Raw genomic sequence first — 53,998 nt, 5'->3', positions numbered from 1 at the left:
CTCCGTCAAGGCGCGATCGACGGCCGGCGCGGAGATCATCTGGGACGTATCGAACGGCATCGACGGCGTAATGATGCCGGGCAAGGAATGCACCGTGCACGTAACTCTCACGCGAGGGTCGTGAAAGGTGCTGAGCATGCTCGGCGACACATTACCTCCGATACCGCGGTTGCCGCCGGAAAATATTGCCGTGATTGCCGGGTGATTGCTAGCCAAGCGCAGGCCTGCGCATTTCGCCTCTAAGTCATTGAAAATATGGTGGACGCACTTGGGCTCGAACCAAGGACCCGCTGATTAAGAGTCAGCTGCTCTACCAACTGAGCTATGCGTCCAAAACCGGCGGGAAAGCAACGCTCCCCCGATCGGAACCGGGCCGTTAGCATCCGGCAGCCCGCGTGCAAACCCCTTTTCAGTAGCGCTGCGGGCGGCGGCTCTGGCGGTCGATCGACATCAGGATGCCGAGGCAGATCATCACGGTCATCGACGCCGAGCCGCCGTGGCTGACCATCGGCAGCGGGATGCCCACGACCGGCGCCAGACCCATCACCATCGACAGGTTGATCGCGACATAATAGAAGATGCTCGTCGCGAGGCTGGCTGCGGTCAGCCTTGCAAAGCGGGTCTGCGCGCGCTGGCCGACGCCCAGGCCCCAGCGGATCACGAGCAGGAACGCAAGGATCAGCAGGCATCCGCCGACCACGCCCCATTCCTCCGCCATGGTCGCGAAAACGAAGTCGGTGTGACCCTCGGGTAGGTAGTCGAGATGGCTCTGCGTGCCATTGAGGAAGCCCTTGCCCCACACACCGCCCGACCCGATCGCGATCTTGGACTGGCTGATATGATAGCCGGTGCCCAGTGGATCGCTCTCGGGATCCAGAAAGATCAGCACGCGGTTGCGCTGGTAGTCATGGAGCACGAAATTGAAGGCGATCGGCGCCGCCACTGCCAGCGCCAATGCACCGCCCGCGAACAGCCGGAGCGGGATGCCAGCCAAGAACATGACGGTCGCACCGCCCAGCGCGATCATGATCGCGGTGCCCAGGTCCGGCTGCGCCATGACCAGCACGAACGGCATGCCGATGAGCAGCGCCGGGGGCCAGATCGCACTCCACTTCCGGATCTCGCCAGGCGGGAGAAGGTCGTAGAAGCGCGCTACGGCCAGCACGACCGCGACCTTCATCAGTTCGGACGGCTGGAGGCGGATCACGCCGAGATCGAGCCAGCGCTGGCTGCCGCCACTGACCGCGCCGAGCAGCTCGACGCCGAGCAGGGCCAGCAGGATACCACCGTAGGCTGGCCAGGCGCCTGCCTTCCACCAGCTTTCGGGCACGCGCGAGGCAACGATCGCCCCAATGAAGAAGACGACGAGCTTGACGCCCTGCGACAAGGCCCAGGGTCGGACGCTGCCGCCTGCGGCCGAGAACAGCACCACCAGTCCAAAACCGCCTATCGCGATGACCAGCGAGAGGACGCGCCATGGCAGCTGCGCAAGCGGCTCCGGAACGAGGCCGACGTACCTCACCGGGTCGCGTCCTGCGCCTCGGCGACCCCGCCGGGCGCGGATGCGTTGCGCTCGGTGCCGTTCACCAGGCTGGTCGCTGCGACGGCTGCCGCGCGCTCGGCCGCGGACGCGGGGTCGACGGGGACGGGCGGGGCGGGCGTGGCTTGTGCCGCGTGCCACGCCGCCGATCGAGCCGCCATGCGCGCCGCGAGGTCGCCGCCCCAGCCTACTTCCAGTGCGGCGAGCCGCTTCGTGGCCTGCTCGCGATCGAACAGCCAGGTGAGTACATCCTTGGCGACCGGCGCTGCCGCTCTGGCGCCGCCGAGGCCATGTTCGATCACGACCGAGGCGGCATAGCGTGGCGCGTCGACGGGTGCGAAGCAGACGAACAGGCCATGGTCGCGATACTTCCATTCGCCGCCTTGGCCGCGCAGCCGATCGGTGATCCGGCGAACCTGCGCGGTGCCGGTCTTGCCGCCCATGCGGACCCCTTCAAGCTGCAGGCGGGAAGCACCGGCGGTGCCACGGCCGTTCACCACTTCGTCCATGCCCCCCCGGACGATCGCGAGGTGTTCGGCGGAAAAGGACAGCGGCGCCGACGCTCTGGGCGTGCCATAAAGCAGCGCGGGGATGATCTGCCGGCCAGACGCAAGGCGCGCCGCCGACAGGGCGAGCTGGAACGGGCTGACCAGCACATAACCCTGTCCGATCGCGGCGTTGAGCGTGTCGGCCTGGGTCCAGCTCTGCTTGTAGCGACGCAGCTTCCAAGCCTCGTCGGGGATGGTGCCATAGCGTTGGGAAGGGAAGGGCAGGTCGTACTCTGCGCCGAAGCCGAGCGCGCGCGCCGCTTCGGCGATGCGGTTGATGCCGACCTCACGCCCGACCGTGTAGAAGTAAGTGTTGCAGCTGCGCGCGATCGCGGTGTGCATGGTCATCGGCCCATGCCGGGCGAGACAGCCGAACCGACGGTTGCCGAGCCGATAGCCGCCGTTGCAATAGATTACGCGGGTCGGCTCGACCCCCGCCGTCAACGCCGCCAGCGCGGTCGCGGGTTTGAAGGTCGAGCCGGGCGGGTACAGGCCCTGCAGCGTCTTGTTCATCAACGGCAGGTGGTCGTCCTCGGACAGCATCCGCCATTCGCTGCGGCTGATCCCGTCGGAGAACATGTTCGGGTCGTAGGCGGGCATTGATACCATCGCCAGAATGTGCCCGGTTTGGCAGTCGAACACGGTGACCGAGCCCGATTCCTCGCCCAGCCGCCGCGCAGCATATTCCTGTAGCCCCGCATCGATCGTCAGTCGCTGGCTCTGACCCGGTCGGTCGGGCCGGGTGGCCAGCTCCGCCACCAGCTTGCCGCGCGCGGTGACTTCGACGCGCTTGGCGCCCGGCAGCCCGCGCAGCGTCGCCTCCAGCGTCTTCTCCAGCCCGTCCTTGCCGAGCTTGAATCCCGGCGTGAGCAGGAGCGGGTTCCTGTCCGCCTTGTACTGTTCCACGGTCGCCGCGCCGACATAACCGGTCAGATGCGCGACCGCCGCGCCAGCCGGATACGCACGCGAAAATCCGCGCGATGGCGATACGCCGGGCAGCTCGGGCTGGCGCAGCGACACCGCGGCGTAACGCTCCCAGCCGATGTTCTCGGCGACAGGGACGGGCTGAAATCCGGCCGCCTGCTTCAGGTCGGCCTTGATGCGATCGAGGTCCTCCGGCAGCAGGCCGAGTAGTCGGGACAGCACAGCGAGCGCCCGCTCGGCATCCTCCAGCCGCCCCGGGATCAGGTCGACTCGGAAGTCGGTGCGGTTGTTGGCGATCGCGGCACCGTGGCGATCGACGATCCACCCGCGGCGGGGTGGCAGCAGCGTCGTGTTGACGCGGTTGCTTTCCGACAGGAGGTTGTATCGCTCGTTATCGACGATCGCGAGCCAGCCCATGCGTGCCGCCAGCATCGCGCCGAACGTGGCCTGCGCAGCGCCGAGCAGCCACGCGCGGCGCGAGAAGCTGTAGGACTGCGTGGCGGCGGAAACGACGCGCGAGTTCTGCTTCACGACCGACCTCGTTTCGCGTCGGCCCAGGCAGCCAGACGGGTCGCGATCGGAAACAACAGCGCCGCCATGCAGGCCTGCAGCAGCGTGGCGGTGTCGACATGCGCGCCGAGCGGGACGGCGATCAACCGGCCGCCGATCAGGCAGAAGCCGATCAGCCCCGCCGCGATCACCCAGTCCTGCCGGAAATCGCGGAACGCCAGGCGAGCCTCGACCAGGTCGATGAGCAGAAAGGCGAGGCTCCACAACAGCACCGCCGAGCCGAGCGGCTGACCACTGACCAGGTCGTCGACGAAGCCGAGCGGGGCTGCGGCCCATGGACGCAGCGCAAACCGGTTCAGCAAGCGCCAGGCGAGCAGCATCACCAGCCCGAGTGGCGGCAGCAGCGGCGCCGTCGCAACGATCGGTAGCGCGGTAGCCAAGGATCCGGCAGCGACCATGGCCCAGGGCAGCGCCTGCGCCGGCCGGCGCGGCAGGACGGGCGCGAAAGGGTTGACGCTATCGTCGATCATGGGCGCGGTGCCGGCAACGGCAGGAACGGACGCTGAACGATCGCGTAATCCAGGCCGTCGGGATGGGCGAAGGCACGGCCAAGCGCGTTGTCGACTCCTGCCGCCTGCACGCGCGCGACGGGCGTGCCCGGCGCATAGATCCCACCCGTGCCCGTCGTCACGAACACGTCGCCGACGTCGAAGCGCACGTTGGTGGTCACCGAACGGATATCGAGCGCCCCGTCACCTCGGCCCGCTGCGATTGCGGGCAGGCCATCACGAGTTCGTCGGACGGGAACCAGGCTTTCGGTGTCGGTCAGCAGCAGGACGCGGGACACGGCGGGACCGGTCTCCAGCACCCGCCCGACCAGCCCGTCGGGGCCGATCACCGGCATCGCGGGAAGGACGCCGTGAAGACGACCGGCATTGAGCAGGGCGAACCGGCGCCCGGAGGAGGCGGTGGAGCTTACCAGCCGTGCGGTCGCCACCGAGCTTGCGTCGCGATCACGAATCTGCAGCAACGCGCGCAGCCGTCGATTGTCGTGAACGATCGTGCGGGCGCGCACGAGCAGGTCGCGATGCCGCGCCATGTCGGCCCGCAGCGCCTGATTCTCCGCGCGGACATGAAAGTGGCTGCCGATCGCATCCGGAATACCGGCCACGGCCGCGATGGTGGCGTTGAGCGCAGTGGACACCGGCGCGGTGACACTCGCGACACTCATGCGGAGCGCGGCAAAGGCAGGCGGGTTGAACGCCGACGACAGCACGAGCAGCACCGCGCCCGCGACAGCCCCGGCGACGGCGAGGACATAGCCGGCGAAGACGGAGTACTGACGCCGGCGTGAGAAGCCGGTGCGGCGGTCGCGACCGTCTAGCATCGGCCCGCCAGGTCCGCCTGCCGATCACGGGCGAAAACCCGAACGCGCTCTGCGGGTACTAGGGGGAGAGCGATCATAGCGGGCCGTTTCGAGACTGGTCCCCGACCTTCGCGGGGAAACGATAATTCGACTTAGCCGTCCATCAGCACGCCGCGAAACATCGGATCTTCCAGCGCGCGGCCCGTGCCCAGCGCAACGCAGGTCAGCGGATCCTCCGCCACCGTCACCGGCAGTCCGGTCTCGTCGCGCAGCACCTCGTCGAGCCCCTGCAGCAACGCGCCGCCGCCGGTCAGCACGATGCCCTGGTCGACGATATCCGCCGCCAGTTCGGGCGCGGTATTCTCCAGCGCGACGCGGACGCCCTCGACGATCGTCGCCACCGGCTCCGACAGCGCCTCGGCGATCTGGCCCTGGTTGATCTGGATCTCCTTGGGCACGCCGTTCACGAGGTCGCGGCCCTTGATGAAGATCACCTGGCCGATGCCGTCTGCCGGCGGGCGGGCGATCCCGACCTCCATCTTGATTCGCTCCGCGGTCGCCTCGCCGATCAGCAGGTTGTGGTTGCGACGGATGTAGGAAACGATCGCCTCGTCCATCTTGTCGCCGCCGACCCTGACGGAGGTGGTATAGGCAAGCCCGCGCAGCGACAGCACCGCCACCTCGGTCGTGCCGCCGCCGATGTCGACCACCATCGAACCGATCGGCTCGGTGACCGGCATGTCGGCGCCGATCGCGGCGGCCATCGGCTCCTCGATCAGGAAAACCTGGCTGGCGCCCGCATTGGAGGCCGCGTCGCGGATCGCGCGGCGCTCCACCTTGGTGGAACCCGACGGCACGCAGATCACAATCTGCGGTCGGCTCCACGGCCAGCTCTTGCCGCCGTGAACCTTGCGGATGAAGTGCTTGATCATGTCCTCGGCCACGTCGATGTCCGCGATGACGCCATCGCGGAGCGGCCGGATTGCCTCGATGGTGCCCGGCGTCTTGCCCATCATCAGCTTGGCGTCGTCACCGACCGCCTTGACCCTGCGGACACCATTGATGGTCTCAACCGCGACCACCGACGGCTCGTTGAGCACGATGCCGCGCCCCCGCACGTAGACGACCGTATTGGCCGTGCCGAGGTCGATCGCCATGTCATGCGACATCATCTTGAACAAGCGCGGGAAGGAAAACATCGCCAAGGGTCGGTTCCACGAAACTGGGCGGAAATAATCCCGCCGAGGGCATCCCCGCTGCCGCCGCAGGCCGCGCTTGCGGTTCGGTCAATGCGTCTGACGGGGTCGCGGGATGCGGCCGATTGGGCTAGGGCTTGCCCTGTGTCAATACGCCGCCTGCCCGAGCATCTGGTCAATCGCATCGCGGCAGGCGAAGTGGTGGAAAGACCCGCCAGCGCGTTGAAGGAACTGGTCGAGAACGCGCTGGATGCGGGCGCGACCCGCGTCGCGATCCGTCTGAGCAATGGCGGCATCGATCGGCTGGAGGTGGCGGACGACGGCTGCGGCATGACGCCGCCCGAAATGGCGCTCGCAATGGAGCGGCACGCGACCTCCAAGCTGCCTGGCGAGGCGATTGACGCCGTGACGACGCTCGGCTTTCGCGGCGAGGCGCTGCCGTCGATCGCAAGCGTCGCCCGGCTGACGATCGAGAGCCGGGTTCCGGACGGGCAGGGCTGGCGGCGCGTTGTCGACAACGGGTTGGTCACGGCAGACGAGCCGGCGGCGGTGCCGCCCGGCACGCGCGTCGTTGTCGAGGCGCTGTTTGCCCGCGTCCCGGCGCGACGCAAGTTCCTGCGGCCCGGACGATCGGAATATGCCGCCTGCCTGGACGTCGTGCGGCGACTCGCGATGGCCCGCGCGGAGGTGGGCTTTTCGGTCGAGCATGACGGGCGACGCGTACTGTCGGTGCCGGCGGGGCAGGAGCGCCCCGCGCGAGTCGCGGCGCTCACCGATCGAACGCTCGCCGACAATGCCGTGCCGGTCGATCTGGTCCGGGAGGCGATGCTGTTGGGCGGGGTCGCGGGCCTGCCGACCTTTCATCGGGGGGTAGCGGATCACCAGTATCTCTTCGTGAACGGCCGGCCGGTGAAGGACCGGCTGCTGCTCGGCGCGATTCGCGGCGCCTATGCCGAGATGATGCCGCGCGGCCGGCATGCGGTAGTGGCGCTGTTTCTGGAACTGCCGACCAGCGAGGTGGACGTGAACGTCCACCCGGCCAAGACCGAGGTCCGCTTTCGCGAGCCGCCGCTGGTGCGCGGGCTGATCGTGTCGGGCCTGCGTCGCGCGCTGGACGAGGCAGGGCATCGCGTCGTGCAAAGGCCCGTCGACGTGGCGGCGATGTTTAGAGGAAGCGACGCCACCTCGGATCGTCATGCCCGCGCAAGCGGGGATCCATCTCCGACGGGGTGGGCGACGTCGGAGGACAGCCAACAGACCAGCGCCGGGATCTGGACCCCCGCGTTGGCGGGGGTGACCGGGGTTGGCGAACGCCCGACCTTCTTCGCTCCGCCTCCGCAGGCCCGCGCGGAGGTCGCGGTGGAGCCGCTGCCGTCGACGATCGACCATCCGCTCGGGGTGGCGCGCGGGCAGGTGGCGAAGACCTATATCGTCGCAGAGGCCGCGGACGGGCTGGTGCTGGTCGATCAGCATGCGGCGCACGAACGGCTGGTGCTGGAGCGGATGCGCGTGGCGATGGCGGGTGGTCGGGTGCCGGCGCAGGCGCTGCTGATCCCCGAAGTCGTCGAGCTGGCGGAGCCGGCCTGCGATCGGCTGGAAGCGCGCGCCGGTGAGCTGGCCGAGTTCGGCCTGGAGCTCGAGCGCTTCGGCCCCCATGCGGTGTTGGTCCGCGCCACGCCTGCGGTGCTGGGAAGCGGCGATCCGACGGGCCTGGTGACAGATCTGGCGGACGAGCTGGCGTCATTCGACGAGGCGCTATCGCTGCGCGAACGGCTCGACCATGTCGGGGCGACGATGGCGTGCCACGGCTCCGTGCGAGCAGGGCGGGTGCTCGCCGTGGCGGAGATGAACGCCCTGCTGCGCGAGATGGAACGCACGCCGCGATCCGGCCAGTGCAATCACGGGCGGCCGACCTGGGTCAAGCTGGCGCACCACGACATCGAGAAGCTGTTCGGCCGGCGCTGACCGTTCAGCGTCCCAGCGAGTCGATATGCCCGCGCTCGCTTTCGGGGATCATGCCTTCCAGCACCGACCAATAGCCGCTCACCGCCTGTTGCCCCGCGCGTGCATAGGCAGCCGCTACACGCTGGCGCGCGGCCTCGAACAGGGCGCTTTCCAGCGCGGCTCCGGCAGACGTCAGGCGTAGCAGGCGCTGACGGCGGTCCGTTTCGCCCGCGCGGATCTCGACCAATCCGCGCTCCGTCAGCTCGTTCAACACGCGGCCGAGCGATTGTTTGGTGATCGCCAGCAACGCCAGCAGCGCGCTGACTGTCAGATCGGGCTTGCGGGCGACGAAATACAGCGCGCGGTGATGCGCGCGCCCCAGCCCGTGGCTGGCGAGGTCCGCGTCGCTGGCGCGCGTGAGGTGCCCGTAGGCGAAGTACAACAGCTCCATCCCGCGGCGCAGCTCGGCATCGCGCAGGAATAGGGCGGAGGCGGTATTGGGGGTGGGGGAGGGTGGGACAGCCACGTTGACCCGTCTAGCGAGCGGTCCTAGGCGGCGGCAACCCCGTTTTTTATAGGTTTGCCGCCGATGCTCGCGCCCGTTTCGTCGCCTTTCAGCTTCGAACCCAATGCCGATCCCGTGGAGTCAGGCGAGCGCGCGCGGCGGATCGCCGATCCGGGGTTCGGGCGCGTGTTCACCGATCATATGGCGGTGGTGCATTATTCGGATGCGAGAGGATGGCACCAGCCACAGGTCGTCGCGCGCGCGCCCTTGAGCATCGATCCTGCCTGCGCGGTGCTGCACTACGCGCAGGAAATTTTCGAGGGGCTGAAGGCCTATCGCCAGGAGGACGGTGGCCTGTCGCTGTTCCGTCCCGACATGAACGCGGCACGATTCCGTAGTTCGGCGCGACGGCTGGCAATGCCGGAGCTGCCGGAGACCCTTTTCGTAGCATCGCTGGAGGCGCTGATCGCGGCGGACAAGGAATGGATGCCGCCCGGCCCTGATGCTTCGATCTATCTGCGCCCCTTCATGATCGCGAGCGAGACGTTTCTGGGCGTGAAGCCGTCGGGCGAGTATCTGTACATGGTGATTGCCGCGGCATCGGGTTCTTATTGGAAGGGCGGAACACGGCCGATCTCGCTATGGGTCTCGCACGACTTCGCGCGCGCCGCGACGGGTGGAACGGGTGCCGCCAAGTGCGGCGGCAATTACGCGGCCAGCCTGGTGGCGCAGGCCGACGCGATCCGACGCGGGTGCGATCAGGTGGTGTTCCTCGACGCCGCCGAACGGCGCTGGGTGGAGGAGCTGGGTGGCATGAACATCTTCTTCGTGCAGGCTGACGGCAGCCTTCGCACACCACCGCTGACCGGCACGATCCTGCCTGGCGTGACGCGCGACTCGCTTATTCAGCTGGCGCGTGACGAGGGGCTCACCGTGCGCGAGGAGCCATATGCCATCGACCAGTGGCGTGCCGACGCCAAGGCAGGCGCAAACGCGGAGGCATTCGCCTGCGGCACGGCAGCCGTGGTGACGCCGATCGGCCGCGTGGCCGGGCCCGACTATGACTTCCAGATCGGCAATGGCGAGACCGGGCCGGTGACGGCACGGCTGCTGGAGCGGCTGACCGCGATCCAGCGCGGCCAAACCCACGACCCGCATGGCTGGCGACATGCATTGCGGTCATAGGGCCGTCATAGGGGTTTCGCGTACGGCCGCGCCGCGATAGAGCGCGCGATGCTGGTGGGGCGTAGCCAAGCGGTAAGGCAACGGCTTTTGATGCCGTGTACCGAAGGTTCGAATCCTTCCGCCCCAGCCAGCATAGCGGTCTTGCGGCGCAAGCGGAGCAAGTCTTACCCTCAGATCCTTATTCGACGCTGCGTACCGTAGACGCGCTGGCCTGGCCCGGCTCGGCAAGCGCCGCGACGAAGCTTGCTGCCCGTGTTCCAACCTCGGTCGCCGTCAGGCCGGGCGAGTAGAGGGCCGAACCCACGCCGAACCCGGCCGCCCCCACGGTCCGCCAGGGCTTCATGGCTTCTGGTGTGATCCCGCCGACGGGGACGATGCGCGTTCCTGCCGGCAGCACCGCGCGCATCGCCTTCAGCATGGCAGGTGACGCGGCCTCGGCGGGGAAGAGCTTGAGCGCTGCCGCACCGGCGGCGAGCGCGGCGAAGGCATCTGTCGGGGTGGCGATGCCGGGGAGCGCTACCAGGCCGCGTTCGGCCGCGGCGACGATCACGCGAGCGTCTGTATTCGGCGCCACGATCATCGTTCCGCCCGCTGCTTCGACGGCCGCGACGTCGTTCACCCGCAGCACCGTGCCCGCACCGATCACCGCGCGGCCCTGCAGCCGGCGGGCCAGCCGCGCTATGCTGTCCAAGGGATCGGGTGAATTCAGCGGGACCTCGATGATCGTGAAACCCGCAGAGATCAGCGCTTCGCCGATATCCTCGACCTCTGCCGGGCGAACGCCGCGCAGGATCGCGACCAGGGGGCAACGCTCGAAGGCGGCATCGAAGGCGGGGAGGTGGGTCATGGGGCGAACCTTCCGGTCTGAATTATGCCGTTAACGAACCCGGCCTGGCTGTCGACGAGTATGGCGGAGCCTCCGAGCACCTCGACCGCCGCGGCGTAAACTGCGCCAAGCACGCGATCGGCAAGCACGTGAACGACCCCGCACGGCGTCTCGTGCAGCCGCGCGGACACGTCGGCCCCGATCAACAAGTCGTTGGCGTGCGCTGCCGCGTCGGCATCGTCACGCATGCCGAGCAGGCCCGCGGCGCGGGTCGCGAACAGCCCCGCAGCGAGATCGCGCTGCGCGCCCTCGGCGACACCTTCTCGGAACGCGGGCCCGTCACGGACATCGCCGCCCAGTTGCCGCGCGAGCAGGCCATGCGTGCGCAGCATCGCGATGGTTCTCGTGTCCTGCCACGACCCACGCCTTCGCTGGCGAATACAGCTGGAGTTCCAGCGGCTGACCACCAGCCGCTATCCCGCCGTGACGATCTGGCCGTTGCTGACGGTCACCGGCCAGGGCGTCAGGTGCTGACCGATGCACGGCCCGCCGACGCACAGGCCGTCCTCGATCTGGAACAGCGCGCCGTGCCAGGAACAGGCGATCAGGTCGCCCGATGGGGTAAGATAGTCGTCCAGCACCTGCGCCATCGGGACGCCGGCGTGAGGGCAGCGATCGACATAGCCATGGACCTGCTCGCCGCGACGAACGACGAAGCCGTGGAAACGACCGGCGCGGAGCTGAAGGACATAGTTGCGGGCCTTGCCGTCGGCGATTGCATCGACCGCGCCGAGCACGACTCCAGCCGGGGTAGCATGGACGCGCACCGTCATGCGTCGGCGTCGGGCTGGCGATCTGGGTGGGCGGCGACGAAGGCGGGGTGGGCACGCGCGTGAGTGACCGCCGCCATCAACCTGGGAAACCGGCCGAGGTCGACCCGGAACCGCTCGGCGGAATAGACCTGGGGGACGAGGTGGCAGTCGGCCAGAGTCGGCGCGTCGCCATAGGCGAAGCCTCGGCCGTGGCGCGCGATCTGGTCCTCCAGAGCGGCGAAACCGGCACCGATCCAGCGCGCCGTCCAGGTGTCGATGGCCTCGCTATCGGCCCCTAACGCTCGCACGGCCTGGAGGACACGAAGGTTGTTGAGCGGATGGATGTCGCAGGCGACGGTCGCGGCCATGGCGCGGACGATCGCTCGATCGGCCGCGCTCACCGGGAGGAGCGGCGGGTGGGGATAGGCCTCCTCAAGCCATTCCAGGATCGCGGGGCTCTGGGTCAACACCTGACCGTCGTCGGTCTCGATCGCGGGGACGAGGCCCTGCGGATTGAGCGCGCGGAAGGCCGGCGAGTGCTGGCCGCCCGCGCGGAGATCGACGGAGGCCTGCTCGTAGGTGATACCCTTCAGCGCCAGCGCGATGCGGGTGCGGTAGCTCGTGCCCGAGCGCCAATAGCCGTGGAGGATCACTCCTGATCTCCCTGGGGCAGCCTTGCCTTCGCGAAACCGCTCCAGACCTCGTCATAATCGAGCTGCATGGTCGGGGTCTCGGTCGCCCACCGGGTCGGTCGGACGGGGAGGCGGGTTTCGAACATGAACGCCATCGTGCCCTCGATCCTGTGCGGTTTCAGGTCCGCCGCGACCGCCTTTTCGTAGCTCGCCTGATCGGGACCGTGACCGTTCATCTGGTTGTGGAGTGACGCGCCGCCGGGGGCGAACCCGCCTTCCTTGGCGTCGTACTGGCCTTGGATCAGCCCCATGAATTCGCTCATCACGTTGCGGTGGAACCAGGGCGGGCGGAACGTGTCGTCGGCCACCATCCAGCGCGGCGGGAAGATCACGAAGTCGCAGTTCGCGGTGCCGGGCGTGTCCGATGGCGCGGTCAGCACGGTGAAGATCGACGGATCGGGATGGTCGAACGACACGGTGTTGATCGTGTTGAAGCGCGCGAGGTCATAGCGGCAGGGCGCGAGATTGCCGTGCCAGGCGACGACATCGAAGGGCGAATGGTCGAGCGTCGTCGTCCACAAGCCGCCACCGAATTTCTGCACGACCTCGCAAGGCTCGTCGCGGTCCTCGAACCAGGCGGCGGGCGTCTCGAAGTCGCGCGGGTTGGCGAGGCCGTTGGCGCCGATCGGGCCGAGGTCGGGCAGGCGGAACAGCGCGCCGTAGTTTTCGAGCACGTAGCCGCGCGCTTCGCCATCAGGCAGCGCGATGCGAAAGCGGACCCCGCGCGGGATCAGTGCCACGTGGAGGGGGGGCACGTCGAGCCGGCCCAGCTCCGTGTCGATCAGCAGTCGGCCGTATTCGGAGACAATCAGCAGCTCGCCGTCGGCGGAGAAAAAGGCGCGGTCCATGTCCTTGGTAGCCGCGTAGAGGTGGATGCCGACGCCTTCGTTGCCACCGTAGGAGACGAGGCCATCGATCCAGTCGGTCGGCTCGGTAGGGAGCGGCAGCGGGTCCCAGCGCATGCGGTTGGGCGAGGGCGGGACCTCGTCGAACGGAGCGGAGCGCAGGTGCTTCGCGCCGGTATAGGGCGTGAAGGGCGGGTGGTTGGCGGTTGGGCGGAGGCGGTAGAGCCATGACCTGCGGTTCTCCGCGCGCGGCGCGGTGAAGGCGGTGCCGGAGAGCTGCTCGGCGTAGAGGCCGAAGGGGGTGTTCTGCGGGCTGTTGCGACCGATCGGGAGCGCGCCCGCGACGGCCTCGGTGGCGTGGTGGTTGGCGAAGCCGGGGAGGTAGGTCATGGGTTCTTCCTTCTTTCCTCTCCCGCAAGCGGGAGAGGGTGGCCGAGCCGCAGGCGAGGTCGGGTGAGGGAACGACGGGGTCGAAGGTGAGTGCGGGCCGACCCGCGTCAGACCCTCAACCTGGCAGCTCCCCTGCCTGTCCCGCTTGCGGGAGAGGGTGGAAGTCACGCATCGACCGTGATCACGCCGCGCCGGATCTGGTCGAGTTCGATGCTCTCGTACAGCGCCTGGAAGTTGCCGTTGCCGAAGCCTTCGTTGCCCTTGCGCTGGATGATCTCGAAAAAGATCGGGCCGACCATCGTTTCGGTGAAGATCTGCAGCAGCAGGCCCTCGTCGCCCGCGTCGCCGTCGATCAGGATTCGATTCTTCTTGAGGCGCTCCAGATCGTGCCCGTGGCCAGGCACGCGCTTGTCGACGAGCTCGTAATAGGTCTCGATCGTGTCCTGCAACCGCACCCCGCGCTCGCGCAGCTTCTCCACCGTGGTGAAGATGTCGTCGGTGGTAAAGGCGAGATGCTGGATGCCTTCGCCGTTGTAATCGCGGATGAACTCCTCGATCTGGCTCTTGTCGTCCTGCGACTCGTTCAGCGGGATGCGGATCGCCTTGTCCGGCGCGATCATCGCCTGGCTGAACAGGCCGGTGGCCTTGCCCTTGATGTCGAAATACTTCTGCTCCTCGAAGCCGAAGATCTGCGCGTAGAATGTCGACCAGGTGCGCATCTGGCCGCGCTTCACATTGTGCGTCAGATGATCGAGCAGGTCGAGGCCGACACTGTTGGCCTGCTCCGCCTCGGCAGCGCCGGGAACGGCGTTCCAGTCGTCATAGAGGGTTCCGGTGTCGCCGTGGCGGTCGACCAGATACAGCAGCGAGCCGCCGATGCCATCCAGCGCCGGCACGCCGTCGAGCGCCCCCGCGGCGCCAGGCTTCGCGCCGCGCTCGATCGCAGCTTCATAGGCCGCGCGCGCATCCTGAACGCGGAATGCCATCGCGCTGGCGGAAGGCCCGTGCGCCGCGCGGAAGTCGGCGGCGTGGCCGGACGGCTCGCGGTTGAGCAGCAGGTTGATGCGGCCCTGCTTGTAGCGGGTGATGGCCTTGGTCGGGTGGGTCGAGGCGGCAACGAAGCCCATCTGCTCGAACAGCTCCGCCATCTTGTCCGGATCGGGCGAGGTGAACTCGGCGAATTCGAACCCGGCCAGCCCCATCGGGTTTACGTCCATATGTTCCATGTCGGCCTCTCCAAGTCGATGCGCCGCTGGTTGCGCGGCCATGATGGTGTGTCAACGTGGGTGGGGCGACGTGAGTTGCCGCTCCGTCACCTCGGGCGAGCGAGCGGCAAGGACAACGGCCGTGATCGCGAGGTCAGCGCCCGCGGCACGATGGATCCCGCGTCGAGCCCCAGGGTCGCGCCGCTGGCCCGGGTCCGTGGGGCGCTGCTCAGTGCGAAAGCGGCAGCGTAAGCGCGAACGTCGCGCCGGCGGTCGAGGGGAGCAGCGCGATCTCCCCGCCTGCGGCATCCAGCAGCGAGCGGACGATCGGGAGGCCCAGGCCGCTGCCGCCATCGGTCCTGCGCGTCGTGAAGAACGGTTCGAAGACCCGTTCGCGGTCGGCGGGGGGAATGCCGCTGCCATCATCGGCGATACGCAGGCACACCGCACCGCCCGCCGCCGATGCGGTCACGTCGACCCGCGTCGCGCCTGCCTGACGGCTGTTCTCCACCATTGTGGTCAGCATCCGCTCCAGCGATGCGGCGGGAACGGCGACGGGGGGGAGGGGCGGCAGGTCGAGCGCGACCGCGAAGTCGGCTGTTGTGGCGGCCTTGGCGACACTCGCCGTCACCGCCGCGAGGTCGGTCGCCACCTCCGCCGGCACCGCGCTCATGTCGGCGCGGGCGAGTTCCAGCAGGCGCGTGACGAGCAGCTGAAGGCGCACCGCATCCGCGTCGGCGTTGGCGAGGAAGCGCGCGCGTTCGTGCGGTGTCATGTCATGTTCGCCGACCAGTTCCAGCGCTCCCCGGATGCCGGCGAGCGGCGTCTTGAACTCGTGGCTGACCGCATGCGCGAAGTCGCGCAGGTAGCGCGAGCGGCGATCGATCGCGGCCGCCATGAGCGCGAAGTCGCGATACAGGTCCTGGATCTCGATCGCGGCAGTCCGCGGCGGCGGGGGGACGTGCCCGCGCCCGCCCGCCACTGACCGCGTCACGGCGCTGAGCGCCTCCACCGGCCGGGCTATGCTGCGCGACAGCAACGCGGTCAGCGCCAGCAGCGTCGAGAAGATCGCCGCGATGCCCAGCGCGATCTTGCCGCCATCCTCATAGATGCCGCGGAACAGCGCGCGTGCCGAACGCGACAGCAGCACGACGCCAACGACACGGCCGTTGACCTCGATCGGGCGCGCATGGTGGACGCGGATCGCGGCGGCGCGCGATAGCCACTCGAACCAGTAGACCGCGCGATAGCTGCCGGTCCTTCGCAATACGGTCGCCGGCCGCCCGGCAAGCGCGGCGCGCACCTCCGGCAGTTCGGCATGGCTGCCGCCCGTCATCGGTCCGTCGGTGATGCGACCGTTCGCATCCAGGAGGAAGGGCGAGGCGAGCGTCACCTGCCGCGTCCGCGCGAGTACGGGCGCAAGGCGGATCGCCGTCGCTCGCGCGGCGGGCTCGGGCCGTCCGGCGAAACGCGGCTGCGGTCGCTCGGCCAGGATCGGCGTCGTGCTGAGATCGATCTGCGGCGACTCGGGCTTCAGGTCGGTCGGCGCCAGCTGCGGCTCCGGCCCCGCGCCGGGCCATACCAGCGCGGCGGAGGCGGCGAGTACGGTCGCCTGGGCCACCAGCTCCGCCTCCGTCTGGCGCACCAGCGTGTTCTCGTAGACCCGCAGGAAAACGGCGCCGATCCCCGGCAGCGCGGCGACGAAGAACAGCGTCGCGAACAGGATGGTGCGCAGCCGCAACCTCGGCCAGCGCGCCTTCAGCCACTGCTTGATGCTTTCGATCAACAGGCGCCCAGCCGATAGCCGATCCCGGCGCGGGTCTCGATCAGGTGTTCGGCCCCGACAGTGGCGAATTTGGCGCGCAGGTTGCGGATGTGACTGTCGATCGTGCGGTCGGTGATGGCGAAGCCGGGGCCGTGCAGGTGATCGATGATCGCGTCGCGGCTGAACACCTTCGCCGGTGTCGCGGCGAGCGTCCGCAGGATGGAGAATTCAGTCAGTGTCAGTGAGACGGCCTCGCCGGCCCATGCGGCGCGCCAGCCGTCTAGATCGAGCACCAGGCGGCCGTGGCTGATCGCCGGTCCGGCGCCGGAGGAGGCGACCGCCGCCGCGCGCGGGCCGGTGCGGCGGAGCACCGCCTGAACGCGCGCGACGACCTCTCGCGGGGAAAAGGGTTTCACGACGTAATCGTCCGCGCCGAGTTCGATCCCCACCACCCGGTCGATCTCGTCATCGCGGCTGGACAGGAACAGCACGGGGATATCGCCTGACGCGCGCAGACGGCGGCAGACCTCCAGCCCGTCCATGCGGGGCATGTTGATGTCGAGCACGACGAGATCGGGTTCGTGCTCCTCCACCATTCGCAGGGCCGCCTCGCCGTCATCCGCCTCGATGGTGCTCAGACCCGCCTTGCCCAGTGCGAAGACGAGGAGCTGGCGGATGTGCGGGTCGTCGTCGACTACCAGAACGGTGCGCGGCATGGGGCCGGTGATGCGCCGATGCGCGGCGAGGTCAAGGGCGGGCATGGGCAGGGCGTAACGAGGCGGGATGCAGCGCGTGCCGTCGGCGGTGTGCAGAAGTGATGCATTCGCTCTGGGTCAGGGTGAAGAAGGCTCTGGGGGCACTCCATACCCCCGCGCGACACGCCGTTCGTCGCAGCGTGTCGCCTCCAATCGCGTCGACAGCGCCACCAGCGCCGCGTCGAGGTCGTGCTTCGAGCCGCAGAGGAAGATGTCGACCGCGGCATAGTCGTGTTCGGGCCAGGTGTGGATCGAGATGTGCGATTCCGCGAGCAGAGCGACGCCGGTGACGCCCTGTCCTGCGCCGAAATGGTGAAGGCGGACATCGATCAGCGTGGCGCTCGCCGCCGCGACCGCCTCGCGCAATGCCGTGTCGACTCGCTCGAGTTCATCCAGACCCTTGCAGCCGGACAGGTCGGCGAGGAGGTGGGTGCCGGTGTACACGCGCCCGCTCTAGACCAGCGTCGAGCCGTAAGCGACGCCCAGCAGCGCCATCGCGTCCTCCGCCGCGCGCGTGCCGCGCCAATGCGCTTCCTCGAAGATCGACAAGCCGCTGTAATCCGAATGTGCGAAGAACAACGGCGGCCGGGCCTGCGCCGCCGCAGCGCGGGCACCGCCGAAGAAGTAGCCGGGAACGGGGCGGACCATCGCATGGCCCCAGCGCCATACGTCGATGCGGCGGATCGCGTCGGCAAGATCCGGGTTGGTGAGCAGCAGGTCGTCGCGGACCATCGCCTGCCAATGCTCCAGCGGCCGCGCGATCAGCTCGCGCCGGGCAGCGCCGGGGTCCATGTCCGACAGCGGCAGATACCAGGTCAGCACCGTCGGGCCAGGCGTGGCGCTCAAGCCCTGATGACCCGCGACGACATAACCGAGGCTGCGGCTGGTCCAGCTGACATTGTCCCAGGCGAGCTGCGCACCGGGGCCCGCGGGAGGGCGATCGACGGTGACGTTCGCGACCAGCCAGGGGGCGTAGTCGAAGCCGTGCGCCTTGCCGGCCCCGACCAGGCGCGCGGCGACGAAATGCGGCGTGGCGAGGATCGCCGCGTCGGCATGCGTGCGGACGACGGAACCATCACCGCGCAGGCTGTCGATCGTCACACCGGCCGGGGTGCGCTCCACGCGGAAGGCGAGCCGGTCCCCGACGATGTGCTCCCGCAGCCGGGCCGCCATGCGGCCGACGAGGTGCCCGTTGCCTTCGGGCCAGGTCAGCACCGCGTCGCCATCGACATTGGCCGCCGCGCCCCGTCTGCCGGCGTAGTAATGGATGCCCGCCCAGGCGGAGGTGTGCTGCGGCTCGGTGCCGTAATCGTCGCGGCAACCATATCGAATGTGCGCGTGGAGCACCGGCGAGCGCCAGCCCTGCGCGTGCAGCCAGTCGGTGAAGCTGAGCCGGTCGAGCGCGAGCAGGTCCGCGTCGCGGCTGCTGCCCTCCATCGGGATCGAAAAGGCGGGGCGGCCGTCGGCACCTATGCGCGTGCGGTAGACCTGCATGGCGGCGAAAAACGCGTCGAGGTCGTGGCGATCCTGCGGCGTCAGGCCGACCGCAGGCACCAACCCTTCCTGCCAGCGGCCGAGGTGAAGCAGGCGTTCGTCCGGGTCGGCGACGACGGCGTAGGGATCGAACACCGGCTTGCCGCCCTCCCAGCCGGTGACGATGCCGAGCCGCTCCAGCAGGCGCAGCACGCCCTTTGCTTCCGGATTGGGGACGGGAAGATAGTGCGCCCCGAGGGGAAAGGCCGAGACCGCGTTGCGCCCGGCACGCGCGTTGCCGCCAGCGCGGTCTTCCAGTTCGAGCAGGCGGAACTCGACGCCGGCATCGGCGAGCGCCCAGGCGGCGGACAAACCCGCGACGCCTCCACCGACGATCGCGACGCTGGTGCGTTCGGTGCTGGTGGCGGCAGGGAAGCTGGCACCGCGAAGCCTATGTCCGCGCGCGACATCCGCGCCACCGAGCGTGCCGGGGATCCGTCGATCCCTACCGCTCAGTGCGAGCGCGCTCGCGCCCACGGCGGAGATGCCCGCGGCGGCGGCAATGAAGGTGCGGCGATCGGGCACGATCAACCCTCTCCCGCTCTCGGGAGAGGGACAGGCTGCGAAGCTGCCACGGTGAGGGCCTGAAGCGGGTTGCAAGCGACGAGGCTCTCCATTCGCGTCGTGCCCTCACCCTGCCGCCTGCGGCGGCTGTCCCGCTCCCGCCTGCGGCGGCTGTCCCGCTCCCGCTTGCGGGAGAGGGCTGGAAGCTGCGACTGCCTCACCCTTCGACCTTTGCCCATTCGGCCTCGAAGGTTCGGACGAGGACCTGATTGTCCAGGCGATTCACCGGGGTGGCGCGCCGCGCCATGTCGGGTGGGAAGTAGAAGGCGAGACGGTCGCTTTCAGGGGTCATGAAGCGCAGCCCAGCCGGGAGCGCCCGAGCGGCCGGCAAGGGGCCCAGCGAGGCGAGCACGAAACCCCATTCGCCGAAGCTCGGCACAAGCGCATGATAGCCCTGTGCGCGCAGACCAGCGGCTTCGAGTGTGGACGAGACGGTCCAGTAGGCGTTGGGGGCGGCAAGCGGCGAGGTGCTCTGAATGCTCGCCACCCCACCCGGCGCCAGCGCGCGCGCGAGTTCGCGGTAGAAGGTGACGGTGTAGAGCTTGCCGATCGAAAAGCTGCTCGGATCGGGAAAATCGACCAGTATCGCGTCGAATTTCCGCCGGTTGCCGCGCATCCAACGAAAGGCGTCGGCGTTGACGACCCTGACCTTGGGCGAGGACAGCGCTTCGCCGTTGAGGCTGCTCAACATGCCGGACGCGGTGAACAGCTGGGTCATCGCCGGGTCGAGATCGACCAGCGTCACCGAACTGACCTGCTGGTGGCGCAGCACTTCGCGCACCGCCAATCCGTCACCGCCGCCGAGCACGAGAACGTCGCGAGGATTTGCGACCCGGCTGAGCGCGGGGTGCACCAGCGCCTCGTGGTAGCGATACTCGTCGCGGCTGGAGAATTGCAGGTTGCCGTTGAGGTACAGGCGAAGATCGTCGGCGCGTTTGGTCAGGACGATGCGCTGGTACGGGGTGGATTTCGCATAGAGGATGGTGTCGCCATAGGCCGCCACCTCGGCCGCGCGCTCGACGCGCTCTGCACCGAAGAAGCCGGCGATCAGCGCGGCACTGACCAGGATCGCGGCCCACAGCTCGCCGCGCAAGCGCTTGTCGGGCAGCATCAGGATCAGCGCAATCGCAACCGCGACGTTGAAGAAGCCGAACAGGAAGCCGGTGCGGATCAGCCCCAGATGCGGCACGAGCAGCAGCGGGAAGAGCAGCGACGCCGCCAGCGCGCCGATATAATCAAAGGTCAGCACCTTTGCGACGAGGTCGCCGAACTCCAGCCGACCTTCGAGAATGCGCATCAGCAGGGGGATTTCGAGGCCGACCAGCGCGCCGATGACGAGCACCAGGCCGTAGAGTGGCAGCCGGAAATCATCGACGCGGTCGAACAGCAGGAACAGCACCGCCGCCGACGCGCCGCCGATCGCGGCGATCAGCACCTCGACGCGGACGAACACGCGCAGTTCGTCGCGTCGGACGTAACGCGAGCACCACGAACCGATCCCCATCGCGAACAGGTAGGTGCCGATCACGGTCGAGAACTGCGTGACGCTGTCGCCGAGCAGATAGGAGGCGAGCGTGCCCGCGAGCAGTTCGTACACCAGCCCGCAGGTGGCGACGACGAAGGCCGAGAGCAGGAGCGCCCAGCCGGTGCGGGTTTCGATAGCGGGGCCTGTGGGCGTCGTCACGTGCAGCAGGCAGCCCTCTCCCGCCCGCGCGGGAGAGGAGGGGCCCAACGCGACGCGGTGGGAGGTGAGGGCCTGTCTTCTTCTTCGCCGACCCAGAAGAAGACTCTCACCGCTGCGACTAAGTGCCTGCTGGCGCAGTCACTAAGTCTCATTCCTCTCCCCCGAGAGCGGGAGAGGGCCGCACATAGCGATCGTTGGGTCATGCTACCCCTGTATCGCGGCCGAGATGATCAATGCGATGGCGATCGCCATGCCCGCGGCGAGGATCGCGATCGCCTGGTTGCCGCGGCAGATTTCGCCCCACAGGTCGGCGGGCGCGATCTTGTCCCACACCCAAAAGCCGACGGCCAGGATGGCGATGCCGACGCCGGCATAGACGACCGTCGCCAGCAGGACGTTGGCGGACAGCAGCCCGGTGGTGGTGACCCCGGTGGTGGCCGCGGCAAGCGTGTAAAGCATCTCAAATCCCCTATTTGTGCTGCGGACCGGCGCGACCCCCGCCGGCGTAGAAGAAGCCCCCGCCGCCGCCGACGCCACTGCCCGCGCGCGCGAAGGGCGAGTAGCCGCTGCGCGCGGCGAGGAAGTAGAGCGCGACAACGCCCAGGCAGAACAGTGCGAAGATCAGTCCCGAACGGCTCATTCGTCGTCATCCTCATCGTCGCTGCCGGCGTGCATCACCGGCGCCATGCGGCGGTGTTCGAAGCTCGCGTGACGTCCCCACGCGATCAGCGGCCAGATCAGCAACGCCAGCAGCGCCAGGAAGAACGGTCCCGCGAAGCCGCCGCCGCGATCCACGGTAACGGTGACGGGCACCCGGTCGCCTAGCGGGGCGACCGGCTCCGCCGTACCGAAGATGCCGGTGACGGGTGCGGGCGCCGCGGGGTCGATCCACTTGTTGGCCTTGGCCTCGACGACCAGGTCATAGGTGCCGCGCGGAATGGCGGCGAAGCCGGTGTCGGGCGATGGGTCGCCCTCGCTCCACGCCCCGTCCGAGTCGCGGCCGCGATACGTTTCGGCAACCGCAGTGGCTGCATAAGCCTGCTGCGTCCGGCGGTTGACGAGCGAATAATCCAGATCAAGCCACTGATTGTCGAGCGCGAAGGAGGCGCCTCGTACGCGCACCCGTTCTCGCGCCGACGGTATCTCGATCGGGCCAAGCACCGCGGTCTGCGGCGGGCCGTCCTGGGGGATCAACAACTGGCGCTGCAGGATCCGCGACGAGCCGCCGGTGCCGATCGCGATGACGAGGCAGGCGGCGAGCGCCAGCGCGCCGATCAGCAGCGCGTCGCGCATGGCCTTGCGATAGGGCGAGGGCTCGTGCGGAGCGGGCGTGCCGCGATAGCTTTTCACGCGCGGTTCGAGCCCAAAGGCGCGCTCGGCGACGCCCCAGTCCTGCATCTCCAGCGCGGTCCAGGTGCGTTCGCGCCCGCTTTCCTCGCACGCGAGCATGGTGCCGGAGCGGACGAAGTCGGTCTCGTTGACGGTCTCGCCGACCGCGACGCGCCAGTAGAACTCGCCGACGACGAAGACGACGCGCACGGGATAGGTCGTGCCGAAATGCTTGAACTCGCGTCCATCCAGCGTCAGCCCGGCACCGGAATGATCGGGCATGGCGGCGAGCAGCCGGCCAAGGCTGAAGCGACGGCCATCATCGGTCAGGAAGGCGTAGCCCTCGTAAGGGTTGAACAGCAGGTACTCGCCCCACGCGACCTCCCCGTCGGTGCGTTCCTGATACCCCACGACCTCCCACGCCACACCCGCCAGCGTGCCGCGCGTGCCCAGCGCGATCTCCGGCCGCCGCATCGCGACATCGGCCTGCGCGATGAGCTGAAGATCGGGACGGGTCGCGTCGAGCGTCGAGCCGCAATGCTCGCAGACGATGCTGACCGTGTTGCCCGCCGCGCGCAACGCGATGGTGCCGCCGCAATTCGGGCAGTTCAGCGCCTGCACGGTGGAGGAGGGGCGCTCTTTCGTGAGGGTGTCAGCCACGGCCACCTCCGCCGGCCCTGGTGTGCATCCTTCTCAAGCCGCGAACTTCGGCTTGGGCCAGCCGTCGAAATCGCGCAGACCGGTCGCCGCGATCTCCGCCAGTGTCACATATCGTCCCGCATACGCCGACACGACGCCGCCGTCGTTCTGCAGCGACGCGGCGCGGCCATCGGGGCGCATCAGGTCGATGGAGATCGCCACCGTGCCGATCGGCGTGGGGAAGGGGATCTCGCCCTCCGAACCAACGCAGTCGACCGGCTGGACGTCGTTGACCACGTAATCGAGCCCGGCGATCGTCGCGGTCATGCCCGGCTCGACCAGCATGCCGCCCGCGAGCCGCGCCACCGCCTGGCCGTCGAACACCGAAGCCTCGACCTCGCGCAACAGCATGAAACGCCCGGACGCCTCACTCAGCCACCCATAGCTGCCGTCGCCGAACATCACGCACCACTCGTTCCACGCGCCGTCCGCCCAGCGCCAGCGGACGCGGCCGACGATTTCGAACCCCTGCTCCCCGTCGCGCCCGCGCACGCCGAGCTGAAGGGGACTGACGTCCTCCGGCACTTCGGCGACCTTGCCGGCCAACGCCAGCGTCGCCCCGTCGCGCACCACGACCGAACGGCACGAGTCGCAGACCTTCACCGCCAGATTGGCAGAGCGAAAGCTCAGCGCCGCGCCGCAATTAGGACAGTTGGTGTCGAGCATCAGCCCATCTTGTCCAGCCACGCCGCCTTTTTGATGTCGAACTCTCCTTGCGTGATCGCACCCATCGTCAACAGCTTGTGCAGCTTCTCGATCTGCGCGAACGCATCCTCACTGGAGACCGGGGCGGCGGTCAGCGCCGCCTGGGGCGCAGCGGCCGCGCCTGCCATCTGCGCCCCCATGGTTTGACCGATCGCCATGCCGGCGCCCATGCCAGCCATGCCGCCGCTCGCCGCAGCCGCCTCGTCGATCGAATCGGCGGTCTGGAAGCGGGTGTACTGGTTCAGGTCGCCGACGACGCGCATCGAGCTGGCCTTGTCGAGATATTCCTGCACGTTCTCCGGCAGCGACACGCTTTCGACATAGAAGGTCGTGCACTTCAGCCCCCATTGCTCGAACGCGGGGGCGACGCTCGCGAGCAGTCGTTCGCCCATCGCCTGCTGATCGCCCGCAATGTCGAGGAATGCGACCTCGCCCTTACCCAGCGAGGACGCAATGGCGGTGTTGATCACCGATTTCAGCTGTGGTTCGACGTCATGGACCGTCAGCCGCTCCAGCGTGCCCATCAGCTTGGCGGCGAACACCGCGACGTCATCAACGCGGAACGAATAGGTGCCGAACGCGCGGATGCGCAGCGGCCCGAACTCCTTGTCGCGGACGGTGATCGGCTGGGGAGTGCCCCATTTCAACCCCGTCTGCTCCTTCGTCGTGAAGTAATAGACGTCGGCCTTGTACGGCGACTTGAAGCCCGTCTGCCAACTGCGCAGCGACGTCAGCATCGGCAGGTTGGCGGTGTCGAGCGTGTGCATGCCCGGACGAAACGAGTCCGCAACGCGCCCCTCGTCGTAGAACAACGCCAGCTGCCCGTCGCGCACCGTCAGCTGCGCGCCGTTCTGGATCTCCCGGTCGGCCATTGGATAGCGCAGCGCCAGATCACCCGGCTGCTCCGTCCAGTCGATGACGTCGACCATCTGCTTGGACAGGAAATCGAAGATGCCCATCGCGCTGCTCCTGCGTGTTCGAAGGTGTTATGCGCCGGTAGGTCACCGCCGCGCAAGAAGCGAAGTGTACAAGTGCCGGCAATCGTCGGTTCCCGGCGGAGGCCGCGACCCAGCTAAGAGCCGGGGACCAGCGCGTGGTGCCCGGTCGCCGGCGCGGCCGACGGGGCCCTGGTTTCAGCCGGGGAGGAAGGGGGCGCGGAAGACGATGCCCTACGCCAGACCTAGTGCATGACCTGCGCGGAGAACCGCTCCATTTCCTCCAGCTGCGGACTCATCTGCAGCAGGAGCAGGTCCAGACCCGCTGCCTCGTATTCCGCAATACGTTCCTTCAGCTGCTCGGGCGTGCCGACCAGGTTGGGGCGCAGGCCGCGGTTCGAGACGCTGTACTCCTGCACCTTCAGCTCGCGTTCCAGCTGCGTGCCCGACAGCCACTGATCGAAGTTGGCGTAGCCGGCGGGGAGCACGTCGACCGTGGTGATCCGTTCCAGCTCGCGCTTCGCCTCGGCCTCGGAGTCGCGGACGATCGCATAGGCGGCCATGCCGTACTGCATCGGCGGCCCGCCCGCCGCCTCGCGCTGCGCCGCCATGTCCGCGATCTTGGGCGCGATCGCCTCGGCGGGATCGCCGTGCATGACATAGGCGTCGCACTGCGCGACGATCATCGCCTTGGCCTTGTCGCTCTCGCCGCCGGCATAGACGGTCGGGCGCTTGGCGGGTTTGGGCGAACAGATCGCGTCCTGCGTCTGGTAAAACCGCCCGTCGAAGCTGAACCGCTCCTGCGTCCACAGCCCATCGACCACGTCCAGCCATTCGGACGTGCGTGCGTAGCGGTCGTCGTGCTGATCGAACTGCAGGCCGTATTGCTTCGCCTCGTCCGCCCACCAGGAGCTGACGACGTTGAGCGCCAGTCGGCCGCCGGCGATGCGGTCGATGTTCGCCGCCGCCTTGGCGAACAGCGCCGGGTGGTGGAAGTTGGGGCGAACCGCGACCATCAGCTCCAGTGTCTCGGTCACGGCAGCGAGCGCGGCCGCGGTGCTCCACGCGTCGAGCGCCGGCTGCTCGACACCCTTGATGTCGTTGAGGTTGAGCTCGGCGATCAGGCTGAGGTCATAGCCCCAGCGTTCGGACGCCTGCGCGATCCGCTTGGCATAGTCCCACGTCGCCTCCATGCCCTCGTCGGGAACGTTGCGCAGCCAGCCACCGAAGACGGGCATCCAATATCCGAAGCGCATCAGCGGGCCTTCTCGATTTCGGTGACGAGGTAATCGACCAGCCGGTCGTGCGGGTCCCAGCCGAGCACGTCCAGCGGCTTCGCCACGAAGTTGGACAAGGCGTTGATGTCGTAGAAGCGGGCCACGCCGTCGCGGTCGTCGATCATCACCTCGACCCCGCCGACGTCCAGGTTCATCGCCCGCGCGATCGCCTCGGCGGCTTCGACCATCACCGGCGCGGGTTGCACGGCGCGCATCGAGATACCGGAACCCTCGACGCAGGCGTCGGCCGGACAGAGGTCGAACGCGCCGCCGCCCGCAACCTCGATCGCGTAGAGGAAGCGGCGGTCCAGCGTCTCGATGCGGGTGATCGCGCCATCGCGAACAGGCACGAAGTCTTGCACGAGCAGCACGCCGTCGACGCTGGTCGGCAGTTCGCGCGCCTCGACCGCCCAGCGCAGCTCGGCCATGTTGTCGAAGCGCGTGATGCCCGCGCCGGAGCCGCCGATGTTGGCCTTGACGACCAGCGGAAAGCCGACCTGTTCCGCCGCCCTCGGCACGTCGGCGGCGCGATGGACGACGCGGGTCGCGGGGATGGCAAGGCCCAGGCCGGCGATCAGCGACAGCTGGCGTGCCTTGGATGCGTCGATCGCCAGCACGTCAGCGCCGTTGACCACGCGCGCGCCGGTGCCCTGCCAATGATCGAGCAGCGCCATTGTGTGAAATATCGGGTGTTCGTCGCTGCGTAGGAAGCTCGACATCGCGATGCGGTTCAACACGACGCGAGAGGGTGGTGCGCGACCGGCAGGATCCCAGTCGCCGTCCGGCCGCAACGGCACGTAGTCGATGCCGCGCCGATCGAGCGCGGCGAAGAGCGGGCGGAACCACTCGGGATGTTCGAACAGCACGGCAAGGTCGGGCATGAAACTAGCCCTGCCATGCGTCGGCGTCCTCAACCAGCCGCTTTTCGTGTCCCGCCGCGCCTAGGCCAAGTGGCCGATGCCGCTGGCGCCATGTCCAGTCCCGCACGAGACGAATGTCGCTGCGGGCTGCCTGCATATGGTGACGACCAGCCTACGGACGGGTTTGACTACGCGAGCCGTACAAGCCTACCAATCACACCAGCGGGGAGACTCGCTAGAACAGGGTCGGGGCAACGACGTCACGAGCGGCCAGGGGACGGGCCGGGACGACGTTGTCGACACAGGGGGAATACCATGAGCAGGCAATTGCGCCTTGGTCTCGTTGGATCGCTGACGCTCGCGTCGGTGTGGCCGACCATGGCCGCCGCGCAGACGGTCACGCCGCAAGGGCAGCCGCTGCCCTCGCGTGAAGAAATCACGCCGCCAACGCCAGCTACGCGCCCACCCGGGGCGACGGCCAACGTCGATTCGCGCGCAGCACTGGCGCAGGCGGCATGTCCGTTCGAGGGCTCGCCAGTTCGGTTGCAGCTGAACGCGGTGCGCTTCAACCGGCCGGACGGCAGCCCATTGCAGCCGTCGATCGCCGAAACGCTGGCTGACGTGACCACCCCTACCGGCGATCAGCCGATCCGCGTGGTGTGCGACATCCGCGACCAGGCCAACGCGGCGCTACGCCGCGACGGCTGGGTCGCGTCCGTTCAGATCCCGGCGCAGAGCATCGACGGCGGCGAGCTGCAGCTGCAGGTTGTCACCGCCCGCATCACCGAGGTCCGTGTCCGGGGCACGCCGGGTCCGTACCGCGCCGCGCTGGAAGCCCGCCTCGACGAGCTGCGCTCGCTCGATCCACTCAACGAGCGCGACGCGGAACGGGCGCTGCTGCTCGCGGGCGACGTGCCGGGGCTGGACGTGCAGTTGTCGTTGCGGCCGGCGGGTACGCAGCCCGGCGACGTGATCGGCGACCTGCTGATCACCTACCGCCCGTTCGCCCTGCTGGCCAACGCGCAGAACTATAACAGCCGCGCACTGGGGCGCGAGGTCGTCTATGTACGCGGCGAGCTGTACGGGCTGACTGGCATGCAGGACGTGACCTATCTGGGTGCGTCCTCCACGGTCGACTTCGACGAACAGAAGATCGTTCAGGCGGGCCATACCTTCGGCCTCGGGCTGCAGGGCGTATCGTTCGGACCGCGCATCATCTATGCCTGGTCCAAGCCGGATCTGGGCGCACTGGTGCTCGAGACGGAGACGCTGATCGCCGGCTTCGACCTGGTCGCGCCGATCAAGCGGTCGCTCAACCAGAACCTGCGGGTCGGGTTCGGCTTCGACTATGTCGATCAGGAGACCACCGTGTCGACCGGCACGGGCGCGGCTGTGCCGCTCAACCTCGACAAGCTGCGCGTCCTGTTCACGCGGCTGTCGGGCGATGTGGCCGGGCGGCGCGACGACGGCTCGATCTTCTATCAGCTGCGCGGCGGCATCGAGCTGCGCAAGGGGCTGAACATCTTTGACGCGACGCCCGTCGGGCTGTTCGCCGGCACGGGCGCGCTGCCCAGCCGCGTCAACGGCAACAGCCGTGCCACCCTGGTGCGCTTCGACGCCGATGCGACGATCGCGCTCAACCGCATCTTCTCGATCTCCGGCTCGGCGCGGGGTCAATATACCGACCAGCCGCTGTTGAATTTCGAGGAGTTCAGCCTCGGCAACCTGACCATCGGCCGGGGCTATGATCCAGGCGCCAACAGCGGCGATCGCGCGATCGGCATCAGGGGCGAGCTGGGCGTGCAGCTGCCGCTCAAGACCTCCTACGTCTCGGCGCAGCTGTTCGGCTTCTACGACTCGGTGTGGCTGACCAACCTCGATCGCAACGCGACGGAGGTGGATCGCAACCTGCGCTCCTATGGTGCGGGGCTGCGGATGCAGGTCGCCAATCAGGTCCAGCTGGAAGTGATGTACGCCCACCCGCGCGACCGCGCCCTGTCGATCGATGCGGCGCCGCCACCCGATCGCGTGCTGGTCTCGCTGACCGCCAAGTTCGACGCCCGCGCTCGCTGACGCTGTAAGAATACCGGGAGAGTAAGCCCATGACCCGTACCGCCACCACGCTCCGCCGCCGCCTGGCGATTACCTCCGCGCTGGGGGCGACGCTGGGGGTCTTCGCCTCGCCGGTGGTGGCGCAGGAGACGAACACGCCCGTCCTGCCGATCGTGCAGAGCGGCACGGTGACGTTCAGCGATCAGGCGGCGTTGGGCACGCCGACGCTGGCGCCCGCAGCGGTGATCGGCGTCACCACCAATCTGGGTGTCGATGTCGGCTCGACCAAGGCGCTCGTGAACTGGGGCACGTTCGATATCGGCTCCACTTCGACGGTCAGCTTCACCAACTCCAGCGGAGGCTCCGCCACCATCCTGAACCGGGTCAGCACCGGCGATGTGTCGCAATTGGCCGGCACCATGACCGGGCCGAGCGGCCTGTCGGTGTGGCTGATCAACACCAACGGCATCGCCTTTGGCGACGGCGCGACCATGAACGTCGGCGGACTGGTGGCGAGCACGCTCAACATCACCGACGACAACGACTTTCTGACCGGCAACACCGTCCGGTTCCAGGGACTGGGGTCGACCACGCCGATCACCGGCGGCACCACCGCCTCGCCGGTGTCGATCAACACGGCTGGCGGCACGCTGGCGCTGATCGCACCGCAGATCGATCTCACCACAAATGGCGATGTCGGTGCGGGCAAGGCCGCGTTCGTGCTGGCGACCGACGCGACCGTCACGACTTCGCCGGGCGGGCCGTTGTCGATCACGATCAATGCCGGCACGACGCTCGGCGGCTCGGTGGCGGGCGCGATCATCGGCGACAGCGTGTACGCGTTGCTCAAGCCGCAGGACGGCGTCACGGCGCTGCTCAATCTGAGCGCGACGGCGACGAATGCGACGGTGGGCGCGAACGGTGTCGTCGTACTTTCTGGCGGTGGTCTCAGCCAGACATTGGGCAGCGATGTGCTCAGTACGGGGACCGCCAATGGCGGCACCGGCACCGTAGCGGGCGCGACCGTCGGGAACATTGCGTTGACCCAGGCGGCAGCCACGGCGGGCGTGGTGCGCATCGATGCGGTCGCGGGTGCGATCAACACAGGCGCGATCGCGGCGGGCGGCACCGTCACGGTCGGCAGCGCCACCACCGGCGCGATGACCGTCGCAGGGGGAGTCTCGGCGGGGAGCAACGTCAACATTGGCGCCCCGGGCGCCGGCGCGGCGACGGTTGCGAACGCGGTCACCGCCGGTGGCGATTACACGGTGACCGGGGCGTCGATCGAGCTGGGAACCGCGGCTACGACCCTGACGCAGGCGGCGACCGGGACGACGGCCTTGACCTCGGCTTCGACCATCAACACCGCAGGCACGCTGACGGTGTCGGGGGCGGCCGGGCTGACGGCGATCGGCACGCTGGGCAACGTCGCGGGCGATACGAGCGCGCTGACACTGAACGCGACTGCCGTCGGAAGCGCCGTGTCAATCCAGGCATCGGATCGTCCCGGTGCCTTGACGCTCAACGCCGACAGCGGCGGCGCGAGCTTCACGACCTTGGCCGGAACAGGCGCGAAGACGGTCAACTCGGCTGGCGCGATCAGCGGCACGTCCATAGACGGCCTGGGTAGCGTCACGCTGACGAAGACGAACACCACCGGTGCGATCGGCGTCACCGGCGGCATCGGCGGCACGGCGCAGGTCGCCATCCTCACGATCGACGGCGGCAGCGCGATCACGATCGGCACGCCGGTCACCACCACGGTCGGCATCAACGCCGCGGGAGACGTGCTGGTCGGCGGTACGACGCCAGCGGGCGCGTTGACCGTGAACGGCTCGACTGCGGCGGCAAACCTTACCTCGACGGTGACGGGCGACACCAACCTCGGCGCGGTGACCGCCACCACCAACGTGAGCGTCACGGGCACCGGCATCGTGCCGGGAAGCGAAAGCAAGATCAATTTCGGCGGCGCGGTCAACGGCGCGGGCACGCTCATCACCAGCGCGGCGGGCCTGACGACCTTTGGTGGTCCGGTCGGCACCACTGGCACGCCGTTCACCTCTTATACGTCGAACGGCGGCGGAGGCGTGCGGCTGAACGGCGGCGCGGTGACGACCTCGGGCAGCCAGAGCTATAATGGCGGGGTCACGCTGGGCGCGCCCCTTACTACGCTGACGATCACGACCGCAGGCACGCTCAACCTGGGCACCGGGCTGATCGGTGGCGGCAACGATCTAACGCTCGATCTGGTAGGTACGGCGACGATCGGGGCCGGCATCACGGGCGTACGCAATCTGCTGGTCGACAGCAGCACAGGCGGAACGACCAGCATTGCCGCCAACGTCAACACCACCGGCACCCAGACCTACAGCGATGCAACGACACTCGCCGCCGACGTGACGCTGACCAGCGGGGGAACGCCCGTCGCGCCCGTTCGTGGCATCACCTTCGGCTCGACGCTGGACGGAACTCAGGCGCTGACGGTGGTGACGCCGGGCACGTTGACCTTCACCGGCGCGGTCGGCGCAGGCAACGCGCTCACCAGCATCACCGCGACCGGCGTCGCCACCGACATCAAGGCACCCAGCGTCACCACCACCGGCGCGCAGACCTATGGCGCGACGACGCTGAGCGGCGCGGGCGATACGACCGTCGCAGCAGGCGCCGGCAACGTCACCTTCACCTCGGTCGACGGGCCACGCGGGCTGATCGTCGATACAGCCGGCGATGTGGCGCTGGGTACGGTGGGGGCGACAGGCCCGCTGGCGCTGCTCACCGTCGAGCGCGGCGACGAGGTGACGGCGACGTCGCTCAACGTCACCAGCGTCGCGACCTTCGGCTCCGTCCAGCCCGTCACGTCGCTGATTGTCACAGGCGCGACCGATGTCGGCGCGCTGATCTCCGATTCCGTCGGCGGATCGCAATTTGCTGCCGTCACGGCGCGGACCGGATCCATCGATGCCGCGACAACCAGCGCCGCGCTGGGCGATGTCGTGTTCAACGGCACCGTGGCGACGCAGACGACCGGTGCAAACATCATCGTCAGCGCGGCGCGCGATCTGAGCGGGGGACTGTTCAACGGCAACAACCGCGTCGATCTGGCTGCGGGTCGCGCACTGAACATCGTCGGCGGATCGACCGTCGACGCGGCAATTACCGCAGACTTCCTGGTGACCGCAGTCGGCGCGGCGACCGTCTCCGGCGGCGTCACCGCGGCGCGCAACTATCAGGCGAGCGGCGCGACACTGACGCTGGGCGACGCAGCCGGAGCCGCCGTCGTCCAGCAGGCAGGCGCCGGCATCCTCGTCGCCGCGACCGGGGGAGCCGGCGCGGCGGGAGCGCTGCTGGGGCGCAGCGGGCTGACGCTGCTCAGCAACCGCAACAACGCCACCACCGGCGAGCTGATCGCCGGCGGCCCCACGACGGGCAACATCGATCTGACCGGCACGCTGCTCCAGGCGAGCGGCGACGGCAATGGTCGCATCACCTTCGGATCGGCGAACACCACCGACAGCTTCGTCCTCGGCGACGTGTCGGCAGCCACGCTGCGCCAGTCGATCGCTGGCGGGGGCTTTGGCGACGTGGACAGGGTCAGCGCGATCACCGTCCGCGACCTGACGCTGCGCGGCGTCAACACCATCTCTTCGGACGGCGCGATCTCCGCACGTGCGCTGACCGTGGGCAACGGCGCACCCGCGCTGACGCTGAACGCAGGGGGCGGTGTTTTCGTCAGCGGTGCGATATCGAACCTGACGGGCGCCACTGGCGGCGTGACGTTGAACGGGTATGGCGGCGCGCCCGTGCCCGGCGTCGATCCGACCATCCCGGGGGCGGGGCTGGCCGGGGCCGTGACCATCGCGAACAGCACGCTCGCCGGCGACCTGCTGATCAACGCGGGTACGGGCGGCGCGACGTTCGCCACGCTGGACGACAGCGGCAACAAGACGATCACGTCGGGGGGGCTGATCGACGGCGACGCGATCCTCGGCTCCGGCGCAGCGACGCTGCGTGCCGCTGCCGGAGGGGCGATCGCCGTCGACTCGATCGGCACGGCGGCCGTCCGCGTCGGCGCCTTGACGATCGACGGCGGCAGCGCGGTGCGGCTTGGTCCGGTGGGCAGCGTCGCCACCAACGTGTTCGTCACCGGTGCGACCAGCATCGGCCAGACCACTGCCTCGGGTTCGCTCGACCTGAACGGCGGGACGCTGACCGGGAGCTTCGCCTCCCGCACCAGCGGCGACACGAACGTCACCGGCGCGATCACGGCCGATGGCGCCGCGGCAGGCACGGGCAGTATCGCCCTGCTCTCCACGGCAGGCAGCGTGACGACGCGGGCGCTGACGGCGACGGTCGCCAGCGACGCCAGCGTCGGCGCGATCGCCAACGTCCTGGACGTCACCACCGGCGATCTCACGGCGGCCGCCTCCATCACCGTCGACGCGGGCCGGGATTCGTCGACCGGCGACAGCGATGCTGGAACCTTCGTCGCGATCGACGCGACGCGCGACGCGACGACCGCCAACAACAATGCGGGAACCTTCGTCGGCGTCACCGCCGGGGGGAACGCGTTCACGGCGAGCAACACCGCCGGCACCTTCATCGATGTCGATGCCGGCAACGACGCAGGCACCGCCATCAACGATGCCGGTAGCTCGGTCGCGGTCTCGGCAGGTCGGGACGCGGGAACGCTGAACGACATCGCGGGCACCAGCGTATCGATCCAGGGCGGCCGCAACGCGACGATCTCCGGCAGCGGAATCGGAAGCAGCTCCGGCACCACGTTCACCGTCGGCGCGGCGACGACTGCTGCCGGGCTGGCGACGGTCAACGGCAATGTCCAGGCGGGGAGTGCCTATCAGGTATCAGCCGGTACGGCCGGGGTGGTCGGCGGGGTGGTGCTGGGCGGCAGCGCGCTGCAGGCCGCAGGCACAACCGTGACCGTGACCGCTACCGGCGGCGATATCGTCGGCGGCGCTGGCCTGCGACTGACAAGCGACACCGGCGACATTGCGATCGGCGGTGCCGGCACGGCGGGACTGGCGCTGGGCGGCACGACGATCGGTGCGGGCGGGCTGACCGCGGCCGACGCGACGCAGGCGATCGTCTTCCGTACCGCCACGGCCAATGGTGCGTTCGTCCTGGGCGACCTTCTCGCCAATACTGTCGGTCAGCAGATCGCCGCAGGCGCGCTGACGCCGAACGCCGTCGCGCGTACGGGCGCGATCACGACCGGCAACCTGGTGTTGGGAACCGCCGGCGGGACCAACATGATCACCACCACCGGCGCGGCGCTGACGATCGGTTCGGGCACGACTGGCGTCAACGCGGTGACGACGGGGGGCACGCTCGTGCTCGGCGCGCTCAACGCCGGCCCGCCCGAAACCGGCACCACCGTCACGACGGTCAACGGCACGATCGGCAATCTGGGCTCCAGCACGGCGGGCGTGACGGTCAACGGCATCCGGGTCGATATCGACGACACGACGCTCGCGGGCTCGCTGACGCTGAACGCGGGCACGGGTGGCCTGTCCTACGGAACGCTCGGCGGGACGGGCGACAAGACGATCCGGTCGGGCGGACCCGTCGCAGGCGGCTCCGTCGATGCGGGCACCGTGGTGATCGACGCCGCGGCCGGACAGAACGTGACGGTGGGCGCGATCGGCGCGACCGCTGCGGTCACCTCGCTCACGGTTAATGGCGGCAATCTGGTGTCGCTGGGGCAGACGGGTGTCACCAGCAACGTGACGGGCACGACCAGCATCGGGCAGGCGCCTGGCCTGGTGACGAATGTCCTGACGTTCAACGGCCCGCTCGCCACCGGCTCGCTGATCTCGACCACCGCCGGCACCACGCGGCTGGAAACGGTGAGCGCGACGGGGCCGATCGCGTTGACCACGACCGGCGCGGGCGGTGTCACCGCATCCGACGGCGACATTCTGTTCACCGCCTTGCAGGGCACGGACACGAAGACCCTCACCGCATTCCGCGACATCGACGTCAATGCGCTCGTCTCGGCTACCTCTACGCTGTCCAGCGGCGGAGCCGTGACGCTTGACGCCGGCCGATCGATCACCGTGACGCAGATCGGCGCCGATGGCGGGCCGGGCGTCGCCAGCCTGACCGCGACCGCGACCACGGGCAGCATCACGATCGGCGCCAGCGACGCGCTGTTCAACCTGCGCGTCGTCGGCGATGCGACGCTGAATGCCAACACGACCGGCGCGAAGCTGACACTCAACGGCTTTGGCGAGATCGGCGACACCTGGGATTCCTCCGCGTTCGAGGTGGACATTTTCGACCTTCGCGCAGGCCGACTTACGCCGGCCGGCGGCCTCGACATCGGCTCCAACCTCACCCGCTTCGGCTATCTGGAGGCGCCTGCCTTCGTGACCGTCTACGCCGACGGCTCGATCATCGGCGATCAGATCGAAAGCCTCGGCCCCGTCGAACTGAGCGGTGGAACGACTCACGTGATCCAGGTCGATCGCATCGGCGCGCTTGCTCCGGTGGGATCGCTGACGATCTTCGGCGGCCAGCAGGTCACATTGGGTGTGGCGGGCATGACCGGCACCAGCGTCGCGGTCGCCGGCGCCACCCGGATCGGGCAGGCTGCGCCGGGGCAGGACCTGACCGGCGGGCTGACGATCAACGGCACGATCTCCACCGGCAGCTTCACCTCGACGACGACGAAATATGCCGGGTCGACCGGTGCAACGGCGCTGGGCACCGTGATCTCGCCCGGTGCGGTGACCATCACCACAGCCGGCACGGCAGCGACCGCCGGGGACCTGCAGATCACCTTCGACAGCCTGACCGGCAACGGGGCCAAGACGCTGACGGCGGCCGCCGGCGTTCCCGGGCAACCGCTCGCGGGCATTGCCGGCGGCTCGATCGACGGCACCGGTGCGGTTTCATTGACCGCCGCCCAGGCCGACGCGATCACGCTGACGGGCACGGTCGGGGCGACCGCGCCGGTGGCCTCGTTCACCGTCGAAGGCGGCAACCAGGTGACCGTCGGCAGCACCGGCGGACCGGCCACGGCGATCAACGCCGTTAACGGGGTCGCCGTTGGGCAGACCACGCGTTCCGGTGCGCTGACCGTCAACGGCAACATCGCCGGCGGCAGCGTGGCCACCCGCACGGCGGGCGCGACCACCCTGCGTGATGTCACGGCGAGCGGCACCGGCACCATCGGCATCGTCACGGAGGTGACGACGAGCGTGCCGCCAGCCGACGTGGCGTTCGGCACGCTGACGGCGAACGGCGCAAAGACCGTTACCTCCGCCAGCGGCATCGCCGGCACGGCCGTGCTCGGCACCGGGGCGGTGACGTTGAACGCGGCGCCGGACAAGTCCATTGCGATCACCGACAAGATCGGGACAATCGCCGCCCGCGCTGCGTCGCTGACGATCGCGCGCGGGGGGCAGGTGACGCTCGGCACCACGACGACCGGAACCGCGGTCGCGACATCGGGCGCCGTCCTGATCGGCCAGCAGGTGGGATCGAGCGTCGGCGCGCTGCGGGTCAACGGCACCGTCGATGCCGGCGCCGCCTTTGCCGCGACCGCGACGGGCGTGATCAACGTGGATCGCGTGAACGCAGGCACGACGCTGGCACTGGAGTCGATTTCGGGTGACGTGATCCTCGGCACCGGCTTCGCTGGCGGCAACGCGAGCGTCGTGGCCAAAGGCGCGGCGACGATCGGTACCTTGGGTACGCTCGCGACGCCGATCGGCGGCAGCGTCACGATCGCCGCCGCCGGCGGCGACGCGATCGTCGGTACGGCGGTTGCCACCGGCGCGGCCGCGCTGACCGCCAGCGGACTGGCGCAGGCCGGGACGTTCGACGGCAGCAGCGTAGCGGTGACCGGCGCCAGCGTCGACATCACCAACACGACGTCCGGATCGACGCTTGGCCTAACCGCGTCGGCGGGTCCGCTGCGCCTCGTCACGGGCACGGCGGCAGGCGCGGCAACGCTGGCGGCGAGCACCACGCTCGACGTCACTACGCTCAGCGCGGGCGGACAGGCGACCACGACTGCGGGTGGTGCGACGGCCATCGATGCCATCACTGGCACGGCCGTCAGCGTCACCGGGCAGAGCGTCGCCGTTCGCCAGGCCAATGCGACCAACGGCAATCTGGTCGTTCGTTCCACCGCCGGGCCGGTGACGCTCACCACCGGGACAGCGACGGGCACGGCCGCACTGCAGGCCGATGGCGGTCCGCTGAGGGTGATCACCTCGCTGGGCGCAGGGGGCAATGTGTCGCTGCTCGCCAGCCAGGGGATCGTCGCGGGCACAGTCACCAGCACCAACGGCGCCATCATTGCGCAGGGTCTGTCGGCGGACGTCACTCGCGCCGAGTCGCACACCACGCTGGACGTGACCGCGACGGGCGGCGATGTGACGCTGCCCACCGGCATCGCGGGCGGCAATGCGACAATTCGCGCCGCCGGCTCGGTCGCGCTGACCACCCTGTCGTCGGGCGGCATTGCGAGCGTCACCGCTACGGTCGGCGACGTGACGGGTACGAGCCTGATCGCGAGCGGCGCGGCAAGCGCCAGCGCGGGCAATGTGCTGCGCCTGGGAACCTTCAACGGCGCCGGCGTGACCGGCACCGGCCGCACGGTGGACGTGGCGAACAGTGCCTCGATCGGCGCGCTGACGCTGACCGCCAGCGCCGGCCCGCTGACGCTGGGCACCGGCAGCGCCACCGGCATCGCGACGCTGAGCGCGACCGGGCCGCTGGCGATCACCACCTCGCTGACGAGTGGCGGCAACGCCAGCGCCACGAGCACGGGTGGCGCGGCGACGATCGGGACCATCGCCAGCACCGGGGGCAACGTTGCGGTAACGGCGCGCAGCATCGACGCGACCCGCGCGACGGCTGCGCAGGCCTTGGCATTGACCGCAAATGCGGGCGGCCTGACGCTGGGCACCGGCATCGCCACCGCCGGAACGGCGACGCTCAACGCCGCCGGCCCACTCGCGGTCACGACCTCGCTAACCAGCGCGGGCACCGCCAGCGCGACCGCGACCGGTGCGGCGACGATCAACGCGATCACCAGCAACACGGGCAACGTCACGGTCAATGCGCAGAGCGCGAACGTGACGACCGCCGCCGCGAACCAGGCGCTCACGCTGACGACCACAGGTGGCGGCCTGTCACTCGGCACCGGCACCGCCACGAACGGCGCCGCGACGCTGACGGCCGCCGGACCGCTTGCGGTCACCACCCGCCTGACCAGCAACGGCAACGCCCTGGCGACCTCGACTGGCGCCGCCACGATCGAGGCGATCACCTCCGGCAACGGCGCGGTCGCGGTCTCCGGCACCAGCGCCAGCGTCACCGCAGCGACCTCGCGCACGACGCTGGACCTTACCGCCACGGCGGGTGACCTGACGCTGGGCACCGGCAACGCCGGTGGCGCGGCGACCCTGCGCGCGACGGGCGCGATCGGGTCGACCAGTCTGACCGCGGCCGGCGGGGCTGCCAGCCTTACGGCCGGGACGACGTTGAACAGCGGCACGCTCAATGCGGCCGGCCCGGCGACGCTGGTCGCGACCGGCGCGGCGACGCTCGGCCAGACGACCGCGAGCGGCGCGATCGCCGTCACCGCCGCATCGATCGCCGCCGGCCAGACGGCCGCCGGCACGACGCTGGCGATGACCAGCACGGGCAATCTGACGCTGAGCGGCGCGACCGCGGGCGGCAACGCCACCTTTGATGCGGGCGGCACGGCGTCGCTGGGTCAGGTGATCGCCGGCGCCACGTCGACGATCGCGGTGCGGGCGCTGGATGCGGCGATCACCGGCATCCAGCGCGCCGCCACGGTCACTTTCACCAATCGCGCGCCGGCCACCACGGCGACCCGGCTGGGCGACAGCCTGACGACCACGGGCGGGTTCGCGCTGTCGGCGACCGAGGTCAATCTGGTCGAAGCGAACCAGCTGACCATCGACGCGGGCACGGGCAATGTGGAGATCGGTACGCTCGGCTTCGATGCCGATGCCGGCCGCACGCGGGTGGATGTGCTCTCCACCGGTCGCATCGACGTCAGCGGCGCAGCGTCGGGGACGGGGGCGAACCGCACCTTCCGCTTTGGCGGGACGGCTGCGAACGCGAACGACAAGGCCAGCGTCATCCGCGTCACCGCCACCGCGACGGCTGGCGGTCGGCTGCTGTTCGACACCGCCGACCTCGATCTGCGCGGGTCTCGAATCGGGGTTGGCCAGGCGGACGCCTTCCTGAACCCGATCGGTTTCGGCTCGGCAACGGGTCTGTCGGCAGCCGATGTCGGAGCGCAGTTCGTCGGCAATCCCAATTCGTCGCTGTATAATGCCACGTTCGGCGGTTCGCCCTACGCGCCCGACACCAACCTGGTCTCGGCGCGCAGCCTGACGGTGCGCTACACCGATTACGCGCTGTTCCAGAACACGGGCGTACCCGGGCAGAATCTGGGCGTGACGCTCGGCACGGCGGCGGGCGGACCCACCACGGGCGCATTGGTGATGCAGGGGCCCGGTGCGAACGTCACCAACGCGTTCGCGTTCTTCGGCACCATCGGCGGGATCACCAACACGTCGACCGCGGTGCTCGGCTCCAACGTCATTTCCGCGACCGGCACCGACGCCGCCAACACCCGCATCAACGGCTGTCTGGTGGGGTCGGGCGCGGGCTGCCTGACCGCAGTCGTGTCGCAGCCGTTGCTCGCCATTTTCGACAGCAGCCGTCTCGCGATCTTCCAGGTCGCCGACGATCTGGTGGTTCCGTTCGATCCTGTGGTCGGCACGAACAACGAGGCGCTGTTCTCCGGCATCGGGGTGATCGGCGCGGACGGCAGCATCATCGACGACGGGATCAGCGACACCGAATGCACGCCGGACTCGACAAACCCGGCCTGTGGTCAGGCCAAGGAGCAAGGCAAGTGAGCATGCGCATTCCCCCGATGCTGGCTTTGGCGTCCACCGCCGCGCTTGGCCTTGCCCTGGCCGGCTGCGCGAGCATGCGGCCGGGCCTCGTTCAGCAACCCAACATCTACAATCTCGGCCGCAACGCCGCCGGCGAGCCATGCACCGCTGCGCGCAACTATCGCGACGCGGCGATCGTCAGCGAGTTCGACTACAGCTACTCGATCAGCTGTCGCAACGTCGCCGCCAGCCGGTCGCTTGGGCTGGTCCGTTCGCTGTTGACGGATGAAAGCCGGGCCTCGGTCGCCAAGACGCTGAACTGTGGAGAGGCGCGCCCAGTGACGCTGCCCGCTATCGGCGAGGTGCAGGCGCGCCGCTGCTATGACTCTGTGTTGGCGGCACAGACCGTGTCGTTTGAAACGCGGTCACGCGGGCGAACGATCATCGTCTCCACCGCCGAGGCGACGTTGGTGCCGGCCGAACAGGCGGTGCGCGCGATCACCGGCCGCCAAGCCCTCGCAGCCGACGGGGATCGGGCGCCGACCAGCGCGATCAAGCCGGCCGAGCTGGCGGCGGTGCCTGGCGTACAGCTTGCCGCGGAGTCCGGCTTTTCCGATGCCTCCGTCGCGCTCGCTGACGGGATCAGCCTCAACTACAAGGGCCTGTACGTCCAGGCATCGCGTACGCTCAACGACGCGCTGAGCCGTCTCCCAGCCAATGCACCGGCGGCGACGCGCGCGGAGCTGCTGCTGGAGGCGGGGCTGGCGGACTCCAACATCCGCTTCAACAGCTCCGCCGCCGAGCATTTCGCACAGGCCGACGCGCTGCTGCCGACGGTCTCGGGCGGCCGGCTCGGTTTCCTGCAGCAAAAGCGCGACGCCTATCGCGCGCTGGACCTGCTTAACCAACGCAAGTTCCGCGAAGCTTTGGCGTCGCTGGACCGGCTGGTCAGCGTCGTGGCACCGGCCGGTCAACCGCTATCGGATGCCGCCACCGTGCGCCTGCTCAACCAGCCTCAAGGCGGGGCGGGCGACATCTCCGCTTCGATCGCCGTGCCGGAAACGGGTATCCTGCAGCAGCTGGTGCTGGACGCGCAGGCCGGCTGGGCACGCTCGGTGGCGCTGCTTGCGATCGGCTACGAGCAGGAATCTCAGGTCGCACTGGACCGCGCGCTCGCCGCCTATCGTCCATTGTCCACCGATCGCATCGACCGCACGCTGGTGCTGTGGCTGGGCGCGGCGCTCAACCGGCAGCAGGGCCGGCTGCAAGCGCGCCGCAAGCAATACCCCGCCGCGATTGCCTCGTTCGACCGCGCGCTGGTGGAGCTGCGGCGCAGCGCCGTCAGCACGCAAGGCACCGGCAACGAGCCGACCATCGCCGAAACCGCGGTGGAGCGCGCCGGCATCATCGCGCAGCAGGGCGGCGATCCCGTGCGCGTGCGGCGTGAGTACGACCAGGCGGTCGACGCGCTGATCCAGGCGAACGAGTCCGGGTCGGTCACGCTGCCGGTCGGAATCGAACGCTATTTCGATCTGCTGGTGGCGGAGAGCAACAAATCGCCGTCTCCCGACACGTTCGAGCGCTTCTTTCGCGCCGCGCAGGCGGTCGGTGAACCCGCCGTCGCGCGGCAGCTGACCCAGCTGCAATCGGTGGTCACGTCGGACCCGGCGATCGGCGTCAAGGTCCGCGACCGTGCCGAGCTGGAGCGTGAGATCACCGGCCTGCGCTACGACATCGCGGCGGCGCAACAGGCGGGACAGCCAACCGCCGCGCTCGAGCAGCGCCGCCAGACGTCGGAGGCCAAGCTGCTGGCGCTACAGGCGGAGTTGGCCGGCTCGGCCAAGTACCGCACCATCGACGATCGCCCCGCCACCATCGAGGACATTCGCAAGGCATTGCGGCCAGGCGAGGGCTTCCTGAAGGTCGTGCAGCTCAACCGACGCGCCTATGGCGTGTTCATCAATGCCGAGCGCGCGTGGATCTATCCGGTGGCCGTGCCCAAGGCGCAACTGGACGCGCTCGCAAGCTCGGTTCGCGCCTCGATCGATGGCCGCCTGCCGGTGTCGCTGGTGCCGTTCAAGGTCGCCGAATCCTATGCGCTGTTCGGACTGCTGACCGGCCCGGCGACCGACGCGGTGCTGAAATCGACCGCGCTGGTGGTCGACCCGGCCGGGCCGCTGCAGAACCTGCCCGCCTCCGTGCTGGTCACCGACCGCGCCAGCGTCGACGCCTATAGCGCGACGGCGAAGGCGGCGCCGTTCGACTTCAGCAAGGTCTCGTTCCTTGCCTCCAAGGCGGCGATCTCGACCGCGATCTCGCCGCGATCGTTTCTGGTCGCGCGCGCGCTGCCACCGTCGACCGCGAAGCAGCCCTTCCTTGGCATGGGCCAGCACAGCGCCGCCGCCGTTGGCTCCGGCGCGCCCCGGCAGGTGAATGTCGGCTTTGGCTGCACCGTCGACTATGCCGCGCTCACGGCCGCGTCCGCGCAGATGCCGCCGATCGACCGCAAGGAGCTGGGGATCGCCTCGACCGCGCTGGGCGTGCCCAACGCGCCCGAGATCATCGGCGCCGCATTCAGCGACACTGCGGTGGAGGCGCGCACCGACCTGAACGATTTCGAGGTCATCCATTTCGCCACGCACGGCCTGGAAGAGGGGCAGTGGGGCTGCGACAAGTCGCCGCCTGCGCTGGTCACCTCGTTCGGGGCGGAGAGTTCGGATGGGCTGCTGAGCTTCTCCGAAATCGCCCGCCTGCGGCTCGACGCCAACCTGGTCGTGCTGTCCGCCTGCGACACGGCGAGTGGCATCAAGAATGAGGCACTGGCGCGGCGGTCGGGGCAGGAAGAGGCGGGCTCGACGTTGGAAGGGCTGGTGCGCGCGTTCCTGACCGCCAACAGCCGCGCGGTGATGGCGACGTTCTGGAAGGTGTCGGCGGAGCAGGAGACCGATCAGTTCATCAAGTCCTTCTATGGCGCCGCCCGCCAGCGCACGATCGGCGGTTCGTTGCAGACCGCGCAACGGACGCTGATGGCCAATCCCGAATACTCGCATCCCTTTTACTGGGGTCCCTATTTCGTGGTTGGCGACTCGACCAAGATGATGCTGTCGCCGGCGTCGCAGGCGAAGATCGACGCAGCTGCCGGAGCAGGGAAGGCGCTCGCCGCGCGCTGAGCGCGACACGTTCGTCGGCAGTCCGTCGCGCGACCGGTTGCCGAGGACGGCCGGGGCGGGCAGGTTGCGGGTCCAGGGTTCGCAACCAGGGATGAACATGCGTCAGGTAGTGGTGGGGCTCGCGTTGCTAGTCGGGGCCGTGGCCCTGGCCTGGGGGGTCGTTGCGATCGGCCAAGCCAATGGCGCGGCATGGATCGGCGCGGTGATCGGGCCCGATCGGCTCGCCGCCGAGCCGGCGCTGGTCGAGGCGCTTTTCAACCTGCTCGTGTTCGTGCCGCTGATCGTCGTCGGCATCGTCGGCGCAATGTTCGATCGCCGTAACGCGCTGGCACCTGGCACGCGGCCGCTCGCGAGCTTTGGCCTGGGAACGGTGATCGGCTTTGCCGGCCTGTCGGTGGCGGTGCTGTACGGGTATCTGGCGGGCGCGCTGACTTCGAACCCGGTGGCGGCCTCGGCCTCGGCCTCGGGCGTGCTGCTGCTCGGGCTGGGCGCGATCGTCGTGCAGGTGACGGGCGAGGAAATATACTTTCGCGGCTGGCTCCAGCCCGCGCTTACCCGCCGCTGGGGCTGGGCGGCGGGCATCGTCGCGAGCGCGCTTGCTTTTGCCGCGCTCCACGTCGCGGGTGGCGCGCGGGCACCGATCAGCCTGGTGAACCTATTCCTGGGCGGCCTGATGTTCGGCCTGTTCGCCGCGCGTGGCGGCGGGCTGGCGGCGGCGGTGGGCGCGCACCTCGCCTGGAACGCCTTGGAGCAACTGGGCTACGGCCTCGATCCCAACCCCGGCATCGGCAGCTTCGGCGCGATCGCCGATCTGGAGCTGGCGGGCGCGGCGGTCTGGGGCGGCTCGGATCAGGGCCTGAACGGCAGCATCGGCATGACCATCGCGCTGCTCGCCATCGTCGTGCCGCTAGCAATGACAAGCTGGCGACGCCTGCCCGCAACTCCGCTGCCGACGCCCGCTACCGCATAGGACCGCCGGCGCGGCTCTGGTCGATGCGGTCGCGTTCCTTGCGAAACGCGGTCAGCGCCTCGCTCTCCAATGTCCTGCCGGTGCCGGTATCGATGCTCATCGGATCGACCTTCTGGCCGTCGATATGGACTTCGTAATGGAGGTGCGGGCCGGTCGTGCAGACGCCGGTGTTGCCGACGTCGCCGATCGTGAACCCCTGCGTCACGCGCGCGCCCGCGACCACGCCGTCGGCGTAGCGCGACAGGTGGAAGTAGCGCGTCTCCCAGCCATTATCGTGTTTGACGATCGCCATGTTGCCCGCGCAGCGGCTGGGCGACGCGCTGACCACCACGCCGCCGGCGGCGGAATAGACCGGCGTGCCGACCGGCGCGGCAAAGTCCGTGCCGCCGTGCAGCCGTGTGTAGTGCAGCACCGGATGGAAGCGCGGCCCGAAATTGGACGTGATCCGCGCGCCGTCGACCGGCGTGCGCATCAGCGCGGTGACGGTGCTGCGACCATTGCCGTCGAACCAGCCCGGCTCCGCCTCGCCGGGTGCGAGGAACCGATACAGCGACTTCGACTTTTCGGCGGTCTGCAACGAGACATATAGCAGCGTCGGTGGTCCGACCTCCTCGCCGCTCGGGTTGACCTTCTGCTCGAACGCCACCTCGAACACGTCGCCGGCCTTGATGTCGGTGGCGAAGTTGAAATCGTACGAAAATGCCTTGGCGATCTCGCTGACCAGCGTGTCGTTGACGCCTGCGGTGACGGCGGCGTTGTAGAAGGACGTCGCATCCATCTCGCCGCGCACGACCTTGACCTCCGCGACAAGCTTCGCCTGCACGATCTGGGGCGCGAAGCTCCCGTTCGCGCTCGCGACCAGCACCACGCCCGCGCCGTCGCTGCGCGTCGCCTCCAGCCGCGTAAGCCGCCGCGCGTCTTCCGGCCCGACAAGGTCGAACACCAGCCTGATCTCACCGGGCGCAGTGCCAAGCGCAGGGCCGGCGACGCGTGCCGCGGCCACAGCCGAGTCGGGTGCGATGCCGATCCCGGCGAGCGCGGTCGCGACTTCCGCCGGCCCGGCGACCACCAGCGTGCGGCGACTGGCGTTGACGACGATGGCAGGCGGCGGCGCGACCAGCCGTGTCGATGGTGCGCCGCTGTCGACCACCACGGGCGCAGGCGCGGCCGAGCCGGTGAAATGCGCAGCCAGTCCGCCGCCGATCAGCAACAGCGCCGACGCGCCCGCCGCCGCCAGAAATGGCGGTCGTCCGACCGTCCGGGACGCGGTTTCCGGTGCTTTTGCAACGGTTTCGGCCGGTGCCGGCGAGGCCGCATCGCCGCCCCAGCTCTTCACATCGAACGTCGCTTCACCGTCGGTCGGCCGGTCGGTCGCTGGCGGCTTGGCATCGCCCGCCCAGCTCTTCGGATCGAACGACACACCTCCGTCGTCGTCACGTGTCATCGAACAGCGTGCCCCCATGTCCCGCGCGCGTCCCCAACGCTCGCTTGTGACGAATAACCCGGCTTTGCCCGCAGCGGAAGCTGTGCTTAAACAGGACCGGGGACTGGGGGGAATTGATGGCGGGCAAGAACCGTGTTGCGTGGCGCGAGGGCATGTTCCTGCGTCCCCAACACTTCCAGGCACAGGACCGCTGGTTTGACGCGCAACTCCGCGCGCGCGTCGACACGGCGCAGCCCTGGGCCTGGGGCTTTACCGAGATCGTCGTGGACGAAAGCCTCGCCAGCCTGGGCAAGTTCGGCATTACGCGCGCGAGCGGGGTAATGCCTGACGGGACCCCCTTTTCCATTCCCGACGAGATTGCCCCGCCCGAGCCGCTGGACGTGCCAGGCGACGCGCGCGACGCGCTGATCGCGCTGACGCTGCCCGCCAGCCAGATCGGCGCGGTCGAATTTCGAGAGTCGGGCGCGCGCGCGCTCGACGCGCGCTTCGTCGTCGACGAGGCGGAGGTGGCGGACGCCTTTTCCGACGATCGTACCACCGAGCCGGTCGAGTTCGGCCGTCCCAACCTACGCTTCGGCATCACGCGCGACCAGCTCTACGGGCGCGTGACACTGGGCGCGGTGCGCGTGCGCGAGGTGCAGAACAAGCGGCTGATGTTCGACGACCGCTACATCCCGCCGACGCTGGACATCGACGCGGCGGAGCGGCTGTCGCACGGCCTGACCGACATCATCGGCCGCGCCGAACAGCGCGCCGACGAGCTGGCGCTGCGCGCGGTGGAGGCGACCGATGGCGGGTCGGAGACGTTCGCGAGCTTCCTGCTGCTCCAGGCGCTGAACAAGTGGATCCCGGTGCTTCAGCATCTGGAGGGTCTGCCAATGGTTCACCCCGAGCGGCTGTACGAGAACCTCGTCGCGGTCGCGGGTGAGCTGGCGACGATGATCCGCGCCGAGCGCAAGCCGCCGGCGATGCCGCGCTACGACCACGAGAACCCGCAGACCTGCTTCGATCCGGTGTTCGACCTGCTCCAGTCGATGCTGTCGGCGGTGTTCGATCGCTCGGCAGTGCAGTTGCCGCTCGAGCCGGCGGGGCCGGGTGCCTATGTCAGCCGGATCACCGACCACAATCTGTTCAAGACCGGCTATTTCTACCTCGCCGTTTCGTCCGCCAATCCTGTGGAGGAGATCCGCGAGCGCTTTCCGTTCGTCGCCAAGCTCGGCTCGGTCACCAAGATGCGGCAGATCGTCGAATCGGCACTGCCCGGCGTGCCGCTGCGCCACACGCCGACGCCGCCGCCGCAGATCCGCGTGTTGCCCGGCTTCGTCTATTTCGAGCTGGACCGTGGCGCGCCCGACTGGCGCGATTTTCAGACCGCGCCCGCGCTCGGCCTGCACGTCGCCAGCGACTGGCCGCAGCTCAAGATGGAACTTTGGTGCGTGAAGAGGGCGAACCGATGAGCGATGGACCCGGCGGCAACAAGACGGTCTTTCGGCCGTCGCCCCTGCAGGGGCGCAAGGCGGGCGGGCAGCCGCCTGCGCCACCCGCGCAACAGGGTTGGGGGGCGCCGCCCCCGCCGGCGCAGCAGCAGAGCCAGGGACAATGGGGCGCGCCGCCGCCTACGCCGAGCTATCAGCCGCAGTCCGGTTATGACGCGATGCCGACCATGTCGCGCGAGCAGCCGCCTGCCATGGCGGCGCTCGCGCCGTCGCGGTTGGGCGAGGACGACGTGCCGCTGCCGTCGACCCCGCGCGCGATGCGCAACGTCATGCTCGGCGAGGCGGGGCCGGTGCTGGCGCTCGCCGCCGGCATGCGCGCCGGCCGCGTCCGCACCCCGCTGCCGCAGTTCCACCGCGAGGCGACGCGCGCGATCACGCAGTTCGAACGCGCGCTCGGCCAATACCCCGAGGAAATGCGCCAGCGCGCGAAATACGCAGTGTGCGCGACGATCGACGACGTGGCGCAGAACCTGCCGGGGATGGGCAATGACGGCGCGGAATGGGCGCGCCGGTCGATGGTGGTGCAGTTCTTCCGCGAGAATATCGGCGGCGACCGGTTCTGGCAGCTCGTCGACGACATGCTGCGCACCCCCAGCGACAATCGCGACCTGATCGAGCTGTTCCACGCCTGCCTTGCCGCAGGGTTCGAGGGCCGGTTCCGCGTCATGCCCGACGGCAAGCGCCGGCTGCACGAGATCATGGCGCGGCTCCAGGGCGCGCTGGAGCATGTGCGCGGGCTCTCCATGCTTGAGATGTCGCCCAAATGGCGCGGCGAAACCGCCCCGCTCGGCAAGGTCGGCTTGTGGACCTATGTCGCGATCGCGGCGGCGGCGGCGGCGGCGCTGCTGTTGCTCGTCTACATCATCCTGCGCCTGCTGCTGATGTCGGCGGGCGAGGCGCCGGCGGACCGGCTCGCCGGCGCGATGCCGGACGATCGCCTTCGCCTGTCGCGCGACGGCGGCGAGGCGCCTGCGGTCGGGCCGAGCGCACAGGCGGGCAAGCTGCAGACCTTCCTCAAGCCGGAGATCGACGGCAACAAGGTGACGATCGAGGAGGACGCGCAGACCGTCCGCGTCCGTACCACGGTGGGTCAGCTGTTCCAGTCCGGCTCCGACCAGCTCGAAGCGGGCCAGCAGGCGCTGTTCCAGCGCGTCGCGCAGGCGGTCGCGAACGAGAAAGGTTCGATCACCGTCGAAGGCCATGCCGACAGCGACAAGATCAACTCGCTCGCGTTCCCGGACAACCAGGCGCTCAGCCAGGCGCGGGCGAACACGGTCGCGGGCATCATCAAGAGCAACATCGCCGATCCCGGCCGCGTCACGGCCAAGGGCATGGGCGAGACGGTGCCGATCGCCTCCAACGACACGGCGCAGGGCAAGACCCGCAACCGCCGCGTCGAGGTGATCGTGCCGCGAGTCTATTGAGGGGAGCCGGGGGGCATGAGAAAGGTCTTGCGCAACTGGTGGGTGCTCACGGGGCTGGGCGCGCTGGTGGTGGCGCTCATCCTCGCCTGGGGACTGCCGTATTTCGTGGCATTCCTGCGGCCGCTGTGGGTGCGTATCGCTTGTGTCGCGGTGGTCGCGGCGATCTGGGGGCTGCTCGCCTTCCTGCGGATCCGCAAGGCACGCAAGGCGTCGGACGCGATCGCCGCCGAGCTGGCCGGGCCGAGCGCGGCGGAGGGGGAGTCGGCCGCGCTCACCAAGCGCATGACGGAGGCGCTGGCGACGCTGCGCTCGTCGGCGACCAAGAAGCGCGATTACCTGTATACCAAGCCCTGGTACATGATCATCGGCCCGCCCGGTGCCGGCAAGACGACCGCGCTGCTTAATTCCGGCCTGCGCTTCCCGATCGGCGATCAGGCGCTGAAGGGCGTCGGCGGCACGCGCAATCTCGACTTCTGGTTCGCCGACGAGGCCGCGCTGGTCGACACGGCGGGACGCTACACGACGCAGGACAGCGATCAGGCGGTCGACTCGCGTGGCTGGACCTCGTTCCTGCAACTGCTCAAGAAGAACCGGCCGTTGCAGCCCATCAACGGCATCATCGTCGCGATCGGAGTCGACGAACTGATCCGCGCCGACTGCGCCGGGATCGACGGGCACGCGCGGGCGGTGCGGCGTCGGCTCGTCGAGCTGCGCCGCACGCTGGAGGTCGCGGCGCCCGTATACGTCATGCTGACCAAGGCGGATCTGCTGGCAGGCTTCACCGAATATTACGACGATCTCGACGTCGAGGGGCGGCGCTCCGTGCTCGGCGCAACGGTTCCGTTCGCGGCCGGCAAGCCCACATCGGACGCGCTCGCCCGCGCGTTCGACGAGATGGCGCAGGCAGGCGCGGACCGGCAGGCGAAACGGCTGTTCGAGGAGGTCGATCCCTCGCGTCGTTCGCTCCTGCTCGGCTTCCCCTCGCAGCTGCAATCGTTGCGCTCGCGGCTGATGCGGTTCCTCGACGGCGCGTTCGTCGCCGGCGACGAGCCCGGCGGCGTGCTGCGCGGCTTCTACCTGACGTCGGGGGTTCAGGAGGGCACGCCACTCGACCGGATCATGTCGGGCATGGCCGATGTGTACGACCGGCCCCAGCGCGCTCAGGCAGGTTCGCAGGGCAGGGCCTACTTCCTCAACCGGCTGTTGACGGAGGTGATGTTCCCCGAAGCCGGGCTGGTGGCAATGGATGCCAAGGCGCGCGCGCGGCAGAAGTCGCAGCTGGTCGGTGCATTGGCGGGGATCGGCGCGTTGTGCCTGCTGGTGTTCGCGGGCTGGGGCGTGAGCTATGCCAAGAACCGCGCATTCCAGGGCGATCTCCTCGCCGAGACGACCAGTGCCGAGGCGGCGCTGAAGGAGTCCGACGTCGACCTGAAGGAAGTACGCGACGGCGATGCCGACCTCCGGGCGGCGCTGCCTGCGCTCAATCGCCTGCGCGACCTGCCGCGTGGCTACGCGCAGGCCCAGGCCGGCGGGCCACCGCTGTTGATGCGTCTGGGCCTCTACCAGTCGGGTCTGAGCGCCGATGCGCAGCTTACCTACCGCGAGGCCCTTCGCCGTGTCATGCTGCCGCGTCTGCTGCTCCGGCTGGAACAGTATATGGCCGCCAATGCCGGCGATCCGCTGAAGCTGTACGAGCCCCTCAAGGTCTATCTGATGCTGGGGTCGCAGGGGCCGATGGATGCACCGTCGGTCAAGGCGTGGGTGACGACCGACTGGGCGACCGAGGTGTTGCCGGGTCCCGACGCGCAGGCCGAGCGCAGCCAGCTGGCGGGCCACCTCAATGCGCTGCTGTCCGACACCGATCTCGCCAGCGTCTGGCCCGATCGCAAGGCGCCGCTCAACGGCACGCAGGTGGCGAGCGCACGCGCGGCGGTAGGCACGCTCAGCCTCGCGGATCGCGCCTACGCGGTCATGCGGCAAAAGGCGGCGACCGCCGGCCCGTCATGGCAGGTGGCGAACATCCTGACCCAGGGCGATGCGCTCGCCTTCGTCAATCCCGATGCGGTGATGTCCGCGCAGGTGCCGTTCTTCTTCACCAGGCCTGGGTTCGAGAAGAGCTATACGCTGGGTCTGGCGACGGTGCAGGAGGACCTGAAGAAGGACCTGTGGGTGCTCGGCGGCGACGCCGACACCGAGGGCATTCGCTCGGAAATGCAGAACGTGCGTCCGGGCGTCGCGGGACTTTACGCCAAGGACTACATCGCGGCGTGGGAGGCCATCATCAAGACGATGCAGCCGGCGAACTATTTCAGCGATCCCGTCGCGTTCGGCGCATTCACAAAGTCGCCGTCGCCGCTCAAGCGTGTGCTGCTGGAACTGCGCAAGAACACGATCTTCGGCGGCGGCGTTGCCGGGGCGGCTGGTCGATCGCTCGACCGACGCGTCCGATCGAGCCGCGCGGGCGCGTTCATCGGCGACATGCAGGCAGGTCGCGCGACAGGGCTGTCGGCGGGGGACGAGATCACCAACTACTTCCAGGCGGTGCATGAATATGTCGGCGATCCCAAGGACTCAGGACCGATCGACGATTTCGTCGCGGCGCTGAAGGCGGCCGGACAGGCGGTGATCGCGGCCAAGTCGCTGGGTGGCGGCGGCGGCTCGGACGCGACGCAGGCGCAGATGGCGACCGCGAATGCCGCCGTGCGCGGGGCGGCGGCGACCGCGCCGGCGCAGCTGCAATCCTTCGTCAACGCGGCGGCGACCGGCGGCTCGTCGGCGCAGATATCCGCCGTTCAGGGCGCGGTATCGGACGCCTATGCTCAAGCCATAATGCCGACGTGCAGGGAGGTGGTACAGGACCGTTACCCTTTTTTCGGTGGAGCTCAACAGGATGCGGCGGTTCCTGATGCGCTCCGACTCTTCGGCATGGGTGCCACGCTCGACGCATTTCAGCGCACGCGACTGGCGTCGCTGATGGACGTGTCGGGTCCGGTCTGGCGCTGGAAGTCGGACGATCCCGTCGCGGCGACGCTGGACCCGCAGTCGCCCGAACAGTTCAGCAAGGCGGCGAAGATCAGGGACCTGCTGGCCGCCGGACTACCGCTAAAGATCGCGGTCGCGGCGTTCGGCAGCGAGGTCGACTCGGCGCAGTTCTCCGCCGGGGGCGCGACCTATCGGTTCGCCAAGACCGACACCGCGGAAAAGGCGCTTTTATGGTCCGCGACGGGCGGCGCACCGGCGGCGGAGGTGGTGCTCTATGCCCCCGCCGGCGCGCAGGCGGCAGCCGGAGCGGAAATCCGCCGCTTCGACGCCGAAGGCCCGTGGGCGCTGTTCAGGCTGGTCGACAAGGCGACCACGGAGAATGCTGGCCCGCTGGCGTTCAAGGCGACGTTCGGCGACGGGGCGCAGTCGGTCACCCTGTTGATCAAGCTGCCCACGACCGAAAACCCGTTCAGCAGGGGCGGCGTGTGGTCGTTCCGATGCCCGGTGAAGCTGTGAGCGCCTGGTTGTTCGGCAAACTGCCCGCCCATGGCGATTTCGTCAGCCGGGGTATCGCGCCCGAGGAGCGCGACGCGCTGGACCTGTGGCTGGCGCGCTCGCTCGCCGATGCCCGTGCCGCCTGCGGCGATCAGTTCGACGACGACTATGAAGTCGCGCCGCCATGGCGCTTCGCCTGGGCCGATGGCGCGAGCTGGACCGCGGGCGCGATGGCGCTGTCGGTCGACGCGGTCGGCCGCCGCTACCCGATCCTGCTCGCACTGGGCGATCTGTCGGGCGAGCAGGTCGAGCACGCCGCGGATGTTGCGGAGAACCTGCTGTACGATGCACTGGAGGGCGGCTGGGCCGCCGATCGGCTCCACACAGACGCCCTGGCCGTTGTGCCGGAGGGCGGCGAGGCCTGGACGGGGGGCGAGGGGTGGTGGACGCCCGGGGCCGAGCGCTTTGCCGAGGCCTATCTCGTCGGCGCGCGTCCGGCCGAGCTGCTGACGACGATGGTCACGCCGACAGCGATGGCACTGGCCGGGGAGCCTGACGCGACATGACCGCTGGCAGACCGCTCGAAACCTCGGCACTGACGCACGAAGGACGTGTCCGAACCAACAACGAGGACGCCCTTTGCGTCCGTGCCGACGAGGGGCTGTTCGTCGTCGCCGACGGTATGGGCGGACACGAGAACGGCGAATGGGCGTCCGCCGCGATCGCCGAGGCGATGCAGAACGTGGTACTGCCCGCCGGTTTCGACGAGGCGAGCCAGGCGATTGCCGACGCGCTGCACCGCGCCAACGCGACCATCCACGCCGAAGCCGAGTCGCGCGGGCTGCAGATGGGCTCTACCGTCGTGGTGCTGCTGGTGCGCGACGGGCGTTTCGCGATCCTGTGGGTAGGCGACAGCCGCGCCTATCTGCACCGCGACGGCGAGCTGGTCCGCCTCAGCCACGACCATACCCAGGTCCAGGAGATGATCGATCGCGGCCTGCTGGAACCCGGCGACGCGGAAGGCCACCCGATGGGCCACATCCTGGCCCGCGCGATGGGCGTGCGCGAGGAGGTGGAGGTCGATGTCGTCGCCGACGAGGTCGAGTCGGGCGATGTCTTCCTGCTCTGTTCGGACGGCCTGATGGCGCGGGTCGACGATGTCGAGATCGCCGCCGCGCTGGCCGATCCGGATGCCGAGAGCCGCGCCGAGCGGCTCGTCAGGATGACGCTGGAGCGGGGAGCGCCGGACAACGTAACGATCATCACGGTCGGCATCCCGCAAACGACCATGCTCCGGCTCAACCAACCCACTCATCTGGTGACGCCATGAGCGACGACACGTCTGCCCCGAACGACGGCGGCGAAGAGCCCCGCACCGTGTTCATGCCAGGAGGTGGCGCGACCCAGCCATCGCGCGACGTGGCGGAGCCGGTGCGCGGTCAAACGCAACCGCCCGGCGGGCAGACCACGGTGTCGTTGCAGACGCAGTTTGCGCCGCGCACCGACGGTCAGGCGATCCAGGTCGGCGATGTGCTCAATCACATCTTCGAGGTGCGCCGCTTCATCGCACGCGGCGGCATGGGTGAGGTGTTCGAGGGCGTGAACGTCAACACCGACGAGCGCGTCGCGATCAAGGTCATGCTGCCCAGCCTCGCGGCCGATCCCAACGTCATCGGCATGTTCCGCAAGGAAGCGCGCACGCTGACCCGCCTCCAGCACGAGGCGCTGGTCCAATACCGCGTGCTGGCGCAGGAGCCGCAGCTGGGCGTGCTGTATATCGTCACCGAGTATGTCGACGGCGCCAACCTGGCGGACGTGCTGGGCCAGCAGCGACCAAGTGCTGCGGACCTGGCGCTGTTGCTGCGCCGTCTCGCATCGGGTCTGCGCGTCGCGCATCAGCTCGGCGCGATCCATCGCGACATGTCGCCTGACAACGTGCTGCTCGAGAACGGCGAACTGGCGCTGGCCAAGGTGATCGACTTCGGCATCGCCAAGGACCTGGATCCCGGCTCCAAGACGATCGTCGGAGACGGCTTTGCCGGCAAGCTCAACTATGTGGCGCCCGAACAACTTGGCGATTTCGGACGCGAGGTCGGGCCGTGGTCCGACGTGTACAGCCTGGCACTGGTCATCCTCGCGGTGGCGCTGGGCAAGAACGTCCAGATGGGCGGCAGCCTGGTCGATGCGGTCGACAAGCGTCGCGCCGGTCCCGACCTGTCGGGCGCGCCCGAGGAAATCCGCCCGATCCTGCAGAAGATGCTCGCCCCCAATCCCGCCGATCGGCTGCGGTCGATGGACGCGGTGCTGGCCGAGCTCGAACCCAAGATCGCGCTCGTGGCACCTCCGGCGAAGCCCAGGACCGGGCTGCTGATCGGCGCGGGCGTCGGCGTCGCGGCACTGGCGGGCGCGGCGTTCCTGCTGCTCGGGCGCGGGAACGACGCACCGGGTGTGGCCGCCCCCG

General features: G+C 69.0%; 37 protein-coding genes and 2 tRNA genes. 13 read left to right on the top strand and 26 right to left on the bottom strand.

The genetic code is table 11. From position 1 onward, the window contains the following. Window positions 1–256 precede the first annotated feature (256 nt). From JWN21_RS07975 to JWN21_RS07950, 6 genes are all read right to left on the bottom strand, one after another. Window positions 257–332 (bottom strand) — tRNA-Lys (locus JWN21_RS07975). Window positions 333–409: 77 nt separating this feature from the next. Then, window positions 410–1,522: a rod shape-determining protein RodA gene (gene rodA / locus JWN21_RS07970; protein ID WP_299648071.1), complete on the bottom strand. Its 1,113-nt coding sequence runs from the start codon at window positions 1,520–1,522 to the stop codon at window positions 410–412. After that, window positions 1,519–3,543: a penicillin-binding protein 2 gene (gene mrdA, locus JWN21_RS07965; RefSeq protein ID WP_299648068.1), complete on the bottom strand. Its 2,025-nt coding sequence runs from the start codon at window positions 3,541–3,543 to the stop codon at window positions 1,519–1,521. The genes rodA and mrdA overlap by 4 nt, the downstream gene beginning before the upstream one ends. Further along, window positions 3,540–4,052 (bottom strand): rod shape-determining protein MreD, encoded by a 513-nt coding sequence (mreD, locus tag JWN21_RS07960; protein WP_299648065.1) that lies wholly within the window; start codon window positions 4,050–4,052, stop codon window positions 3,540–3,542. Before mreD ends, mrdA begins: the two co-directional genes overlap by 4 nt. After that, window positions 4,049–4,909, bottom strand: a complete 861-nt coding sequence (gene mreC, locus JWN21_RS07955; RefSeq protein WP_299648062.1) for a rod shape-determining protein MreC — start codon at window positions 4,907–4,909, stop codon at window positions 4,049–4,051. The genes mreD and mreC overlap by 4 nt, the downstream gene beginning before the upstream one ends. 131 nt (window positions 4,910–5,040) lie before the next feature. Next, window positions 5,041–6,087: a rod shape-determining protein gene (locus JWN21_RS07950; RefSeq protein ID WP_299648077.1), complete on the bottom strand. Its 1,047-nt coding sequence runs from the start codon at window positions 6,085–6,087 to the stop codon at window positions 5,041–5,043. Window positions 6,088–6,228: 141 nt separating this feature from the next. On the opposite strand from JWN21_RS07950, the gene mutL reads away from it, so the two are divergent. Then, window positions 6,229–8,049: a DNA mismatch repair endonuclease MutL gene (mutL, locus tag JWN21_RS07945; RefSeq protein ID WP_299648059.1), complete on the top strand. Its 1,821-nt coding sequence runs from the start codon at window positions 6,229–6,231 to the stop codon at window positions 8,047–8,049. A 4-nt stretch (window positions 8,050–8,053) separates the two neighbouring features. Here the strand turns inward: mutL and JWN21_RS07940 are convergent, their stop codons facing one another. Next, window positions 8,054–8,479 carry a MarR family transcriptional regulator gene (locus JWN21_RS07940; protein WP_299648074.1) on the bottom strand — a complete coding sequence of 142 codons (426 nt, stop codon included), beginning with the start codon at window positions 8,477–8,479 and terminating at the stop codon, window positions 8,054–8,056. 138 nt (window positions 8,480–8,617) lie between these two features. Here JWN21_RS07940 and JWN21_RS07935 point away from each other — a divergent pair, with 138 nt between their 5' ends. Beyond that, on the top strand, window positions 8,618–9,718 hold the full coding sequence (locus JWN21_RS07935; RefSeq protein WP_299648056.1) for a branched-chain amino acid aminotransferase: 1,101 nt from the start codon (window positions 8,618–8,620) through the stop codon (window positions 9,716–9,718). 55 nt (window positions 9,719–9,773) lie between these two features. Next, a tRNA-Gln gene (locus JWN21_RS07930) sits at window positions 9,774–9,848 on the top strand. A 48-nt stretch (window positions 9,849–9,896) separates the two neighbouring features. On the opposite strand, the gene JWN21_RS07925 is transcribed toward JWN21_RS07930, so the two are convergent. The 18 genes from JWN21_RS07925 to JWN21_RS07840 all read right to left on the bottom strand — a co-directional run bounded on the left by JWN21_RS07925 (window position 9,897) and on the right by JWN21_RS07840 (window position 26,615). After that, window positions 9,897–10,565: a 2-dehydro-3-deoxy-6-phosphogalactonate aldolase gene (locus tag JWN21_RS07925; RefSeq protein WP_299648053.1), complete on the bottom strand. Its 669-nt coding sequence runs from the start codon at window positions 10,563–10,565 to the stop codon at window positions 9,897–9,899. Continuing rightward, on the bottom strand, window positions 10,562–10,936 hold the full coding sequence (locus JWN21_RS07920; protein WP_299648050.1) for a 2-dehydro-3-deoxygalactonokinase: 375 nt from the start codon (window positions 10,934–10,936) through the stop codon (window positions 10,562–10,564). Before JWN21_RS07920 ends, JWN21_RS07925 begins: the two co-directional genes overlap by 4 nt. Before the next feature lie 81 nt (window positions 10,937–11,017). After that, on the bottom strand, window positions 11,018–11,377 hold the full coding sequence (locus JWN21_RS07915) for a Rieske (2Fe-2S) protein (RefSeq protein WP_299648047.1): 360 nt from the start codon (window positions 11,375–11,377) through the stop codon (window positions 11,018–11,020). Next, on the bottom strand, window positions 11,374–12,009 hold the full coding sequence (gene maiA, locus JWN21_RS07910; RefSeq protein ID WP_299648044.1) for a maleylacetoacetate isomerase: 636 nt from the start codon (window positions 12,007–12,009) through the stop codon (window positions 11,374–11,376). Before maiA ends, JWN21_RS07915 begins: the two co-directional genes overlap by 4 nt. Continuing rightward, window positions 12,006–13,283, bottom strand: a complete 1,278-nt coding sequence (gene hmgA, locus JWN21_RS07905) for a homogentisate 1,2-dioxygenase (RefSeq protein ID WP_299648041.1) — start codon at window positions 13,281–13,283, stop codon at window positions 12,006–12,008. The genes maiA and hmgA overlap by 4 nt, the downstream gene beginning before the upstream one ends. A gap of 164 nt (window positions 13,284–13,447) precedes the next feature. After that, window positions 13,448–14,509 carry a 4-hydroxyphenylpyruvate dioxygenase gene (gene hppD, locus JWN21_RS07900; RefSeq protein WP_299648038.1) on the bottom strand — a complete coding sequence of 354 codons (1,062 nt, stop codon included), beginning with the start codon at window positions 14,507–14,509 and terminating at the stop codon, window positions 13,448–13,450. Between the two features lie 208 nt (window positions 14,510–14,717). Further along, window positions 14,718–16,274 (bottom strand): HAMP domain-containing sensor histidine kinase, encoded by a 1,557-nt coding sequence (locus JWN21_RS07895; RefSeq protein WP_299648035.1) that lies wholly within the window; start codon window positions 16,272–16,274, stop codon window positions 14,718–14,720. Then, window positions 16,271–16,969, bottom strand: coding sequence for a response regulator transcription factor (locus tag JWN21_RS07890; RefSeq protein WP_299648032.1), 699 nt, complete (start codon window positions 16,967–16,969; stop codon window positions 16,271–16,273). The genes JWN21_RS07895 and JWN21_RS07890 overlap by 4 nt, the downstream gene beginning before the upstream one ends. A gap of 117 nt (window positions 16,970–17,086) precedes the next feature. Beyond that, entirely contained in the window at window positions 17,087–17,452 is a 366-nt protein-coding gene (speD, locus tag JWN21_RS07885; protein WP_299648029.1) for an adenosylmethionine decarboxylase, read from the bottom strand. 9 nt (window positions 17,453–17,461) lie between these two features. Further along, on the bottom strand, window positions 17,462–19,066 hold the full coding sequence (locus JWN21_RS07880) for an FAD-dependent oxidoreductase (RefSeq protein WP_299648026.1): 1,605 nt from the start codon (window positions 19,064–19,066) through the stop codon (window positions 17,462–17,464). 196 nt (window positions 19,067–19,262) lie between these two features. Then, on the bottom strand, window positions 19,263–20,789 hold the full coding sequence (locus JWN21_RS07875) for a polyamine aminopropyltransferase (protein WP_299648023.1): 1,527 nt from the start codon (window positions 20,787–20,789) through the stop codon (window positions 19,263–19,265). A 204-nt stretch (window positions 20,790–20,993) separates the two neighbouring features. Next, window positions 20,994–21,248 carry a DUF350 domain-containing protein gene (locus JWN21_RS07870; protein ID WP_299648021.1) on the bottom strand — a complete coding sequence of 85 codons (255 nt, stop codon included), beginning with the start codon at window positions 21,246–21,248 and terminating at the stop codon, window positions 20,994–20,996. 10 nt (window positions 21,249–21,258) lie between these two features. Next, window positions 21,259–21,429: a hypothetical protein gene (locus JWN21_RS07865; protein WP_299648018.1), complete on the bottom strand. Its 171-nt coding sequence runs from the start codon at window positions 21,427–21,429 to the stop codon at window positions 21,259–21,261. Further along, window positions 21,426–22,778 (bottom strand): DUF4178 domain-containing protein, encoded by a 1,353-nt coding sequence (locus JWN21_RS07860; protein WP_299648015.1) that lies wholly within the window; start codon window positions 22,776–22,778, stop codon window positions 21,426–21,428. The genes JWN21_RS07865 and JWN21_RS07860 overlap by 4 nt, the downstream gene beginning before the upstream one ends. Before the next feature lie 33 nt (window positions 22,779–22,811). Next, window positions 22,812–23,483 carry a DUF4178 domain-containing protein gene (locus tag JWN21_RS07855; protein ID WP_299648012.1) on the bottom strand — a complete coding sequence of 224 codons (672 nt, stop codon included), beginning with the start codon at window positions 23,481–23,483 and terminating at the stop codon, window positions 22,812–22,814. After that, on the bottom strand, window positions 23,483–24,481 hold the full coding sequence (locus JWN21_RS07850; protein ID WP_299648009.1) for an SPFH domain-containing protein: 999 nt from the start codon (window positions 24,479–24,481) through the stop codon (window positions 23,483–23,485). Before JWN21_RS07850 ends, JWN21_RS07855 begins: the two co-directional genes overlap by 1 nt. A gap of 221 nt (window positions 24,482–24,702) precedes the next feature. Beyond that, window positions 24,703–25,713 (bottom strand): LLM class flavin-dependent oxidoreductase, encoded by a 1,011-nt coding sequence (locus JWN21_RS07845; protein ID WP_299648007.1) that lies wholly within the window; start codon window positions 25,711–25,713, stop codon window positions 24,703–24,705. Next, window positions 25,713–26,615: an alpha-L-glutamate ligase gene (locus tag JWN21_RS07840; protein ID WP_299648004.1), complete on the bottom strand. Its 903-nt coding sequence runs from the start codon at window positions 26,613–26,615 to the stop codon at window positions 25,713–25,715. The genes JWN21_RS07845 and JWN21_RS07840 overlap by 1 nt, the downstream gene beginning before the upstream one ends. 294 nt (window positions 26,616–26,909) lie before the next feature. Between JWN21_RS07840 and JWN21_RS07835 the strand changes: the two genes are divergently transcribed. The 4 genes from JWN21_RS07835 (at window position 26,910) to JWN21_RS07820 (ending at window position 43,696) form a co-directional block, all read left to right on the top strand. Next, window positions 26,910–28,667 (top strand): ShlB/FhaC/HecB family hemolysin secretion/activation protein, encoded by a 1,758-nt coding sequence (locus JWN21_RS07835; RefSeq protein ID WP_299648001.1) that lies wholly within the window; start codon window positions 26,910–26,912, stop codon window positions 28,665–28,667. A gap of 29 nt (window positions 28,668–28,696) precedes the next feature. Beyond that, window positions 28,697–39,577 (top strand): filamentous hemagglutinin N-terminal domain-containing protein, encoded by a 10,881-nt coding sequence (locus tag JWN21_RS07830; protein WP_299647998.1) that lies wholly within the window; start codon window positions 28,697–28,699, stop codon window positions 39,575–39,577. Window positions 39,578–39,579: 2 nt separating this feature from the next. Next, on the top strand, window positions 39,580–42,726 hold the full coding sequence (locus JWN21_RS07825) for a CHAT domain-containing protein (RefSeq protein ID WP_299647996.1): 3,147 nt from the start codon (window positions 39,580–39,582) through the stop codon (window positions 42,724–42,726). 97 nt (window positions 42,727–42,823) lie between these two features. Then, window positions 42,824–43,696: a CPBP family intramembrane glutamic endopeptidase gene (locus JWN21_RS07820; RefSeq protein ID WP_299647993.1), complete on the top strand. Its 873-nt coding sequence runs from the start codon at window positions 42,824–42,826 to the stop codon at window positions 43,694–43,696. On the opposite strand, the gene JWN21_RS07815 is transcribed toward JWN21_RS07820, so the two are convergent. Next, entirely contained in the window at window positions 43,686–45,140 is a 1,455-nt protein-coding gene (locus JWN21_RS07815; RefSeq protein ID WP_299647990.1) for a peptidoglycan DD-metalloendopeptidase family protein, read from the bottom strand. The genes JWN21_RS07820 and JWN21_RS07815 overlap by 11 nt on opposite strands. 116 nt (window positions 45,141–45,256) lie before the next feature. Here JWN21_RS07815 and tssK point away from each other — a divergent pair, with 116 nt between their 5' ends. From tssK to JWN21_RS07785, 6 genes are all read left to right on the top strand, one after another. After that, window positions 45,257–46,597 carry a type VI secretion system baseplate subunit TssK gene (gene tssK / locus JWN21_RS07810; RefSeq protein WP_299647987.1) on the top strand — a complete coding sequence of 447 codons (1,341 nt, stop codon included), beginning with the start codon at window positions 45,257–45,259 and terminating at the stop codon, window positions 46,595–46,597. Further along, a complete protein-coding gene (gene icmH / locus JWN21_RS07805) occupies window positions 46,594–48,060 on the top strand; it encodes a type IVB secretion system protein IcmH/DotU (RefSeq protein WP_299647984.1) in 1,467 nt (488 codons plus the stop codon). The genes tssK and icmH overlap by 4 nt, the downstream gene beginning before the upstream one ends. 15 nt (window positions 48,061–48,075) lie before the next feature. Continuing rightward, window positions 48,076–51,558, top strand: a complete 3,483-nt coding sequence (gene tssM / locus JWN21_RS07800) for a type VI secretion system membrane subunit TssM (RefSeq protein WP_299647981.1) — start codon at window positions 48,076–48,078, stop codon at window positions 51,556–51,558. Beyond that, entirely contained in the window at window positions 51,555–52,103 is a 549-nt protein-coding gene (tagF, locus tag JWN21_RS07795) for a type VI secretion system-associated protein TagF (protein WP_299647978.1), read from the top strand. Before tssM ends, tagF begins: the two co-directional genes overlap by 4 nt. Beyond that, window positions 52,100–52,867, top strand: a complete 768-nt coding sequence (locus JWN21_RS07790; protein ID WP_299647976.1) for a protein phosphatase 2C domain-containing protein — start codon at window positions 52,100–52,102, stop codon at window positions 52,865–52,867. The genes tagF and JWN21_RS07790 overlap by 4 nt, the downstream gene beginning before the upstream one ends. Beyond that, the coding region (locus JWN21_RS07785; protein WP_299647974.1) for a serine/threonine-protein kinase at window positions 52,864–53,998 on the top strand (1,135 nt) is incomplete at its 3' end. The genes JWN21_RS07790 and JWN21_RS07785, both read left to right, overlap by 4 nt.

Source organism: Sphingomonas bacterium (genome assembly GCF_028292945.1).
Classification (GTDB): Bacteria; Pseudomonadota; Alphaproteobacteria; order Sphingomonadales; family Sphingomonadaceae; genus Sphingomonas.
Note: the sequence above shows the minus strand (reverse complement) of the source record. Positions and strands in the feature narration are given on the sequence as shown.

What these genes read in the sequence shown, in the direction of transcription:
- JWN21_RS07855 (WP_299648012.1), bottom strand. Translation starts at nt 23,483, where the DNA reads ATGCTCGACACCAACTGTCCTAATTGCGGCGCGGCGCTGAGCTTTCGC.
- JWN21_RS07925 (WP_299648053.1), bottom strand. Translation starts at nt 10,565, where the DNA reads ATGACCCACCTCCCCGCCTTCGATGCCGCCTTCGAGCGTTGCCCCCTG.
- JWN21_RS07870 (WP_299648021.1), bottom strand. Translation starts at nt 21,248, where the DNA reads ATGCTTTACACGCTTGCCGCGGCCACCACCGGGGTCACCACCACCGGG.
- JWN21_RS07865 (WP_299648018.1), bottom strand. Translation starts at nt 21,429, where the DNA reads ATGAGCCGTTCGGGACTGATCTTCGCACTGTTCTGCCTGGGCGTTGTC.
- JWN21_RS07935 (WP_299648056.1), top strand. Translation starts at nt 8,618, where the DNA reads ATGCTCGCGCCCGTTTCGTCGCCTTTCAGCTTCGAACCCAATGCCGAT.
- JWN21_RS07850 (WP_299648009.1), bottom strand. Translation starts at nt 24,481, where the DNA reads ATGGGCATCTTCGATTTCCTGTCCAAGCAGATGGTCGACGTCATCGAC.
- hmgA (WP_299648041.1), bottom strand. Translation starts at nt 13,283, where the DNA reads ATGACCTACCTCCCCGGCTTCGCCAACCACCACGCCACCGAGGCCGTC.
- mreD (WP_299648065.1), bottom strand. Translation starts at nt 4,052, where the DNA reads ATGATCGACGATAGCGTCAACCCTTTCGCGCCCGTCCTGCCGCGCCGG.
- JWN21_RS07820 (WP_299647993.1), top strand. Translation starts at nt 42,824, where the DNA reads ATGCGTCAGGTAGTGGTGGGGCTCGCGTTGCTAGTCGGGGCCGTGGCC.
- mreC (WP_299648062.1), bottom strand. Translation starts at nt 4,909, where the DNA reads ATGCTAGACGGTCGCGACCGCCGCACCGGCTTCTCACGCCGGCGTCAG.
- tssM (WP_299647981.1), top strand. Translation starts at nt 48,076, where the DNA reads ATGAGAAAGGTCTTGCGCAACTGGTGGGTGCTCACGGGGCTGGGCGCG.
- JWN21_RS07840 (WP_299648004.1), bottom strand. Translation starts at nt 26,615, where the DNA reads ATGCCCGACCTTGCCGTGCTGTTCGAACATCCCGAGTGGTTCCGCCCG.
- JWN21_RS07835 (WP_299648001.1), top strand. Translation starts at nt 26,910, where the DNA reads ATGAGCAGGCAATTGCGCCTTGGTCTCGTTGGATCGCTGACGCTCGCG.
- icmH (WP_299647984.1), top strand. Translation starts at nt 46,594, where the DNA reads ATGAGCGATGGACCCGGCGGCAACAAGACGGTCTTTCGGCCGTCGCCC.
- JWN21_RS07920 (WP_299648050.1), bottom strand. Translation starts at nt 10,936, where the DNA reads ATGCTGCGCACGCATGGCCTGCTCGCGCGGCAACTGGGCGGCGATGTC.
- JWN21_RS07915 (WP_299648047.1), bottom strand. Translation starts at nt 11,377, where the DNA reads ATGACGGTGCGCGTCCATGCTACCCCGGCTGGAGTCGTGCTCGGCGCG.
- JWN21_RS07825 (WP_299647996.1), top strand. Translation starts at nt 39,580, where the DNA reads ATGCGCATTCCCCCGATGCTGGCTTTGGCGTCCACCGCCGCGCTTGGC.
- JWN21_RS07950 (WP_299648077.1), bottom strand. Translation starts at nt 6,087, where the DNA reads ATGTTTTCCTTCCCGCGCTTGTTCAAGATGATGTCGCATGACATGGCG.
- JWN21_RS07830 (WP_299647998.1), top strand. Translation starts at nt 28,697, where the DNA reads ATGACCCGTACCGCCACCACGCTCCGCCGCCGCCTGGCGATTACCTCC.
- JWN21_RS07815 (WP_299647990.1), bottom strand. Translation starts at nt 45,140, where the DNA reads ATGACACGTGACGACGACGGAGGTGTGTCGTTCGATCCGAAGAGCTGG.
- JWN21_RS07890 (WP_299648032.1), bottom strand. Translation starts at nt 16,969, where the DNA reads ATGCCGCGCACCGTTCTGGTAGTCGACGACGACCCGCACATCCGCCAG.
- JWN21_RS07790 (WP_299647976.1), top strand. Translation starts at nt 52,100, where the DNA reads ATGACCGCTGGCAGACCGCTCGAAACCTCGGCACTGACGCACGAAGGA.
- tssK (WP_299647987.1), top strand. Translation starts at nt 45,257, where the DNA reads ATGGCGGGCAAGAACCGTGTTGCGTGGCGCGAGGGCATGTTCCTGCGT.
- JWN21_RS07845 (WP_299648007.1), bottom strand. Translation starts at nt 25,713, where the DNA reads ATGCGCTTCGGATATTGGATGCCCGTCTTCGGTGGCTGGCTGCGCAAC.
- hppD (WP_299648038.1), bottom strand. Translation starts at nt 14,509, where the DNA reads ATGGAACATATGGACGTAAACCCGATGGGGCTGGCCGGGTTCGAATTC.
- JWN21_RS07940 (WP_299648074.1), bottom strand. Translation starts at nt 8,479, where the DNA reads ATGGAGCTGTTGTACTTCGCCTACGGGCACCTCACGCGCGCCAGCGAC.